The organism is Amycolatopsis dongchuanensis, assembly GCF_039542405.1.
Taxonomy (GTDB): domain Bacteria; phylum Actinomycetota; class Actinomycetes; order Mycobacteriales; family Pseudonocardiaceae; genus Amycolatopsis_E; species Amycolatopsis_E sacchari.
Genome location: NZ_BAABIB010000075.1, coordinates 452165 through 508120 on the forward strand (window position 1 = coordinate 452165; position 55956 = coordinate 508120).

60 protein-coding genes and 1 pseudogene (2 of these 61 only partly in view) are annotated in these 55956 nt (G+C 72.1%); 9 read left to right on the forward strand and 52 right to left on the reverse strand.

Translation table 11 applies throughout. The features are described 5' to 3' along the window. The 4 genes in view from whiA to uvrC are tightly spaced (at most 2 nt apart) and all read right to left on the reverse strand, a layout consistent with a single transcriptional unit that may run on beyond the window. Positions 1-596, reverse strand: the 5' portion of a protein-coding gene (gene whiA, locus ABFX51_RS19705) for a DNA-binding protein WhiA (protein WP_091507537.1). Its footprint begins 391 nt before the window's first position; 596 of the gene's 987 nt are visible here — the first part of the coding sequence; it begins with the start codon at positions 594-596; its stop codon lies beyond the left edge, outside the window. Continuing rightward, positions 587-1582, reverse strand: a complete 996-nt coding sequence (locus tag ABFX51_RS19710; RefSeq protein WP_346054551.1) for a gluconeogenesis factor YvcK family protein — start codon at positions 1580-1582, stop codon at positions 587-589. The genes whiA and ABFX51_RS19710 overlap by 10 nt, the downstream gene beginning before the upstream one ends. 2 nt (positions 1583-1584) lie before the next feature. Next, a complete protein-coding gene (rapZ, locus tag ABFX51_RS19715; protein WP_346054488.1) occupies positions 1585-2475 on the reverse strand; it encodes an RNase adapter RapZ in 891 nt (296 codons plus the stop codon). Next, the gene (gene uvrC, locus ABFX51_RS19720) at positions 2472-4421 is read right to left on the reverse strand and encodes an excinuclease ABC subunit UvrC (protein ID WP_346054489.1); all 1950 of its coding nucleotides are present in this window, start codon (positions 4419-4421) and stop codon (positions 2472-2474) included. Before uvrC ends, rapZ begins: the two co-directional genes overlap by 4 nt. A gap of 140 nt (positions 4422-4561) precedes the next feature. Between uvrC and ABFX51_RS19725 the strand changes: the two genes are divergently transcribed. Then, positions 4562-5338: an exodeoxyribonuclease III gene (locus ABFX51_RS19725; RefSeq protein WP_346054490.1), complete on the forward strand. Its 777-nt coding sequence runs from the start codon at positions 4562-4564 to the stop codon at positions 5336-5338. Positions 5339-5345: 7 nt separating this feature from the next. Here ABFX51_RS19725 and ABFX51_RS19730 read toward each other — a convergent pair whose 3' ends face one another. Next, positions 5346-5960, reverse strand: a complete 615-nt coding sequence (locus ABFX51_RS19730) for a TetR family transcriptional regulator (RefSeq protein ID WP_346054491.1) — start codon at positions 5958-5960, stop codon at positions 5346-5348. Positions 5961-6039: 79 nt separating this feature from the next. Here ABFX51_RS19730 and ABFX51_RS19735 point away from each other — a divergent pair, with 79 nt between their 5' ends. Continuing rightward, positions 6040-6492 (forward strand): nitroreductase family deazaflavin-dependent oxidoreductase, encoded by a 453-nt coding sequence (locus ABFX51_RS19735; RefSeq protein WP_091507548.1) that lies wholly within the window; start codon positions 6040-6042, stop codon positions 6490-6492. 4 nt (positions 6493-6496) lie between these two features. On the opposite strand, the gene ABFX51_RS19740 is transcribed toward ABFX51_RS19735, so the two are convergent. The 22 genes and pseudogenes from ABFX51_RS19740 to pyrR form a co-directional block, all read right to left on the reverse strand. Beyond that, positions 6497-7264: an SDR family NAD(P)-dependent oxidoreductase gene (locus ABFX51_RS19740; protein WP_091507551.1), complete on the reverse strand. Its 768-nt coding sequence runs from the start codon at positions 7262-7264 to the stop codon at positions 6497-6499. Next, on the reverse strand, positions 7261-7713 hold the full coding sequence (locus ABFX51_RS19745) for a PH domain-containing protein (protein ID WP_428832482.1): 453 nt from the start codon (positions 7711-7713) through the stop codon (positions 7261-7263). Before ABFX51_RS19745 ends, ABFX51_RS19740 begins: the two co-directional genes overlap by 4 nt. Before the next feature lie 5 nt (positions 7714-7718). Further along, positions 7719-8225, reverse strand: a complete 507-nt coding sequence (gene ribH, locus ABFX51_RS19750) for a 6,7-dimethyl-8-ribityllumazine synthase (protein WP_091507556.1) — start codon at positions 8223-8225, stop codon at positions 7719-7721. After that, positions 8222-9520 (reverse strand): bifunctional 3,4-dihydroxy-2-butanone-4-phosphate synthase/GTP cyclohydrolase II, encoded by a 1299-nt coding sequence (locus ABFX51_RS19755; RefSeq protein ID WP_091507558.1) that lies wholly within the window; start codon positions 9518-9520, stop codon positions 8222-8224. Before ABFX51_RS19755 ends, ribH begins: the two co-directional genes overlap by 4 nt. Then, complete coding sequence (locus ABFX51_RS19760) at positions 9517-10146, reverse strand: riboflavin synthase (protein WP_346054493.1); 630 nt, start codon at positions 10144-10146, stop codon at positions 9517-9519. The genes ABFX51_RS19755 and ABFX51_RS19760 overlap by 4 nt, the downstream gene beginning before the upstream one ends. 19 nt (positions 10147-10165) lie before the next feature. Further along, positions 10166-10849 (reverse strand): ribulose-phosphate 3-epimerase, encoded by a 684-nt coding sequence (gene rpe / locus ABFX51_RS19765; RefSeq protein ID WP_346054494.1) that lies wholly within the window; start codon positions 10847-10849, stop codon positions 10166-10168. A gap of 19 nt (positions 10850-10868) precedes the next feature. Then, positions 10869-11363, reverse strand: a complete 495-nt coding sequence (locus ABFX51_RS19770; RefSeq protein WP_346054495.1) for a flavoprotein — start codon at positions 11361-11363, stop codon at positions 10869-10871. Then, the gene (locus ABFX51_RS19775; protein ID WP_346054496.1) at positions 11360-12787 is read right to left on the reverse strand and encodes an RsmB/NOP family class I SAM-dependent RNA methyltransferase; all 1428 of its coding nucleotides are present in this window, start codon (positions 12785-12787) and stop codon (positions 11360-11362) included. Before ABFX51_RS19775 ends, ABFX51_RS19770 begins: the two co-directional genes overlap by 4 nt. After that, positions 12784-13710: a methionyl-tRNA formyltransferase gene (gene fmt, locus ABFX51_RS19780; RefSeq protein WP_346054498.1), complete on the reverse strand. Its 927-nt coding sequence runs from the start codon at positions 13708-13710 to the stop codon at positions 12784-12786. The genes ABFX51_RS19775 and fmt overlap by 4 nt, the downstream gene beginning before the upstream one ends. 190 nt (positions 13711-13900) lie before the next feature. Then, complete coding sequence (locus ABFX51_RS19785) at positions 13901-15958, reverse strand: primosomal protein N' (RefSeq protein ID WP_428832483.1); 2058 nt, start codon at positions 15956-15958, stop codon at positions 13901-13903. Continuing rightward, complete coding sequence (metK, locus tag ABFX51_RS19790) at positions 15951-17153, reverse strand: methionine adenosyltransferase (protein WP_346054499.1); 1203 nt, start codon at positions 17151-17153, stop codon at positions 15951-15953. Before metK ends, ABFX51_RS19785 begins: the two co-directional genes overlap by 8 nt. Positions 17154-17197: 44 nt before the next feature. Next, on the reverse strand, positions 17198-18436 hold the full coding sequence (gene coaBC / locus ABFX51_RS19795) for a bifunctional phosphopantothenoylcysteine decarboxylase/phosphopantothenate--cysteine ligase CoaBC (RefSeq protein WP_346054500.1): 1239 nt from the start codon (positions 18434-18436) through the stop codon (positions 17198-17200). Further along, positions 18429-18701: a DNA-directed RNA polymerase subunit omega gene (rpoZ, locus tag ABFX51_RS19800; protein WP_091507578.1), complete on the reverse strand. Its 273-nt coding sequence runs from the start codon at positions 18699-18701 to the stop codon at positions 18429-18431. Before rpoZ ends, coaBC begins: the two co-directional genes overlap by 8 nt. A gap of 16 nt (positions 18702-18717) precedes the next feature. Next, positions 18718-19362 (reverse strand): guanylate kinase, encoded by a 645-nt coding sequence (gene gmk / locus ABFX51_RS19805; RefSeq protein ID WP_346054501.1) that lies wholly within the window; start codon positions 19360-19362, stop codon positions 18718-18720. Next, complete coding sequence (gene mihF, locus ABFX51_RS19810) at positions 19359-19676, reverse strand: integration host factor, actinobacterial type (RefSeq protein ID WP_091507579.1); 318 nt, start codon at positions 19674-19676, stop codon at positions 19359-19361. Before mihF ends, gmk begins: the two co-directional genes overlap by 4 nt. A gap of 198 nt (positions 19677-19874) precedes the next feature. Then, the gene (pyrF, locus tag ABFX51_RS19815; protein WP_245783066.1) at positions 19875-20720 is read right to left on the reverse strand and encodes an orotidine-5'-phosphate decarboxylase; all 846 of its coding nucleotides are present in this window, start codon (positions 20718-20720) and stop codon (positions 19875-19877) included. Between the two features lie 50 nt (positions 20721-20770). Continuing rightward, the gene (gene carB / locus ABFX51_RS19820) at positions 20771-24100 is read right to left on the reverse strand and encodes a carbamoyl-phosphate synthase large subunit (protein WP_091507582.1); all 3330 of its coding nucleotides are present in this window, start codon (positions 24098-24100) and stop codon (positions 20771-20773) included. An 80-nt stretch (positions 24101-24180) separates the two neighbouring features. Continuing rightward, positions 24181-25299, reverse strand: a pseudogene (gene carA / locus ABFX51_RS19825) (glutamine-hydrolyzing carbamoyl-phosphate synthase small subunit); the annotation flags it as partial. Continuing rightward, positions 25296-25796, reverse strand: coding sequence for a PH-like domain-containing protein (locus ABFX51_RS19830; protein WP_346054502.1), 501 nt, complete (start codon positions 25794-25796; stop codon positions 25296-25298). The pseudogene carA and the gene ABFX51_RS19830, both read right to left, overlap by 4 nt. Then, on the reverse strand, positions 25796-27088 hold the full coding sequence (locus tag ABFX51_RS19835) for a dihydroorotase (RefSeq protein WP_346054503.1): 1293 nt from the start codon (positions 27086-27088) through the stop codon (positions 25796-25798). Before ABFX51_RS19835 ends, ABFX51_RS19830 begins: the two co-directional genes overlap by 1 nt. Beyond that, positions 27085-28014: an aspartate carbamoyltransferase catalytic subunit gene (locus tag ABFX51_RS19840; protein WP_346054504.1), complete on the reverse strand. Its 930-nt coding sequence runs from the start codon at positions 28012-28014 to the stop codon at positions 27085-27087. Before ABFX51_RS19840 ends, ABFX51_RS19835 begins: the two co-directional genes overlap by 4 nt. Next, positions 28011-28601 (reverse strand): bifunctional pyr operon transcriptional regulator/uracil phosphoribosyltransferase PyrR, encoded by a 591-nt coding sequence (pyrR, locus tag ABFX51_RS19845; protein ID WP_091507591.1) that lies wholly within the window; start codon positions 28599-28601, stop codon positions 28011-28013. The genes ABFX51_RS19840 and pyrR overlap by 4 nt, the downstream gene beginning before the upstream one ends. 244 nt (positions 28602-28845) lie before the next feature. Between pyrR and bldD the strand changes: the two genes are divergently transcribed. Further along, positions 28846-29334, forward strand: a complete 489-nt coding sequence (bldD, locus tag ABFX51_RS19850; RefSeq protein ID WP_091507593.1) for a transcriptional regulator BldD — start codon at positions 28846-28848, stop codon at positions 29332-29334. Between the two features lie 36 nt (positions 29335-29370). On the opposite strand, the gene nusB is transcribed toward bldD, so the two are convergent. From nusB to ABFX51_RS19865, 3 genes are read right to left on the reverse strand one after another with little or no spacing between them, the layout of a single operon-like run. Next, on the reverse strand, positions 29371-29820 hold the full coding sequence (nusB, locus tag ABFX51_RS19855) for a transcription antitermination factor NusB (protein ID WP_091507595.1): 450 nt from the start codon (positions 29818-29820) through the stop codon (positions 29371-29373). Beyond that, on the reverse strand, positions 29817-30380 hold the full coding sequence (efp, locus tag ABFX51_RS19860; protein WP_091507597.1) for an elongation factor P: 564 nt from the start codon (positions 30378-30380) through the stop codon (positions 29817-29819). Before efp ends, nusB begins: the two co-directional genes overlap by 4 nt. A gap of 42 nt (positions 30381-30422) precedes the next feature. Next, positions 30423-31502, reverse strand: a complete 1080-nt coding sequence (locus ABFX51_RS19865) for a M24 family metallopeptidase (protein ID WP_346054505.1) — start codon at positions 31500-31502, stop codon at positions 30423-30425. A gap of 38 nt (positions 31503-31540) precedes the next feature. Here ABFX51_RS19865 and ABFX51_RS19870 point away from each other — a divergent pair, with 38 nt between their 5' ends. Then, positions 31541-32077 carry a B-4DMT family transporter gene (locus tag ABFX51_RS19870; RefSeq protein ID WP_346054506.1) on the forward strand — a complete coding sequence of 179 codons (537 nt, stop codon included), beginning with the start codon at positions 31541-31543 and terminating at the stop codon, positions 32075-32077. Here the strand turns inward: ABFX51_RS19870 and ABFX51_RS19875 are convergent. The 10 genes from ABFX51_RS19875 to ABFX51_RS19920 all read right to left on the reverse strand — a co-directional run bounded on the left by ABFX51_RS19875 (position 32025) and on the right by ABFX51_RS19920 (position 41660). Further along, the gene (locus ABFX51_RS19875) at positions 32025-33527 is read right to left on the reverse strand and encodes a glycoside hydrolase family protein (protein ID WP_346054507.1); all 1503 of its coding nucleotides are present in this window, start codon (positions 33525-33527) and stop codon (positions 32025-32027) included. The genes ABFX51_RS19870 and ABFX51_RS19875 overlap by 53 nt on opposite strands. A gap of 47 nt (positions 33528-33574) precedes the next feature. Continuing rightward, entirely contained in the window at positions 33575-34492 is a 918-nt protein-coding gene (locus ABFX51_RS19880; protein WP_346054508.1) for a GNAT family N-acetyltransferase, read from the reverse strand. Positions 34493-35002: 510 nt separating this feature from the next. Next, positions 35003-35434 carry a type II 3-dehydroquinate dehydratase gene (gene aroQ, locus ABFX51_RS19885; RefSeq protein WP_346054509.1) on the reverse strand — a complete coding sequence of 144 codons (432 nt, stop codon included), beginning with the start codon at positions 35432-35434 and terminating at the stop codon, positions 35003-35005. Between the two features lie 46 nt (positions 35435-35480). Further along, positions 35481-36590 carry a 3-dehydroquinate synthase gene (gene aroB / locus ABFX51_RS19890; protein ID WP_346054510.1) on the reverse strand — a complete coding sequence of 370 codons (1110 nt, stop codon included), beginning with the start codon at positions 36588-36590 and terminating at the stop codon, positions 35481-35483. Continuing rightward, positions 36587-37111: a shikimate kinase gene (locus tag ABFX51_RS19895; protein WP_346054553.1), complete on the reverse strand. Its 525-nt coding sequence runs from the start codon at positions 37109-37111 to the stop codon at positions 36587-36589. Before ABFX51_RS19895 ends, aroB begins: the two co-directional genes overlap by 4 nt. Beyond that, a complete protein-coding gene (gene aroC, locus ABFX51_RS19900) occupies positions 37108-38295 on the reverse strand; it encodes a chorismate synthase (protein WP_091507610.1) in 1188 nt (395 codons plus the stop codon). Before aroC ends, ABFX51_RS19895 begins: the two co-directional genes overlap by 4 nt. A 33-nt stretch (positions 38296-38328) precedes the next feature. After that, positions 38329-38985: a prepilin peptidase gene (locus ABFX51_RS19905; RefSeq protein ID WP_346054511.1), complete on the reverse strand. Its 657-nt coding sequence runs from the start codon at positions 38983-38985 to the stop codon at positions 38329-38331. Between the two features lie 1150 nt (positions 38986-40135). Next, positions 40136-40768 (reverse strand): anti-sigma factor family protein, encoded by a 633-nt coding sequence (locus tag ABFX51_RS19910; protein WP_091507612.1) that lies wholly within the window; start codon positions 40766-40768, stop codon positions 40136-40138. Continuing rightward, positions 40765-41277 carry a sigma-70 family RNA polymerase sigma factor gene (locus ABFX51_RS19915; protein ID WP_091507614.1) on the reverse strand — a complete coding sequence of 171 codons (513 nt, stop codon included), beginning with the start codon at positions 41275-41277 and terminating at the stop codon, positions 40765-40767. Before ABFX51_RS19915 ends, ABFX51_RS19910 begins: the two co-directional genes overlap by 4 nt. Then, on the reverse strand, positions 41274-41660 hold the full coding sequence (locus ABFX51_RS19920; RefSeq protein ID WP_346054512.1) for a hypothetical protein: 387 nt from the start codon (positions 41658-41660) through the stop codon (positions 41274-41276). The genes ABFX51_RS19915 and ABFX51_RS19920 overlap by 4 nt, the downstream gene beginning before the upstream one ends. Positions 41661-41775: 115 nt before the next feature. Between ABFX51_RS19920 and ABFX51_RS19925 the strand changes: the two genes are divergently transcribed. Next, a complete protein-coding gene (locus ABFX51_RS19925) occupies positions 41776-42219 on the forward strand; it encodes a QcrA and Rieske domain-containing protein (protein WP_346054513.1) in 444 nt (147 codons plus the stop codon). Here the strand turns inward: ABFX51_RS19925 and ABFX51_RS19930 are convergent. Both ABFX51_RS19930 and ABFX51_RS19935 read right to left on the reverse strand, forming a co-directional pair. Then, the gene (locus tag ABFX51_RS19930; protein WP_346054514.1) at positions 42216-42668 is read right to left on the reverse strand and encodes a PTS sugar transporter subunit IIA; all 453 of its coding nucleotides are present in this window, start codon (positions 42666-42668) and stop codon (positions 42216-42218) included. The two genes, ABFX51_RS19925 and ABFX51_RS19930, sit on opposite strands and share 4 nt — an antisense overlap. Next, the gene (locus ABFX51_RS19935; protein WP_091507623.1) at positions 42665-42901 is read right to left on the reverse strand and encodes a PTS sugar transporter subunit IIB; all 237 of its coding nucleotides are present in this window, start codon (positions 42899-42901) and stop codon (positions 42665-42667) included. Before ABFX51_RS19935 ends, ABFX51_RS19930 begins: the two co-directional genes overlap by 4 nt. A 171-nt stretch (positions 42902-43072) precedes the next feature. Between ABFX51_RS19935 and ABFX51_RS19940 the strand changes: the two genes are divergently transcribed. From ABFX51_RS19940 to ABFX51_RS19955, 4 genes are all read left to right on the forward strand, one after another. After that, the gene (locus tag ABFX51_RS19940) at positions 43073-43840 is read left to right on the forward strand and encodes a GntR family transcriptional regulator (RefSeq protein ID WP_346054515.1); all 768 of its coding nucleotides are present in this window, start codon (positions 43073-43075) and stop codon (positions 43838-43840) included. Beyond that, on the forward strand, positions 43837-45063 hold the full coding sequence (locus ABFX51_RS19945; RefSeq protein WP_091507625.1) for a PTS transporter subunit EIIC: 1227 nt from the start codon (positions 43837-43839) through the stop codon (positions 45061-45063). The genes ABFX51_RS19940 and ABFX51_RS19945 overlap by 4 nt, the downstream gene beginning before the upstream one ends. 63 nt (positions 45064-45126) lie before the next feature. Beyond that, entirely contained in the window at positions 45127-45942 is an 816-nt protein-coding gene (locus ABFX51_RS19950) for a serine hydrolase domain-containing protein (RefSeq protein WP_346054516.1), read from the forward strand. A gap of 130 nt (positions 45943-46072) precedes the next feature. Further along, entirely contained in the window at positions 46073-46867 is a 795-nt protein-coding gene (locus tag ABFX51_RS19955) for a S1 family peptidase (protein WP_346054517.1), read from the forward strand. On the opposite strand, the gene ABFX51_RS19960 is transcribed toward ABFX51_RS19955, so the two are convergent. From ABFX51_RS19960 to ABFX51_RS20005, 10 genes are all read right to left on the reverse strand, one after another. Beyond that, complete coding sequence (locus ABFX51_RS19960; protein WP_346054518.1) at positions 46860-47807, reverse strand: D-2-hydroxyacid dehydrogenase family protein; 948 nt, start codon at positions 47805-47807, stop codon at positions 46860-46862. The two genes, ABFX51_RS19955 and ABFX51_RS19960, sit on opposite strands and share 8 nt — an antisense overlap. Next, complete coding sequence (locus ABFX51_RS19965) at positions 47804-48514, reverse strand: class I SAM-dependent methyltransferase (RefSeq protein WP_346054519.1); 711 nt, start codon at positions 48512-48514, stop codon at positions 47804-47806. The genes ABFX51_RS19960 and ABFX51_RS19965 overlap by 4 nt, the downstream gene beginning before the upstream one ends. Beyond that, a complete protein-coding gene (locus ABFX51_RS19970; RefSeq protein WP_091507633.1) occupies positions 48514-48975 on the reverse strand; it encodes a GrpB family protein in 462 nt (153 codons plus the stop codon). The genes ABFX51_RS19965 and ABFX51_RS19970 overlap by 1 nt, the downstream gene beginning before the upstream one ends. Before the next feature lie 36 nt (positions 48976-49011). Continuing rightward, complete coding sequence (locus tag ABFX51_RS19975) at positions 49012-49860, reverse strand: shikimate dehydrogenase (protein ID WP_091507635.1); 849 nt, start codon at positions 49858-49860, stop codon at positions 49012-49014. Then, complete coding sequence (gene mltG, locus ABFX51_RS19980; RefSeq protein WP_346054520.1) at positions 49850-51394, reverse strand: endolytic transglycosylase MltG; 1545 nt, start codon at positions 51392-51394, stop codon at positions 49850-49852. Before mltG ends, ABFX51_RS19975 begins: the two co-directional genes overlap by 11 nt. Further along, entirely contained in the window at positions 51391-51882 is a 492-nt protein-coding gene (gene ruvX, locus ABFX51_RS19985; protein WP_091507637.1) for a Holliday junction resolvase RuvX, read from the reverse strand. The genes mltG and ruvX overlap by 4 nt, the downstream gene beginning before the upstream one ends. Further along, positions 51879-54539 (reverse strand): alanine--tRNA ligase, encoded by a 2661-nt coding sequence (alaS, locus tag ABFX51_RS19990; protein WP_091507639.1) that lies wholly within the window; start codon positions 54537-54539, stop codon positions 51879-51881. Before alaS ends, ruvX begins: the two co-directional genes overlap by 4 nt. Positions 54540-54632: 93 nt before the next feature. Then, entirely contained in the window at positions 54633-54929 is a 297-nt protein-coding gene (locus ABFX51_RS19995) for a hypothetical protein (RefSeq protein ID WP_091507641.1), read from the reverse strand. Then, positions 54926-55336 carry a DUF948 domain-containing protein gene (locus ABFX51_RS20000; RefSeq protein WP_091507643.1) on the reverse strand — a complete coding sequence of 137 codons (411 nt, stop codon included), beginning with the start codon at positions 55334-55336 and terminating at the stop codon, positions 54926-54928. Before ABFX51_RS20000 ends, ABFX51_RS19995 begins: the two co-directional genes overlap by 4 nt. Before the next feature lie 70 nt (positions 55337-55406). Continuing rightward, a protein-coding gene (locus ABFX51_RS20005) for an NAD(P)-dependent oxidoreductase (RefSeq protein ID WP_346054521.1) crosses the window boundary here: on the reverse strand, positions 55407-55956 show its 3' portion. Its footprint extends 299 nt past the window's final position; only the last 550 of its 849 coding nucleotides appear in the window; the start codon falls outside the window, past its right edge; the stop codon is at positions 55407-55409.

The window sequence follows — 55956 nt, forward strand, 5'->3', positions numbered from 1 at the left end:
AGCCGGGTCAGCAGCGCGCCGATCGCGTCACCGTCCCGCACGACCACGCGGTCCGCGCCGCGGACCTCCCGCGACTTGGCCTGGATGCCCAGCCGCCGGGCGGCGCCCACGAGCGCGAGCGCGGCCTCCGGGCCGGGGCACGTGACCTCCAGCGAGGACGACCGGCCGGGCTCGGTGAGCGAACCGTGCGCCAGGAACGCGCCCCGCCACGCGGCTTCGGCGTCGGCGATGCCGCCCGAGACGACGGCGGCGGGCAGCCCGCGCACCGGGCGCCCCCGGTTGTCGATCAGCCCCGTCTGGCGCGCCAGCCCCTCGCCGTCCTTGACGACGCGCACCAGGTACCGCGTGGTCTTGCGCAGCCCGCCCGCGGACAGCACGTGCACGTCCGAGTGGTGCCCGTACAGCTCGTGGATCTCGCGGCGCAGCCGCCGCGCCACCGAGCCGGTGTCCAGCTCGGCCTCCACCACGACCTTGCCCCCCACGATGTGCAGCCCGCCCGCGAACCGCAGCATCGACGCGACCTCCGCGCGGCGCGGCCCGATCTTCGTGATCTGCAGCCGGCTCAGCTCGTCCTTCACCGCGGCGGTCATCGCCATGGCCCCTCCCTGCTTTCTCTGCCGTCCCGGTCCTCCGCGCCCGCGTGGCGACCGAGAGCTTCCCGCACGCACGCCGCCAGCGCATCCGGATCGTGCAAACCCTGCTCGTTCGGGTCAGCCACGTCCGCGAGCAGCGCCCGCGCCCCCAGCTGTCCCGCCGCGTCCCGCAGCCGGGCCGGTGCCGGCACCGAGCCGCGGTCGGCGATCACCACGTCCACCCTCAGTTCGGGCGCGTGCTGGAAGAGTACGTGCAGGTGCCGTTCCGGCGAGAAGCCCGCCGTCTCCCCCGGCTGCGGGATCAGGTTGAGGATCACCACCTTCCGGGCCCGCGTGCGCAGCAGCGCGTCGTGCAGCCCGGGCACCAGCAGGTGCGGCAGCACGCTGGTGAACCACGACCCCGGCCCCAGGAACACCGCGTCCGCGCCCAGCACGGCGTCCACGGCCTCCGGGCACGCGGCGGGCTCACCCCCCGGCCGCCCCAGCGTCCGCAGTTCGATCCGGCGCACCTGACCGGGGGTGCTGGCGACGGCGACCTGTCCCCTGATCGTGGTGGGCTCGTCGTCGTTGCTCAGCCCCGTCACCTCGGCCTCGATGTCGAGCGGCTCGCACGACATGGGCAGCACCCGCCCGGACACGCCCAGCAGCCGCCGCGCCTCGTCCAGCGCCGCGACGGGATCGCCCAGCACCTCGAACAACCCCGCCAGCACGAGGTTGCCCACCGCGTGCCCGGTCAGCGCGCCGTTGCCGCCGAAGCGGTGCTGGAACACCTCCGCCCACAGGCTTTCGCCGTGCTCGGCGTCCGCGAGCGTCGCGAGCGCCTGGCGCAGATCTCCCGGCGGCAGCAGGCCGAGCTCACGGCGCAGGCGGCCGGACGAGCCGCCGTCGTCGGCGACGGTGACGACGGCGGTGACGTCCGTGGTGACGCGCCGCAGCGCGGTCAGCGTCGCCTGCAGCCCGTGGCCGCCCCCCAGTGCAACCGCTTTCAGGCTCACTCGCGTCCCAGGTCCCGGTGGATCACCTTCACCGCCATTCCGTCCTCATTGGACAACAGGCGCGCCAGCTCCTCCGAGATGGCCACGCTCCGGTGCTTGCCGCCCGTGCAGCCCACGGCGAGCGTGAGGTACCGCTTGCCCTCGCGCTTGTACCCGGCGCCGATCAGCCGCAGGAGCTGGTGGTAGCGGTCGAGGAACTCCTCCGCGCCCTCCTGCGAGAGCACGTAGTTGCGGACCTCGGTGTCCAGCCCGGTGTGGTCGCGCAGCTCCGGGATCCAGAACGGGTTCGGCAGGAACCGCACGTCCATCACCAGGTCCGCGTCCATCGGCAGGCCGTACTTGTAGCCGAAGGACAGCACGGTGACCCGCGTCTGCGTCGCCGACTCGGAACCGAACGCGTCCTCGATCTTGGCCCGCAGGTCGTGGACCGACAGGGCGGAGGTCTCCAGCACCAGGTCGGCCGCCTCGCGCAGCGGCGCCAGCAGCTTGCGCTCGGCGCTGATGCCGTCGACGAGCCTGCCCTCGCCCTGCAGGGGGTGGCTGCGCCGCACCTGCTCGAACCGGCGCACCAGCACCGCGTCCGTGGCTTCCAGGAACAGCACGCGCGGCTTGTAGCCCCGTGCGTCGAGGTCCTTGATCACCGAAGCGAGGTCGTCGGTGAACGCGCGCGAGCGCACGTCCATCACCACCGCGACCCGCGTCACCGCTCCCCTGGCCTGCACCCCCAGCTCGACCATGGTGGCGATCAGCTCGGGCGGCAGGTTGTCCACCACGAACCAGCCCAGGTCCTCCAGGCACTTCGCGGCGGTGCTGCGCCCCGCCCCCGACAACCCGGTGACGACCGCGACCTCGATCCCGGGTTTATGGCCGTCTTCGTTTCCCGTCATGACTCCCTCTCCCCTGCTTGCGCTGCCTGCAGTGCCGCGACCACGGCCTCGGCCGTGCGCCTGCCCACCCCCGGCACCTGCGCGATCTCGTCGACGCCCGCCTGCCGGAGCTTCTTCACCGACCCGAAGTGCTTGATGAGCGCGGCACGCCGAGTCTGCCCCAGCCCGGGCACACCGTCCAAAGCGGACACCTGCAGGCGCTTGGAGCGCTTCTCGCGGTGGTAGCGGATCGCGAACCGGTGCGCCTCGTCGCGCACCCGCTGCAGCAGGTACAGCGCCTCGGAGGTGCGCGGCAGGATCACCGGGTCCGGGTCGGCGGGCAGCCACACCTCCTCCAGCCGCTTCGCCAGCCCGATCACGGCGACGTCGGTGATGCCGAGCTCGGCCAGCACGTCCGCGGCGGCCGTCGCCTGCGGGCCCGCGCCGTCCACGACGAGGAGGTTGGGCGGGTACGCGAACTTGCGCGGGCGCCCGGTCTCCGGGTCGATGCCCGGCTTCGCCTCCTCGGCGGCGGCTTCCTCGTTCTCCTTCAGGTAGCGGTGGAACCGCCGCCGCACGACCTCCGCGATCGAGGCGACGTCGCCCTCGGTCGCCGCCTCCCGCAACGCGAACCGCCGGTACTCCGACTTGCGTGGCACGCCGTCCTCGAACACGACGAGCGACGCGACGACGTCACTGCCCTGGATGTGGCTGATGTCCACGCACTCGATGCGCAGCGGCGCGCTGTCCAGCCCGAGCTGCTCCTGCAGTTCGGCGAGCGCGGCGGACCGCGCCGTGAGGTCACCGGCGCGGCGCAGCTTGTGCTGCTGGAACGCCTCTTCCGCGTTGCGCTGCACGGTTTCCGCGAGCGCGCGCTTGTCCCCGCGCTGCGGCACCCGCAGCTGCACGCGCGAGCCCCGCAGCCCGGACAGCCACTCGGCGACCGCGTCGGCGTCGGTCGGCAGCTCCGGCACCAGCACCTCGCGCGGCACCGGCGACCCGGTGTCGGCCGTCTGTTCGGCCAGCTCGACCTGCTCGCCGTAGAACTGGGTGAGGAACTGGTCGACGAGGTCGCGCACGTCCATCTCGTCGACCTTGTCGATCACCCAGCCGCGCTGGCCGCGCACCCGGCCGCCGCGGACGTGGAAGACCTGCACCGCGGCCTCCAGCTCGTCGTGCGCGAACGCGACCACGTCGGCGTCCGTGCCGTCGCCGAGCACCACGGCCTGCTTCTCCATCGCGCGCCGCAGCGCGCCGAGGTCGTCACGCAGCCGGGCCGCGCGCTCGAACTCCAGCTGCTCCGACGCCTCCGCCATCTCCTTCTCCAGGCGGCGCATCATCAGATCCGTGCGCCCGGCGAGGAAGTCGCAGAAATCCTCGACGATCGACCGGTGCTGCTCCTCGGTCACGCGGCCGACGCACGGCGCCGAGCACTTGTCGATGTAGCCGAGCAGGCAGGGCCTGCCGATCTGCGTGTGCCGCCGGAACACGCCGTTGGAGCACGTGCGGGCGGGGAACACCCGCAGCAGCAGGTCGAGCGTCTCGCGGATCGCCCACGCGTGCGCGTACGGGCCGAAGTACCGCACGCCCCGCTTGCGCGGGCCGCGGTAGACGTGCAGGCGCGGGAACTCCTCGTTCATCGTCACCGCCAGCACCGGGTACGACTTGTCGTCCCGGTAGCGGACGTTGAACCGCGGGTCGAACTCCTTGATCCAGTTGTACTCGAGCTGGAGCGCCTCGACCTCGGTGGTGACGACCGTCCACTCCACGCTCGCCGCCGTGGTCACCATCTGGCGCGTGCGCGGGTGCAGGCCCGAGAGGTCGGCGAAGTAGGAGTTCAGCCTGCTGCGGAGGCTCTTGGCCTTCCCGACGTAGATGACCCGCTTCGTCGCGTCGCGGAACTTGTACACCCCGGGCTGGTCGGGGATGCTCCCCGGAGCGGGTCGGTAGGTCGAAGGGTCAGCCACATCCCCAGCCTATGGCTCCCCTCCGACACTTCCACGCACCCCCGGCACTCACGCGGGCGGACCGGCTGTGCGGCGCACCGGCGGGGCGCCCGCGGAACACACCCCGATCCCCCGTCCGGCCGGTGTGCCATTCTCGGGCCATGCGCATCGCCACCTGGAACGTCAACTCGATCGCGGCGCGGCTGCCGCGGCTGCTCGCCTGGCTGGAGTCCGCGAAGCCGGACGTGGTGTGCCTGCAGGAGCTGAAGTGCGCGACGGACGCCTTCCCGCCGGAGGTGCGCGAGCTGGGCTTCGAGGTCGCCGCCTACGGGCTCGGGCGGTGGAACGGCGTGGCGATCCTGTCCCGCGTGGGGCTGGAGGACGTGCGGCGCGGCCTCGTGGACGAGCCGACGTTCGACGACGCCGCCGAGCCCCGCGCCGTCGGCGCGACGTGTGGCGGCGTCCGGCTGTGGTCGGTGTACGTGCCCAACGGCCGCGAGCCGGGGCACCCGCACTACGCGTACAAGCTGCGGTGGCTGGAGGCGTTGCGGGGCACGGCGGTCGCGGAATCGGCGGCGGACCGGCCGTTCGCGGTGCTCGGTGACTTCAACATCGCCCCCACCGACGAGGACGTGTGGGACATCAGCCTGTTCACCGAGTCCACCCACGTGACCGAGCCGGAGCGGGCCGCGCTGGCGGCCCTGCGCGAGGCGGGCCTGACCGACGTCGTGCCGCGTGCGCTGAAGTACGACAAGCCCTACACGTACTGGGACTACCGGCAGCTGGCGTTCCCGAAGAACAACGGGATGCGCATCGATCTGGTGTACGCCAACGCTTCCTTCGCCGGCGCGGTGTCCGACGCCTACGTGGACCGCGAGGAGCGCAAGGGCAAGGGCGCCTCCGACCACGCGCCCGTCGTGGTGGATCTGACGCTGTAGGCGCGGATCACGCGGCGGAGTAGTCGAGACCGGCGGACAACAGGTCGAAGGCCTGCCCGATCAGCTCGGAGTCCGGGGCGTCGCGGCCGGCGGCGCGCCACGCCGTGATCGTCGTCTGCACCGCGCACAGCGCGACCGACGCCACCAGGTGCGGCCGCGGGTCCACGGCGGGGTCGACGCCCATCCTCGCCCCCACCAGCCGCGCGACCTCGTCCAGCCTGGCGACGCCCCGCTCGGTCCGGGCGGCCGCCAGCGCCGGGCTGGCCGAGACCAGCTGCCGCATCCGCTGGTGCCGCGCCCGAGCGGAGCCTGCCGCCGCTTCGGAGGCCCGCACCAGTTCGACCGCGGCCTGCCGCAGCCCGGTCAGCACCGGCGTGTCGGCAGGCTGCGCGGCGAACCTGTCCAGCATCGCGGTGATCTGCTCGTCCGCGAACGCGAGCGCCACGTCCTCCTTCGAGGTGAAGTACCGGAAGAAGGTGCGGGGCGAGACGTCGGCCGCCGCCGCGATCTCGTCCACCGTCGTGGCCTCGAAACCGTTGGCGCAGAACAACTCCTGCGCCGCGTCGATCAGCATCTCGCGGGTGCGGTGCTTCTTCCGCTCACGCAGGCCGGGTTCGGGCATGCCCGCAGTCTAGGCCCGTCTGGCATCACGTGAAATTTGTCAGTTGATGACAGTTGTCAGCCTGTGCCAGAATCGCGGTATGCCGAAAGCTCCCGCGCCGACGTCCCCGTACTGGAAGCTCCAGCGCCAGATGACGCGCTTCAACACCTGGCTGTTCCGCACGACCGGCGGCAAGGCCGGCAGCACGTTCCGCAAGGCGCCCGTGTTGCTGCTCAACCACGTCGGCCGCAAGTCCGGCCAGGCCCGCACCAGCCCGCTGATCTACCTCGACGACGCACCCAGGCTGGTCATCGTCGCTTCGAAGGGCGGTACGGACGCGCACCCGGCGTGGTTCCACAACCTGATGGCGATGGAGTCCGCGGAGGTCGAACTCCCGGGCGGGGAACGCCGCCGGGTCCGTCCGCGTGTCGCGGAGGGGGACGAACGGGCGGCGCTGTGGGAAAGGCTGGTCGCGATCTACCGGCCGTACGCGGCCTACGCCACCTACACCCAGCGTCAGATCCCGGTGGTCGTGCTCGAACCCGCCGGCTGAAGCGTCAGTGCATGTGCAGGCCGCCGTCGACGTTGTACGTCGCGCCGGTGATGAAACCCGCGTCCTCGCTCAGCAGGAACGCGATGGCGGCCGCCACGTCCTCCGGGGTGCCGACCCGGCCGGCGGGCAGGTCACGCACGAGCTCCCGCTTGCGTTCCTCGCTCAGCGTGCCGCCCATGATGTCGGTGTCGATCGGGCCCGGCGAGACGGCGTTGACCGTCACCCCGTGCTCGCCGATCTCCCGCGCCAGCGCCCTCGTGAAGCCCAGGACCGCCGCCTTCGCCGCCGAGTACGACACCCTGCTGTAGGTGCCGCCCCCGCGTTGCGCCGACACCGAAGACACGCTCACGATGCGGCCGATCCCGTGGGCCACCATCGTGCGGGCGACCCGCTGCGTCAGCACGAACACCCCGCGGATGTCGATCGCGAACACGCGGTCCCACTCCGCCAGGTCCAGCTCGAAGAACGGGACCGGCGACGCGACTCCCGCGATGTTCGCCAGCCCCACGACCTGCGGCAGCTCCGCTTCGACGCGGTCGACGGCCGCGAAGACCTCCTCCGGCTCCGCCACGTCCACGCCGACACCGATCGCCCGCACCCCGTGCCGCCGCACCAGCTCGGCCGCGACCTCCTCGGCGCCCTCGGCGTCGACGTCCAGCACGGCCACGTGCCAGCCCTGCGCGGCGAGCCGGTCCGCGGTGACCCGGCCGATCCCCCGCCGGGACGCACCACCGGTGACGATGGCGGTCCGCTCGGCGGGGAACGCGGTCACGGCTGTCCGGCCCAGGCCTGCTTGTGCAGCCGCCGCAGCGCCCGCACGGCTTCGACGGCGTGCTCGCGGTCCACCGCCTGGATGGCGAGCACCCCCAGGTACTCGTCCTCCGGCAGCTCCAGCCGCGCGAACGACGCGCCGTCGGGGAAGCTGACGGCGAGGACGTCCAGCCAGTCGAAGCGCCGCTTCAGCAGGATGACGTTGCGCACCTCGATCCCGCGGGCGTCGGCGCGCACGCGCGGCGTCGCGAACAGCAGCGCCCCTCCGGCCAGCACGATGCCGACGCCGACCATCGCGATCTGGTCGGAGACCTCGAAGATCACGCCGGTGTTCGACGAGCGCAGCAGCAGCGCGACCACGACGAACGCGACGAGCAGGCACGCCGCCAGCACCACCGAAACCCACGTGGCCCGCCTCGGGCGGATGACGACGGCGCTGTCCTCGGTCACGACGCTCACTGGAACTTCCGATCGGTCCACGGCTGCCGCAGCGAGCGCAGCTGGTACGCCGCGTCCAGCGCGGCCTGCGTCGCCTCGCGGCCCTTGTCCTCCTTCGACCCCGGCAGCCCGGCGCGGTCCAGCGCCTGTTCCTCGGTGTCGCACGTGAGCACACCGTTGCCCACCGGGGTGCCCTCGTCGAGCGCCACCCGCGTCAGGCCCGCCGTCACGGCGTCGCACACGTACTCGAAGTGCGGGGTGCCGCCCCGGATCACGACGCCGAGCGCGACCACCGCGTCGTGCTGGCGGGCCAGCGCCTGCGCCACGACCGGCAGCTCGACGGCCCCCGCCACGCGCACGACCGTCGGCTCCTCCTTGAGGTGCGCCTCGCGCGCCGCGGCGACCGCCCGCTCCAGCAGGCTGTCGGTGATCTTCGCGTGCCAGCGCGTCGCGACGATCGCCAGGCGCAGGTTCTCGCACTCGCTCAGGTCGAGTTCGACGTCCGGGCGTCCCTCACCGCTCATGAACCGTTCCCGTTCTTCGCCACGTCGGCACCCACCTGGTCGAACTGCTCGAGGTTCGCCAGGTCGTGCCCCATCCGGTCACGCTTGGTGCGCAGGTACCGCAGGTTCTCCGGGTTCGGCGAGATCGGCAGCGGCACGCGGCCGGTCACCTTCAGCCCGTAGCCCTCCAGGCCCACCCGCTTCGCCGGGTTGTTCGTCAGCAGCCGCATCGAGCGCACGCCCAGGTCGCACAGGATCTGCGCCCCGGTGCCGTAGTCACGGGCGTCGGCGGGCACGCCGAGCGCCAGGTTCGCGTCCACCGTGTCGGCGCCCAGGTCCTGCAGCTGGTAGGCCTGCAGCTTGTGCAGCAGGCCGATGCCCCGGCCCTCGTGCCCTCGGATGTACAGCACCACACCACGGCCCTCGTCGGCGACGGCCTGCAGCGCCGCCTCCAGCTGCGGGCCGCAGTCGCAGCGCAGCGAGCCGAACACGTCGCCGGTCAGGCACTCGGAGTGCACGCGGACCAGGATGTCCTCGCCGTCGCCGATCTCGCCGTAGACGAACGCGACGTGCTCGATGCCGTCCAGCAGGCTGTCGTACCCGACCGCGCGGAACGTGCCGGCGGCCAGCGGGATGCGCGCCTCCGCGACCCGCTCGACCTGCTTCTCGTGGCGCCGCCGGTAGGCGATGAGGTCGGCGATCGTGATGACCTGGAGGTCGTGGTCGGAGGCGAACACCTGCAGCTCGTCGCGCCGCGCCATGTCCCCCTCGTCCTTCTGGGAGACGATCTCGCACAGCACGCCCGCCGGGTGCAGCCCCGCCATCCTGGCGAGGTCCACCGCCGCCTCGGTGTGCCCCGGCCGGCGCAGCACGCCGCCCTCCTTCGCGCGCAGCGGCACGACGTGGCCGGGACGGCGGAAGTCGGCGGGCTTGGAGTCGGGGTCGGCGAGCAGGCGCACCGTGTGCGCCCGGTCGGCGGCCGAGATCCCCGTCGAGATGCCCGACGCGGCGTCCACCGTGACGGCGTACGCGGTGCCGCGGGCGTCCTGGTTCGTGTGGTACATCGGCGGCAGGTCGAGCCGGTCGCAGTCCGCCTCGGTGAGGGCGGCGCACACGTAACCAGACGTGTAGCGCACCATGAAGGCCATCAGCTCCGGCGTCGCCTTCTCGGCGGCGAAGATCAGGTCGCCCTCGTTCTCCCGGTCCTCGTCGTCGACGACGACCACCGGGCGCCCGGCCGCGATGTCCGCGATCGCCCGCTCGATCCCGGCGGCGTCCACCGGCACCCCGGCGCCACACGGCGTTCCTGCTGTCACGCGTCCTCCTCGGCCCTGACTCCATTGTGCGCCGCGGGACCGGACAGGTGCGGCATGGCCAGCTTCTCGACGTACTTCGCGACTACGTCGACCTCGAGGTTGACCAGGTCGCCCGGTTCGGCGTGCCCGAGCGTCGTCAACTCCAGTGTGGTGGGGATCAGCGCCACCGTGAACTCGTCGTTCGTCACACCCGCCACCGTGAGCGAGATGCCGTCGACCGCGATCGAGCCCTTCTCCACCACGTAACGCGCCAGGTGCGAGGGCAGCGAAAAGCGGGTCAGGCCGTTGGCGTCACGGGACAGGAACACGCCGGTGCCGTCCACGTGGCCCTGCATGATGTGGCCGCCCAGCCGGTCGCCGACCGCCGTGGCGCGCTCCAGGTTGACCCGGTCGCCGGGGGCGATCTTCGCCAGGCGCGAACGCTCCAGCGTCTCCTGCACGACGTCGACGGTGAACTCCTGGGCGGCCACCTCGACGACGGTCAGGCACACCCCGCTGACGGCGATCGAGTCGCCGTGCTTGGCGTCGGAGGTGACCACCGGCCCGCGCACGGTGAGCCGGGCGGCGTTGGGCAGCTGCTCCACCGCCGTGATCTCGCCGAGCTCCTCGACGATGCCGGTGAACACTGGGGTGCCTCCAAGGTCTCTAGTTCTGGGCGTGGGCGGCGAGGTCGCGCAGTGCGGCGACGGCCTTGCCCGGGTCTTCGGCGCCGTAGACGGCGGAGCCCGCGACGAAGCAGTCCACCCCGGCCTCGGCGGCCTGCTCGATGGTGTCGGCGTTGATCCCGCCGTCGATCTCGACCAGCACCTTCAGGTGCCCGGTGTCGACCAGCCGCCGCGCGGTGCGGACCTTGTCCAGCACCTCGGGGATGAACGACTGGCCGCCGAAGCCCGGCTCCACCGACATCACCAGCAGCGTGTCGTAGTGCTTGAGCGTGTCGAGGTGGTCCTCCAGCGGCGTGCCCGGCTTGACCGACAGCCCGGCCTTCGCCCCGGCGGCCCGCAGGTCCTTCGCGATCTTCACCGGGTCCTTCGCGGCCTCGACGTGCACGGTGACGTTGTACGCCCCGGCCTCGGCGTACCCGATCGCCCAGCGGTCCGGGTCCTCGATCATGAGGTGGCAGTCCAGCGGCAGGTCGGTGGCCTTGCGCAGGGACTGCACGACCGGCAGGCCCAGCGTCAGGTTCGGCACGAAGTGCGCGTCCATCACGTCGACGTGCACCCAGTCGGCCCGCGTCTCCCCCGGGCCCGCCACGGCACGGATCTCCTCGCCCAGCCGGGCGAAGTCGGCGGACAGGATGCTCGGTGCGATGAGAGGTCGGGCGGTCATGATTACGCAGTGTAGAAGGTCAATCGGGTAGCGCGGTCAGTGCCGTCGACCACGGTTCCGACAGATGGGAAAGCTGTACCCCGGCGGAGGTCAGGGCCTCGGTGTGGGCCCGCCAGGCCGGGTGCCGCAGCCGCGCGGGGCTCACCCGGTGAGCCACCGCGACCGTCACCCGCGGGTCGCCCAGCACGTCGCCGAGCACGGTGAGCGCCTGGTTGTCCGCGATGCCCAGCGCCAGCTTGGCGACCGAGTTCGCGCTCGCGGGCGCGAACAGGAACACCTCGGGGTCGGGGTGCGGGCGCGGCTGCCCCGGCAGCCGGGACTCGCTGCGCACCTCCAGGTCCGTCAGCTCCTGCAGCCGCGCCAGCTCGCCGGTGTGCGTGAGCCAGCGCGCGGCGGTCGGCGTCAGGGTGATCGCCAGCCGCCAGCCGCGCGCCGCCGCCGGTTCCGCCAGCTCCGTGCGGAACCGCGTGTCCAGTCCGCCGCACGAGCTGGCGACGAGCCCGAGGACCCTCACGGGCGCCGCAGGACCGCGCAGAACATGGCGTCGGTGCCGTGCCGATGCGGCCACAGCTGCACGTACGGCCCGTCGCCGAGCTGCGGGACACCGGGGAAGAACTCGCGCGCGTCGAGCACCTCGGCCTTGGTGCGGCGCGCCGCGTCACCGACGACGCCCTCGGTTTCGGCCAGGTGCGGCGAGCACACGACGTACGCCACAACGCCGCCGGGCCGGACGAGTTCCAGTGCGGAGGCGAGCAGCTGGCCCTGCAGCTTCGTCAGGTCCGCCACGTCCGACGGCTTGCGGCGCCAGCGCGCCTCCGGGCGGCGGCGCAGCGAGCCCAGCCCGCTGCACGGGGCGTCGACGAGCACGCGGTCGAAGCCCGGTTCCAGCCCGGACTCCCGGCCGTCGGCGACGTGCACGGTGACCGGCAGCCCCTCGGTGGCCTTCTCGACGAGGCGTGCGCGGTGCGGCGCCTGCTCGACCGCGTCCACGCGGGCGCCGGACAGCTCGGCGAGCGCGCCGAGCAGCGCGGCCTTGCCGCCGGGACCGGCACACAGGTCGAGCCAGCGCTCGTCGCTGCCCGCCAGCGGCACCTTCGTGAGCGCGACCGCGCACAGCTGGCTGCCCTCGTCCTGCACGGCGGCGAGCCGCTCGCGGACGGGTTCGGCGTCGCCCGGGTCGCCCGCGCCGGGCGGCAGGTGCACGCCGTAGGGCGAGTACGGCGCGACGTCGCCACCGGTGATGGCGGCCAGCTCGTCGGCGCTGATCTCCCCGGGCCGCGCGACGAGGTGCACGGCGGGCCTGGCGTCGTCGGCTTCGAGGGCGGCCTTCAGCTCGGGGCCCTTGTCCCCCAGCGCTTCGGCGAACGCGCGGGCGACCCAGCGCGGGTGCGCGGTGCGCAGCGCCAGGTTGCCGATCGCGTCGGTCTCGGGGTCGGGCGCCAGCTCGTCGAGCCACGCCGCTTCGTCCTTTTCGGACACCTTGCGCAGCACGGCGTTGACGAACCCGGCGACGTGCGAACCGCCTTCCAGCCGGGCCATGTTCACCATCGAGTCCACCGCGGCGTGCTCGGGCACGCGGGTGCGCAGCAGCTGGTAGGCGCCCAGCCGCAGGCAGTCCAGCACCACACCGTCTACTTTGGACAGCGGCCGGTCGAGGTTCGCGGCGATGATCTCGTCGAGCAGGCCCACCGCGCGGCTGGTGCCGTAGGCGAGTTCCGTGGCCAGCGCGGCGTCACGCCCGTCGAGGCGGCGCTCACGCAGCAGCTCGGGCAGCACGAGGTTGGCGTAGGCGTCGCGCTCGCGGACGGCGCGCAGCACCTCGAACGCGACCCGGCGGGCGGGGTCCTCGTAGGGCGGCGGGCGGCGGGGGCCCTGTTTGCGGGGCGCCGGGCGCCCCCGTGACGGCCGCGACGGCCTGCGCTCACGATCCGGGCTCATGACAGGCGCTCTCCTTGCTCGATCCTCGTTCCGCGCGCCCAGTCGGTGGCCGCCATCCGTTTCTTGCCCTGCGCCTGCACCTCGCCGAGGCGGACCGCCTGGGTGGCCGTGCCCGCGAGGACGCGCTTGCGCTCCACCCGCAGTTCGCCGGGCGCCAGCCCGGTTTCGCCGGTGAGCTCCACCGGGCCGAGCTTGAACCGTTCGCCGCGGAACAGCGTCCAGGCGCCGGGGTCCGGCGTGACCGCGCGGATGAGCCGGTCGACGGCGACGGCGGGGTCGGCGAACGACACGCGTGCGTCGTCCACGGTGACCTTCGGTGCGTACGTCACGCCGTCCTCGGGCTGCGGGACCGCGCGGAGGCTGCCGCCCTCGATACCGTCCATAGTGGACAGCAGAAGCCGCGCGCCGGAGTCGGCCAGCCTGCCCAGCAGCGCACCGGCGGTGTCGGTGGGGGCGATCGGCTCGGTGACCACGCCGTAGACGGGCCCGGCGTCGAGCTCCTTCACGATGCGGAACGTCGAGGCGCCGGTGATCTCGTCGCCCGCGCGGATCGCCGCCTGGACGGGAGCCGCGCCACGCCACGCGGGCAGCAGGGAGAAGTGCAGGTTCACCCAGCCGTGCGGCGGGATGTCCAGGGTGCGCTGCGGCAGGAGCGCCCCGTAGGCGACGACGGGGCAGGCGTCGGGCGCGAGCTCACGCAGGCGGTCGAGGAACTCGGGGGCCCCGGCCTTCTCGGGCGTGAGCACCTCGATGCCGTGCTCGTCGGCGAGCGCGCCAACGGGCGAACGCAGGAGCTTGCGCCCCCGGCCGGCGGGCGCGTCGGGCCGCGTCACGACGGCGACGACCTCGTGGCGCGGGGAGTCGATGAGGGCACGCAGGGAGGGCACCGCGGCCTCCGGCGTGCCGGCGAACACCAGGCGCATCAACAGGCCCGGCGGGAATGCAGGTGGATGAACATCGGGGACCAGTCTATGGGGCGGCCCGGGCACGACGGTCAGCGGCGGCGACGGTCGCCGACGGCGGCGCCCCTAGCAGGAACGCAGGCTCCGTCCGCGGCGACGGTGGCCACAGCCGCAGGTCGCTCGGCCCGGCCGTCCGCCCACGGCGGCGCCCCTAGATCAGCTCCAGCGGGTCCAGTTGTACGCGGACCGGTGACGGTTCCTTCCGCGCCACCCGCCGCGCCTGCGCCGCCGCCAGTGCGGACGCCAGGGTGCGGCCGTCCGAGCGCGGGACGCGGACCAGTGCCCGCTCGCGCTCCGTGCGGCCTTCCTCGTCCGGTTCGCCCAGGGGCACCGGGCCCAGCACCTCCCCCGACTCCGGCAGCGCCAGCTCCTCCAGCAGCGCCGCCACCGCCTCCGGCGTCCCCTCCAGGCTCGCCATGCGCACGGCCGGCGGGAAGCCCAGTTCACGCCGCTCGGCCAGTTCGCGCTCCGCGTGCCACGCCGGGTCCCAGCGCATCAGCGCCTGCACCGGCGTCAACGACGCCTCGGCGCCGACCACGATCCGGCCGCCCTCCGACGACGGGCGCACCAGCGCCCCCGCCGCCATCCACCGCCGCAGCGTCTCCTCCGCAGCCCGCAGGTCCTGGCGCCCCAGCAGCGCCCAGCCATCCAGCAGCAGCGCCGCCCCGTACCTGCCCTCGGCGACCGGCTCCGCGCCCGGCGTGCACACCACCAGCGCGGGCCGCCCCGGCACCGTCGCGAGCACCTCCTGCGCCCCCGACGTCCGGACCGGCACCCCGGGGAACGCCCGCCCCAACTCCTCCGCCGTCCGCTTCGAGCCGACGACCATCGCCCGCAACCGCGGCGAACCGCAGGCCACACACCGGAAGTTGCCCTCCGGCGCCCCGCACCACCGGCAGCTCGGCGGATGCCCCGGCCCGCCGCTCAGCGCCAGCGGCCCCGCGCAGTGGCGGCAGTGCGCCGGCGTCCGGCACTGCGCACAGGCCAGCGCGGGCACGTACCCGCGGCGCGGCACCTGCACCAGCACGGGCGCCCCGGCGGCCAGCGCCTGACGGGCCGCCTCGAACGCCACAGCGGGCAACCGGGCCGCGCGCGCCGCTTCGTCCCGCGCCACGTCGAAGTCCTCGCCCACCGGGGTCACCCGCGGCGCCGCCTTGCGCAGCTCCTCCCGCGACGCGACCACCGGGTGCGCCCAGCCGGTCTCCACCAGCAGCTGCGCCTCCGCCGTGCGCGCGAACCCCGCGACCACGAGCGACGCCCCGTCCGCGTGCGCGCGCAGCGTCAGCACGTCACGGACCTGCGGGTACGGCATGTGCGGGTCCACGTGCAGGTCGTCGCCGTCGTCCCACACCACGTACAGGGCCGGGTCCGCGACGGGCGCGAACATCGTCGCCCGCGTGCCGACCACGATCGGGACAGTGCCGCGTGACACCGCGAGCCACCGCCGGTACCGCTCGGCGGGCCCCAGTTCCGCCGACAGCGCCACGACCGCGTCTTCCCCGGCCAGCGCCGCGCAGGCGGCGTGCACCCGCGTCAGGTCACGCTGGTCCGGCACGACGAGCACGGCACCACGGCCGTTCGCCGCCACGACCGCCGCCGCTTCGGCGAGCCGGGCGGGCCAGTCCTCCCCCGGCAGTGCCTGCCACACTGCGTGCGCCTGCCGGTTGCTCCGCAGCGCGTCGAGGAACGCCTCACCTCGCTGGTAACGCGCCCAGCCCGTGCTGCCGGCGGGAGCGGCCACCGCCGCGCGGGCGCGGGGCGGCTCGCCCTCGGCCTTGGCGTGCCGGGGCGGGATGGCCAGGCGCAGCACGTCGATCATCGTGCCGCCGTAGCGTTGCGCCACCGTCCTGGCCAGTGCCGCCAGGCGCGGGCTCAGCACGGGCTCGCTCGACGTGACGCGTTCGAGGAACGCCAGCCGACCGGTGTGCTCGGTGGTGGCGGCGCGCTCGATCAGGAAACCGTCGACCAGCTGCCCGGCGAAGCGGACCCGCACCCGGCAGCCGGGCACGGCGTCCGCATCGAGCTTGTCGGGCACCTGGTAGTCGAACGTGCGGTCCAGGTGCGCGAGCGGCACGTCGACGACGATCCGCGCGATGGGGTCGTGCGCGGCGGGCTGCTGCTGCCCCTTGCGCGCGGCCTTCGGCCGCCCCGCGGGACGTTTCGGCTTGGGCAGGTCCCAGAGGGGGGTGGTTTCGGTCCCCTCAGGCACCGGCGGCGCTGCGAAGTGCTTCGGCCCGGTCGGTGTTCTCCCACGGCAAGGTCAGCTCCGGACGCCCGAAGTGCCCGTAGGACGCGGTCTGCGCGTAGATCGGGCGCAGCAGGTCCAGGTCCCGGATGATCGCCGCCGGGCGCAGGTCGAACACCTGCGTGATCGCCGCCTGGATCTTCGACGGATCCACCGTCTCGGTCCCGAACGTCTCCACGAAAAGACCCACCGGCGCAGCCTTCCCGATCGCGTACGCGACCTGCACCTCGACGCGCGTGGCCAGCCCCGCCGCGACGACGTTCTTCGCCACCCAGCGCATCGCGTAGGCGGCGGAGCGGTCCACCTTCGACGGGTCCTTCCCCGAGAACGCCCCACCACCGTGGCGGGCCATACCACCGTAGGTGTCCACGATGATCTTCCGGCCCGTCAACCCGGCATCCCCCATCGGGCCACCGATCACGAACCGGCCCGTCGGGTTCACCAGCAGGCGCACATCACTGGTGTCCAGCTCCAGCCCGGCCAGCTCCGGCGCCACCACCTGCTCACGAATGTCCACACCGAGCATCGACTCCAGATCGATGCCCTCCGCGTGCTGGGTGGACAACACCACCGTGTCCAGGCGCACCGGCTGATCCCCGGCGTACTCGATCGTCACCTGCGTCTTGCCGTCCGGCCGCAGGTACGGCAGCACCCCGTCCTTGCGCACCCGCGTCAGCCGCTGCGAAAGCCGGTGCGCCAGCGCGATGGGAAGCGGCATCAACTCCGGGGTGTCCGAGCAGGCGTAACCGAACATCAAACCCTGGTCACCGGCACCCTGGCGGTCCAGGTCGTCCATGGCCTGTTCCAACCGCGCTTCATACGCCGCATTGACACCCTGCGCGATGTCCGGCGACTGCGAGCCGATCGCCACGTTCACGCCGCAGGAGTTGCCGTCGAACCCCTTCGCCGACGAGTCGTAGCCGATCTCGAGGATCTTCTCCCGCACGATCGTCGGGATGTCCGCATACGCCTCGGTCGTGACCTCACCCGCGACGTGCACCTGACCCGTCGTGATCAGGGTCTCCACCGCCACCCGCGACCGCGGGTCCTTCTCCAGCAGCGCGTCCAGCACCGAATCACTGATCGCGTCGCAGATCTTGTCCGGATGCCCCTCCGTCACGGACTCCGACGTGAACAACCTGCGGGTCGAATCGGTCACGGTGCTCGCCACTTCCCATCTCCGGTCGGACAACGGGGTCCAGCCTACTGAGGGGACCCGCTTCGCTGGATGAAGTGTGCCACCGCGTCCCACACTGTGGCGGCCAGCTGCGATTTCGATCCCAGCGGAATCGGACTTTCCGCACCATCCGCCGCCAGCAGCCAGCCCGCGTTGTCCTCGACCTCGAACGCGCGGCCGTCGCCGACGGCGTTCACGACCAGCAGGTCGCAGCCCTTGCGCTTGAGCTTCGCGCGGGCGTGGTCGAGCACCGAGCCGTGCTGGTCGCCGGTCTCGGCGGCGAACCCGACGACCGTCTGGCCAGGCCGGCGGTTCGCCACGAGCTCGGCGAGGATGTCGGCGTTGCGCTCCAGCACGATCGTCGGATCGGGCTGGTCATCGGACTTCTTGATCTTGTAGTCGGCGCGGTTCGCCGGCCGGAAATCGGCCACCGCGGCAGCCATGACCACTACGTCGGCGTTTTCGGCACTTTCGTGCACCGCGCCACGCAGTTCCTCCGCCGTCGAGACGCGGCGCAGCGTCACGCCGGGCGGATCGGGCAGTGCGACGGTGTGCGCGGCGACCAGGGTGACCTCGGCCCCACGCTGGGCGGCGACGCGCGCGAGCGCGTAGCCCTGCTTGCCCGAGGACCGGTTGCCCAGGTACCGCACCGGGTCGAGCGGCTCCCGCGTGCCGCCCGCCGACACGACGACCCGCAGGCCTGCCAGGTCGCGGGGCAGCGCGTCTGCGCGGGCCAGCAGCAGCTTCGCCAGGTCGACGATGTCGGCGGGGTCGGGCAGCCTGCCCTTGCCGCTGTCGGCGCCGGTCAGCCGCCCCGAGGACGGCTCCGCCACGAACGTGCCGCGCGAACGCAGCAGCGCGACGTTGTCGCGGGTGGCGGGGTGCTCCCACATCTCGGTGTGCATGGCCGGGAAGAACGCGACCGGGCACCGGGCGGTGAGCAGGGTGCTGGTGAGCAGGTCGTGCGCCATCCCGTGCGCGGCACGGGCCAGCAGGTCGGCGGTGGCCGGGACGACCAGCACGAGGTCGGCCTCCTTGCCGACCCGGACGTGCTGCACCTGCGGCACCTCGGTGAACACACCCGTGTGCACCGGGTGCCCGGACAGCGCTTCGAGAGTGGCCGCGCCGACGAAGTTCAGCGCGGCCTCGGTGGGCACCACGCGGACGTCGTGACCGGACTCGGTCAGCCCGCGCAGCACCTCACAGGCCTTGTAGGCGGCGATCCCGCCACCCACGCCCAGGACCACGCGGGGCTTGTCACTCACCTTCGGTGTGCTCGAGCAGGCCACCGTGGATCTCGCGCAGGGCGATCGACAGCGGCTTCTCGCGCGGGCCCGGCTCGACGAGCGGGCCGACGTACTCCAGCAGGCCTTCGCCGAGCTGGGCGTAGTAGTCGTTGATCTGGCGGGCGCGCTTGGCGGCGTAGATCACCAGCGCGTACTTGGAGCTGACCTTCGCCAGCAGGTCGTCGATCGGCGGGTTGGTGATGCCCTCGAGCTCTTCACCATGGATACCCAGCGCTGCGGTCACTCGTGTCGCTCCCGAATCATTCGAAGTCCGTGTTCATCAAGTCTAACAACTCCCGGGCGGCTTCCCTGACGTCGGCGTTGACGACGCGGGCGTCGAACTCCCCCGCGGCCGCCAGTTCGCGCTCCGCCTCGGCCAGCCGGGCCTCGACCGCGGCCTTCTCCTCGGTGCCGCGCCCGGTCAGCCTGCCCACCAGCTCCTCCCAGGAGGGTGGCATCAGCATGACCAGGCGCGCGTCCGGCATGGCCCTGCGGACCTGCCGGGCGCCCTGCAGCTCGATCTCCAGCACCGCCGGGCGGCCCTCGGCGAGCGCCCGCTCGACGGGTTCGCGCGGGGTGCCGTAGCAGTTGCCGGTGAACTCGGCGTGCTCCAGCAGCTCGCCGGCCCGGACCATCTTGTCGAACACGGCCCGGTCGATGAAGTGGTAGTGCTCGCCGTCGACCTCGCCCGGCCTGGGGGGCCGGGTCGTGACCGAGACGCTGAAGTAGATGTCCGGGTCCAGCCGCCGCAGCTCACCGACCACGCTGGACTTGCCGACCCCGGACGGACCCGAGACGACGGTGAGCCGGCGCCGGGGACGAGGCCCCTGCTCCGGCTCACCGTGCGTCGTCCGGCCGGTCGGGAGACCGGCCGCTACCACGTGGTCGTCGCCTGTCTTGCTCACTCGCCGCTGAACTCGGCCAGCAGCGCCTTGCGCTGCCGGTCACCAAGGCCGCGAAGCCGCCGGCTCGGGGCGATCTCCAGGCGCTCCATGGTCTGCTGGGCGCGCACCTTGCCGACGCCGGGGAGCGACTCGAGCAGGGAGGAGACCTTCATCTTCCCGAGGACCTCGTCCTCGTCGGCCTGCTTGAGCACCTCGGTCAGGGTGGTACCGCCCCGCTTGAGGCGTTCCTTGAGCTCGGCACGGGCACGACGAGCGGCAGCGGCCTTCTCCAGCGCCGCCTTGCGCTGTTCCTCGGTCAGCTGGGGAAGTGCCACGTTTTCCTCCGTAGTACTCAAAAATTCCGGGTGGGTGACGCGACGGTACCCACCCCCGGGCACCCGCCACAATGCGGGGGTGGCCGCTGCGTACGCGGTCAGGGGCCTGATATTAACCCTCCCGTCGCCCGCCCCCACCCGCACAAGGAAACGCTTCGCGCTGCTGTGTCACACCGAACGTCGCCCACCCCCACCCGCTCAAGGAAACGCTTCGCGCTGCTGTGTCACACCTGGTTCATCCAACGATTGCCCGATCAATGCCCGAACTTCCCGGACCCCGGCCCGCAGCGCCGCGGGGTCCGGTCCGCGCCTCAGGAGGTCCCTCGACGATGCCGGGAGCACGCCCCGCAGGTCTGCCCCGAACAGCGCCCGAAGATCGCTCACAGTGGCGCCCTGGGCCCCGAAACCGGGTGCCAGGACGGGCCCGTTGAGCGCGCTCAGGTCCAGCTCGCCGGGGGCCACGGTGGCGCCGACGACCACGCCGACGTCCCCGAGCGGCTCGGCACCGGCGTTGAGCGCGGCCACCTCGTCCACAATGGACTGGGCGACCGTCTTCCCGTTGGGCAGCAAGGCGTTCTGCAGCCCGGCAGCCTCCGGATTGGACGTTCGGGCCAGCACGAACACCCCCCGGCCCTGCTCGCGCGCCGCCGTGACGGCGGGCGCGAGCGAGCCGAACCCGAGGTACGGCGACACGGTCACGGCGTCCGCCGCGAGCGCGCTGTGACCGTCCAGGTACGCAGCGGTGTAGGCGCCCATCGTGGAGCCGATGTCACCCCGCTTGACGTCCAGCAGGACGAGCGCGCCCGCGAGCCTGGCCTCGGTCACCACGCGCTCCAGCACGGCGATCCCCGCGGCCCCGTGGGCCTCGAAGAACGCCGACTGCGGCTTGACCACGGCCACCTCCGCGGCCAGCACCTCGACCGCGGAAAGGGCGAACTTCTCCAGGCCGGCGGGGGTGCGCTCCAGGCCCCAGGCGTCCAGGAGGCCCGGATGCGGGTCGATCCCGGCGCACAGCGGGCCGCGCTCGCGGATTTTCTCCGCCAACCTTCGCCCGAACGGAGCAGCGGGAACTGCCCGTCCGGGCACCGGCGCGGTCACGAGCGGGCCCGCAACGCCGCCTGCAGGTCCTGCAGCGAGCGCACCCCGATGTCGCCGCGGATGAGCGCCTCGATGCCGTGCACCGCGGCCGCGGCGCCCTGCACCGTGGTGATGCACGGGATGTCGCGCGACACCGCGGCGGTGCGGATCTCGTAGCCGTCGATCCGCGGGCCGCTGTTGCCGTAGGGCGTGTTGATGACCATGTCCACGCCACCGTCGAGGATCACGTCCACGATGTTGGGCTGCTCGGGCGTGGAACCCTCGGAATGCTTGCGCACCTCCGTGCAGGTCACGCCGTTCCGCCGCAGCACCTCGGCGGTGCCGGAGGTGGCCAGGATCTCGAACCCGAGGTCGGCCAGCCGCTTGACCGGGAACACCATCGCCCGCTTGTCGCGGTTGGCGACCGACACGAACACCTTGCCCGACGTCGGCAGCGAGCCGTAGGCCCCGGCCTGGGACTTGGCGAACGCCTCTCCGAACGAGGTGTCCACCCCCATGACCTCGCCCGTGGACTTCATCTCCGGCCCGAGCAGGGAGTCCACGCCCTTGCCCTCCGGCGTGCGGAAGCGGTGGAAGGGCAGCACGGCCTCCTTGACCGCCACCGGCGCGTCGGCGGGCAGGTGGCCCCCGTCGCCCTCGGCGGGCAGGATGCCGCGCGTCCGCAGCTCCTTGATGCTCGTGCCGGTCATGATCAGCGACGCGGCCTTGGCGAGCTGCACGCCCGTCGCCTTGGACACGAACGGCACGGTGCGGGAGGCACGCGGGTTGGCCTCCAGCACGTACAGCACGTCGTCCTTGAGCGCGTACTGGACGTTGAGCAGGCCCCGCACCCCGACACCGCGCGCGATGGCCTCGGTGGAGGCGCGCACGGTCTCGACGTCGTGGCGGCCGAGCGTGATGGGCGGCAGGGCGCACGAGGAGTCACCGGAGTGGATGCCGGCCTCCTCGATGTGCTCCATGACCCCGCCCAGGTACAGCTCCTCGCCGTCGAACAGGGCGTCCACGTCGATCTCGATCGCGTCGTCGAGGAAGCGGTCCACGAGCACCGGGTGCTCGGGGGTGACCTCCGTGGCGCGGCGGATGTAGTTCGCCAGCGACGACTCGTCGTAGACGATCTCCATGCCGCGCCCGCCCAGCACGTACGAGGGGCGGACCAGCACGGGGTAGCCGATCTCGTCGGCGACCCGCTTGGCGCCCTCGAACGACGTCGCCGTGCCGTAGCGCGGCGCGGGCAGCCCGGCGTCGCCGAGCACCTCGCCGAACGCGCCCCGGTCCTCGGCCAGGTGGATCGCCTCCGGCGGCGTGCCTACGATCGGCACCCCCGCGTCGCCCAGCCGCTTGGCCAGCCCCAGCGGGGTCTGCCCGCCCAGCTGCACGATCACCCCGGCGACCGTGCCCGACTCGCGCTCGGCGTTGACGACCTCCAGCACGTCCTCGAACGTCAGCGGCTCGAAGTACAGGCGGTCGGAGGTGTCGTAGTCCGTCGAGACGGTCTCCGGGTTGCAGTTGACCATGACGGCCTCGAACCCGGCCTCGCGCAGCGCGACCGCGGCGTGCACGCACGAGTAGTCGAACTCGATGCCCTGGCCGATCCGGTTCGGGCCCGAGCCGAGGATCAGCACCTTCGGCTTGTCGCCCTGCGCCGTCACCTCGGACTCCGCCGCGGGGTCGGACTCGTAGGCCGAGTAGTGGTACGGCGTCTTCGCGGCGAACTCGGCCGCGCAGGTGTCCACGGTCTTGAACACCGGGCGCACGCCGAGGCGGTGCCGCAGCGCCCGCACGCCGTCCTCCCCCGCCAGCTCCGGCCGCAGCGCGGCGATCTGCTGGTCGGACAGCCCGGTGCGCTTGGCCTCGCGCAGCAGGTCCGCGTCGAGCACGGGCGCGTCCCGCACCTGGGCGCCGACCTCGCCGATGAGCGCGATCTGGTCGATGAACCACGGGTCGAGCCCGCTGGCCTCGTGCACCTGCTCGACGGTGGCGCCCAGCCGCAGCGCCCGCTCGACCGCGTAGAGCCGGCCGTCGTGCGGGGTGCGCAGCGCTTCGAGGGTGTTCTCCAGCGTCGCGCCCTCCGGGTCGGGGCGGGTCCAGAAGCCGGCGGCCTTGGTGTCGATCGACCGCATCGCCTTGCCCAGCGCCTCGGGGAAGCTGCGGCCGATCGCCATCGCCTCGCCGACGCTCTTCATCGTCGTCGTCAGCTCCGGGTCGGCGCCCGGGAACTTCTCGAACGCGAAGCGTGGCACCTTCACCACGACGTAGTCGAGCGTCGGCTCGAACGACGCCGGCGTCTCGCCCGTGATGTCGTTGCGGATCTCGTCCAGCGAGTAGCCGATGGCGAGCTTCGCGGCGATCTTGGCGATCGGGAAGCCGGTGGCCTTCGACGCCAGCGCCGAGGAGCGGGACACGCGCGGGTTCATCTCGATGACGACCATGCGGCCGTCGTCGGGGTTGATCGCGAACTGGATGTTGCAGCCGCCGGTGTCCACGCCGACCTCGCGCAGCACGGCGATGCCGACGTCCCGCATGCGCTGGTACTCGCGGTCGGTCAGCGTCATCGCGGGCGCGACCGTGATCGAGTCACCGGTGTGCACGCCCATCGCGTCGACGTTCTCGATCGAGCAGATCACCACGACGTTGTCGTGGCGGTCGCGCATCAGCTCGAGCTCGTACTCCTTCCAGCCGAGCACGCTCTCCTCGATGAGCACCTCGGTCACCGGCGACTCGGCCAGCCCGACCGACGCCAGCCGCTCCAGGTCCTCCGGCGTGTGCGCCATGCCCGAGCCAAGGCCGCCCATCGTGAACGACGGGCGGATGACGACCGGCAGGCCCAGCTCGGCGACGGTCTCGCGGACCTCGTCCATGGAGTGGCACACGCGGCTGCGCGGGACGTCGCCGCCGATCGCGCGCACGATGTCCTTGAACTTCTGCCGGTCCTCGCCACGCTGGATCGCGTCGATGTCGGCGCCGATCAGCTCCACACCGTACTTCTCCAGCACGCCGCGCTCGTGCAGCGCGACCGCGGTGTTGAGCGCCGTCTGCCCGCCGAGGGTGGCGAGCAGGCAGTCGATCGGCCGCCCCAGCGCCTGCTCGTGGGCGATGACCTTCTCCACGAAGTCCGGCGTCACCGGCTCGATGTAGGTGGCGTCGGCGAACTCCGGGTCGGTCATGATCGTCGCCGGGTTGGAGTTGACGAGGCTGACCCGCAGGCCCTCCTGCCGCAGCACGCGGCAGGCCTGCGTGCCCGAGTAGTCGAACTCGGCGGCCTGCCCGATCACGATCGGGCCGGACCCGATGACGAGCACGTGTTCGATGTCTGTGCGTTTCGGCATTGTTAGGACTTCTTCTCCTGTGTCATGCGGGACACCCGCACCCGGTCGGCCCCCGCGGGCTGGGCTGCGCGATTGTGCCTCGCGCGGGCCTCCATCAAGGTCACGAACTCGTCGAACAGCGGGTTGGCGTCGTGCGGGCCCGCCGCCGCCTCGGGGTGGTACTGCACCGAGAACGCGGGCACGTCCGAGCAGCGGACGCCCTCCACCGTGTCGTCGTTGGGGCAGTAGTGGCTGATCTTCGCGGTGCCGAACGGCGAGTCGAAGGTCTGGCCCGGCTCGCCCTCCAGCGCGAACCCGTGGTTCTGCGCGGTGATGGCGACCTTGCCGGTCTCCACGTCGATCACCGGGATGTTGATGCCGCGGTGGCCGTAGCGCATCTTGTACGTGCCCAGCCCCAGCGCGCGGCCGAGGATCTGGTTGCCGAAGCAGATGCCGAACAGCGGGATCTCCCGGCGCAGCGTCTCCTCGGTCAGCGCGATGGCGTGCGCCTGCGTCTCCGGGTCGCCGGGACCGTTGGACAGGAACACCCCGTCCGGCTCGACGGCCAGCAGGTCGTCGATCGTGCTCGCCGCGGGCAGCACGTGCACCTCGATGCCGCGGGCGCTCATCTGCCGCGGAGTGTTGGACTTGATGCCCAGGTCCAGCGCGGCGACGCGGAACCGCCGCTCGCCCTGCGCCTGCACCACGTACGGCTGCGGGGTGGTGACCTCGCCCGCGAGGTCCGCGCCCTTCATCGGCGGGCTCGCCAGCACCTGGTCGACCATCGCGGCCTCGTCGGTGAGCGCGTCACCGGAGAACACCCCGGCCCGCATGGCACCGTGCTCCCGCAGGTGGCGGGTCAGGGTGCGGGTGTCGACCCCGGCGATGCCCACCACGCCCTGCCGCGTCAGCTCCTCGTCGAGCGTGCGGCGCGAGCGCCAGTTCGACGGGGTGCGGGCGGGGTCGCGGACCACGTACCCGGAGACCCAGATGCGGGCCGACTCGTCGTCCTCGTCGTTCCAGCCGGTGTTGCCGATCTGCGGCGCGGTCTGCACCACGATCTGCCGGTGGTAGGAGGGGTCGGTCAGGGTCTCCTGGTAGCCGGTCATGCCGGTGCAGAACACCGCTTCGCCGAGCGTCCGTCCCTGCGCCCCGTACGCCGAGCCGCGGAACACCCGGCCGTCCTCCAGTACCAGCGCGGCCGGTGTCTTCCCCGTCACTGCGCCCCTCCTTCGATCTTGTTGCTCAAGCTGTCGATCCACTGGTCGTAGGTGCCGTGGTCGTCGCCGCGGAACCCGGTGTCCAGCTCCACCTCCCCCAGCCGCCAGGTGACGATCAGCAGGCTGTCGCTGCCCATCACCTTCCCGGCGATCGCGCTGCCGCGCCGCACACCGGTGACCGCCTCGTCCGGGATCCAGAAGCCGGGCGCGCCCGCCCGGTCCACCTCGATCCCGCCCGGGTAGCGGCGCAGCACCGCCCGGCCGCGCAGGCCCATGCCGCGCGTCACGATGCGGTCCTGCCAGTTGCCCGCCGTCGTCGTGCTGACGTAGAGGCCGGGTGCCTCCAGCAGCGGCTCCCCCGGGTCGGCAGGGACCTGCGGGAACGGCGGGACCAGAACGCTCTGCGAGCGGGCTCGTCGTCGCCAGCCCACCCGCATGCCCCACAGGGCGAGCGCGAAGACGGCCAGCAGGACGAGCACCAGGACGAAACGTTCCATCAGACAATTTTCCCTTCGCGCGCGGTGATCTGCCCGCGCAGCAGCGTGAGGGTCACCACGCCCGGCAGCCGCATGCCCTCGTAGGGGGTGTTCGCGGCGAGGCTCGCCAGCTCGGCGCCCCGCACCGTCCACTCCGCGTCGGGGTCGACGAGCGTCAGGTTCGCCGGTTCCCCGGCGACGATCGGGCGGCCCTGGTCGGCCAGCCCCGCGATCTCGGCGGGCCGCTCGCTCATCACGCGGGCGACACCGCGCCAGTCGAGCAGCCCGGTGCGGACCATCGTCTCGGTGACCACCGACAGCGCCGTCTGCAGGCCGAGCATCCCGGGCCGGGCGGCGGCCCACTCGCAGTCCTTGTCCTGCACGGCGTGCGGCGCGTGGTCGGTCGCGACGCAGTCGATGACCCCCTCGGCGAGCGCGGCCCGCAGGTGCGCGGCGTCGCTCGCGGTGCGCAGCGGCGGGTTGACCTTGTTCACCGGGTCGTAGGTGGCCAGCCGTTCGTCGGTGAGCAGCAGGTGGTGCGGCGTGACCTCGGCCGAGATGACCCCGGTGCTCTGCCGATTTTTTGCCCAGCGCAGCACGTCGGCCGTGCCCTTGGTCGAGACGTGGCAGACGTGCAGCCGCGCCCTGGCGTGCTCGGCGAGCAGGCAGTCGCGGGCGACGATCGACTCCTCGGCGGAGGCGGGCCAGCCCGCGTAGCCCAGCCGCGAGGCGGTCTCGCCCTCGTGCGCCTGCGCGCCGACGGTCAGCCTCGGCTCCTCGGCGTGCTGCGCGATCACCACGTCCAGCGCCGTCGAGTACTCCAGCGCGCGGCGCATCAGCAGCGGGTCGGCCACGCAGTGCCCGTCGTCGGAGAACATCCGCACCCCGGCCGCGGACTTGGCCATCGTGCCCAGCTCGGCGAGCTTCTCGCCCTTAAGCCCGACGGTCACCGCGCCCACCGGGTGCACGTCGACGAGCCCGGTCTCACGGCCGCGGCGCCACACGTGCTCGACGACGACGGCGTTGTCCGCGACCGGATCGGTGTTGGCCATGGCGAAGACGGCGGTGTAGCCGCCCAGCGCGGCGGCCGCGGAACCGGTCTCGATCGTCTCGGCGTCCTCGCGGCCCGGCTCCCGCAGGTGGGTGTGCAGGTCCACGAAACCCGGCAGCAGCACCTGGCCACGTGCCTCGACCACCTCGGCGTCTCCGGGTGCCTGGACAGAGCCGATCTCCGCGATGACGCCGTCGGCGACCAGGACGTCCACCGGCTCGCCCTCCCCGTAGAGCCGGGCGCCCCTGATCAGCAAGCTCACTTCTCTTCCTCCCCCGCCAGCAGGTGGTACAGCACGGCCATCCGCACGTGCACCCCGTTGCGGACCTGTTCGGTGATCGCGGACGAGGGCGCGTCGGCCACCGCCGACGCGATCTCCATGCCGCGCAGGATGGGCCCCGGGTGCAGCACGACGGCGTGCTCGGGCAGCAGCTTCAGCCGCTTCTCGCTGAGCCCGTAGGTGATCGAGTACTCCCGCGCCGACGGGAAGAAGCCCCCGTGCATGCGCTCGGCCTGCACGCGCAGCATCATCACCGCGTCCACGCCCGGCAGTTCGGCGTCGAGCTCGTGCGACACGGTGACCGGCAGGCTCTCCACCCCCGCCGGCAGCAGGGTCGGCGGCGCGACCAGCACGACCTCGGCGCCGAGCGCGGTGAGCAGGTGGATGTTGGAGCGGGCGACGCGGCTGTGCAGCACGTCCCCGACGATCGCGATCCGCCGGTCCCGCAGCGTGCCGAGACGTTCCCGCAGGGTCGCCGCGTCGAGCAGCGCCTGCGTCGGGTGCTCGTGCATCCCGTCGCCCGCGTTGACCACGGCCGTGCCCACCTCGGCGAGCCAGCCGGACAGCCGCTGCGCGGCGCCGGAAGCGGGGTGGCGGATGATCACGCAGTCGGCACCGGCGGCCGCCAGCGTCAGCGCGGTGTCGCGCAGGGACTCGCCCTTGCCCACCGAGGAGCCGCCCGACGAGACGTTGATCACGTCGGCGCTCATCCACTTCCCGGCGATCTCGAACGACACCCTGGTCCGGGTCGAGTTCTCGTAGAAGAGGGTGATGACGGTGCGGCCGCGCAGCGTGGGCAGCTTGCGCACCTCCCGGCCGAGCAGGGTCTTCTTCAGCTCGTCGGCCGTGTCGAGCACGGCGGTCGCCACGGCGGGGTCGAGTCCCTCGGTGGCCAGCAGGTGTTTCATTCGGTCTCCCCCTTGCCGCGCAGGACCACCGCGTCGCGCCCGTCCACCTCGGACAGCAGCACCAGCACCTCTTCCGCGCGCGACGTGGGCACGTTCTTGCCCACGTAGTCGGCGCGGATCGGGAACTCGCGGTGGCCGCGGTCCACGAGCACGGCGAGCTGCACCGCGCGCGGCCGGCCGTGGTCGCGCAGGGCGTCGAGCGCCGCGCGGACCGTGCGCCCGGAGAACAGCACGTCGTCGACCAGGATCACGACGCGGTCGTCGATCCCGGTGTCCGGCAGCTGCGTCGAGGCCAGCGGCCGCGTGGGGCGGCGGCGGAGGTCGTCGCGGTAGAGGGTGATGTCGAGCGCGCCGGTCGGCGGTTCCACACCGGCGAACTCGGCGATGCGGCCGGCCAGCCGGCCGGCCAGTGAGGTGCCCCGGGTGGGAATCCCGAGCAGCACCGGGAGCGGGCCCGGTCCGGCACCCAGCGCGGTCTTCTCGATGACCTGATGGGCCATTCGGGCGATGGTGCGCGCGACATCGCCGGAGGAGAGCAGTTCACGCTCGCCACCCGGCTCCGCCGCGCCACGAGGGCGTGACGCCACGGCTGACTCCTTCCCCGCCTCACGGGACGGGTCCTTAAAGGACGTCGATCTGCTGTTTGGCCAGGAGATCTCCGGCAACCATAACAAGTCGGCCCAGGCGGGCGCCCCGCAGGTATGCCCCCTCCAGGGACAGCAATTGCTTGACCTGGTGACGACAATGCGTAACCATTACTCTGAGTATTCAGCGCAGCAGTCCCACGGCGGTCCTCCCGACCGGCTGGGCGAGGAAACGGAGAACCACCAGATGGGCGATTACGCCAAGGCGCTTGGGGCCAAGCTCCGCGGGATCCGCCAGCAGCAGGGGTTGTCCCTGCACGGGGTGGAGCAGAAGTCCGGCGGCCGCTGGAAGGCGGTCGTGGTCGGGTCCTACGAGCGCGGGGACCGGGCGGTGACCGTCCAGAAGCTGGCCGAGCTGGCCGACTTCTACGGCGTACCCGTGGTCGAGCTGCTGCCCGAGGGCCGCGTCCCGTCGGGCGCCGAGCCGGCCACCAAGATCGTCATCAACCTGGAGCGCCTGCAGCAGCTGCCCGCCGAGAAGGTCGGCCCGCTCGCCCGCTACGCCGCGACGATCCAGAGCCAGCGCGGCGACTACAACGGCAAGGTGCTCTCGATCCGCACCGAGGACCTGCGGTCGCTGGCGATCATCTACGACATGACCCCCGGCGAGCTGACCGAGCAGCTCATCGAGTGGGGCGTGCTCCCGCCGGAGGCCCGGCCCGCCAAGGAGGACTGATCCTCCCCCGGCGCCCGCCGGACCCCCGCGGGCGCCTCAGAGCACCGCGCGAAGCCGGTCCGCGATGTTGCCGATGCGCCCCAGCACGCCGTTGACGAAGCGGGGCGAGTCGTCGGTCGACAGCTCCTTCGCCAGGCCGACGGCCTCGTCGATCGCGACCGGGTCCGGCACGTCCGCCGACCACAGCAGCTCGTAGACACCCACGCGCAGCACGGCGAGGTCGACCGGGGGCATGCGGTCGAGCGTCCAGCCCTGCGCGTGTTCCGCGAGCAGCTCGTCGATGCGCTCGCGGTGCTTCGTCACGCCCTCGACGAGGGAAATCGTGTAGTCCCCGACCGGATCCACCTCGGGCGAGCCGACCCGGTCCGCCAGCAGCGTCACCGGGTCGAGGGAACGCTGAGCGGCCTCGTAGAGCATTTCGACGGCACGCCTGCGCAAAGCGCGGCGGCTCGGAGAGCCGCCGCGCCGCGATACCGGGGAACTCAAGACGAGACCCTGCCCAGGTACCGGCCGTCGCGGGTGTCCACCTTGACCTTCTCGCCGGTGGTGACGAACAGCGGCACCTGGATCTCGGCGCCGGTCTCCAGCGTCGCCGGCTTGGTGCCACCGGTGGAGCGGTCCCCCTGCAGGCCGGGGTCGGTGTGCTGGATGACCAGCTCGACCGACGTGGGCAGCTCGACGTACAGCGGCGCGCCCTCGTGCACGGCGACCTGGACCTCGGTGTTCTCCAGCAGGTAGTTCGCCGCGTCGCCGACGACCTCGCGCGGGACCGTGATCTGGTCGTACGTCTCGCCGTCCATGAACACGAAGTCGGCGCCGTCGTTGTACAGGTACGTCATGTTCCGGCGGTCGACCGTCGCGGTCTCCACCTTGGTGCCGGCGTTGAACGTCTTGTCCACCACCTTGCCGGACAGCACGTGCTTGAGGGTGGTGCGCACGAACGCGCCGCCCTTGCCCGGCTTGACGTGCTGGAAGTTCACGACGGACCAGAGCTGGCCGTCGAGGTTGAGCACCAGGCCGTTCTTCAGGTCGTTGGTGGTGGCCACGGGTAGTCCAGTTCTCCTGTTGTGTTCTGTGGCGCGGCCGCGCTAGACGACCACGAGTTCCTTGCTGCTCAGGGTGAGGAGTTCGGGAGCCTCGTCCCGCACGACCAGCGTGTCCTCGATGCGGACGCCACCACGGCCGGCGAGGTAGACACCGGGCTCGACGGTGACCGTCATACCGACGGACAGTGTACCGTCGCCCTTCTTCGCCAGACTGGGTGCCTCGTGAATCTCCAGTCCCACCCCGTGCCCGAGGCCGTGGGAGAACTCCTCGCCGTGCCCGGCGCTCTCGATCACGGCACGGGCGGCGCGGTCGACGTCGACCGTGCGGGCACCCGGCAGGACCGCTTTCCGGCCCGCTTCCTGCGCCTGCCGCACCAGCTCGTACAGCTCGCGTTGCCAGTCCGCCGCCTTGCCGAGCACCAGCGTCCTGGTCATGTCGGAGTGGTAGCCGTCGACGGTCGCGCCGAAGTCGAGCTTGAGGAAGTCGCCCTGCCTCAGCACCGCGTCGGTCGGCCGGTGGTGCGGGATCGCGGAGTTGACTCCCGTGGCGACGATCGAGTCGAACGACGGCGCCGACGAACCGTGGTCCAGCATCAGGTTCTCGAGGTCCCGCGCGACCTCCCGTTCGGTGCGGCCGGGCCGGATCCCGCCGCGCTCCAGCAGCTCGGCGAGGGCGGCGTCGGCGGCGGCGCAGGCGCGGCGCACGGCTTCGATCTCGTGCTCGTCCTTGACCAGCCGCAGCCGCTCGACCAGACCCGGGGCGCGCACGAGGTCCACCTCCGCCGAGGCCGAGGCGAGGACCTCGTACTGCTCGACGCTCACGTGCTGGCTCTCGAAGCCCGTCCGCCCCGAGCCGCGTTTGACGAGCGCCGCGGCGCTGTCCCGGTCGATCACGTGCTCGAGGTCCGGCACCTCGGCGGCGGCCTGCGTGACGTAGCGGCCGTCGGTGCAGAACAGGGTCTTCGGCTCGCCGTCGGCGTGCAGCAGCAGCGCGGCGTTCGACCCGGTGAACCCGGTGAGGTAGCGGATGTTCAGCAGGTCGGTGACGAGCAGGGCGTCGGCCCCGGCCTGGCGGACCAGCGCACGCAGCGCGTCCCGGCGGGCGGCATGGAGATCGGGCACGCCCTCACCTTACTGACGGGTTGCCTTACAGTGACACGATGCGGCCCTGGTTGACGCGAGGACTCGGGATGGCGGTGCTGCACGGCATCGCGGACACGGCGCTGGCGAAGGCGGCGGTGTACCACCCCACGGGCCTGCTGACGGTCCGGATCGTCGTGATCGCGCTGCTCGTCGGCGCGGCGGCGCTGTGGGGCGCGCTCGACGCGTGGCTGCGGCGGGAGGACGCCGGGCGCACGTGGCTCCTCGCCTCGCTCGTCGCGGGCTGGGGCTCCGGCGTGCTGTACGTGATCGGCCGCGGGATCCTCGTCGACCAGGCGGGTACGGCCGAACTGCGGCCCGCGCTCACCGGCGGCGCGGCGTTCACCGCCTTGCTCGTGCTGATCCCCGCCGGGCTCGGTCTGCTCGTGGGCGCCCGGCTGAACAAGTCACAGCCTGAGGAAGCAGAGCCGGAGGAGGAACGCCCCTCCCCCACGCCGCGGCGGCGTCGCACGCCGTCTCCCACACCGCGCGGCGCGTCGTCGGTCAGCGGCCGAGCGGCCCGGCCTGCGGGTGGGCGCGCCACTCGGCGGCGCTGACCGTTTCGACCGGCGAGCCGTTGAGCTGCGCGACCGTGCCGGGCTGCACGGGCCACAGGTTGCCGTCGTCGAGCAGGAAACCCAGTCCCAGCCCGGCGGCCTGGATCGCGCGGGCGCCGGTCGCGAGGTGCGCGGCGGGCCGGACCTGGTCGAGCGCGGGCAGGCGCTCGTCGAGCACGTGCGTAGCCAGCTGGACGGCGACGGACCGCCGGTCGACGCGGACGAGCTTCCCGTCCGAGACGAGGTCCATGGTCCGCACCGGTGACGGCATCGCGAACCCGTCGAGCACGCCGAGGGCACGCTGCGGGGTCGCGCACGCGTTGACGCCGGTGACGTCGAGCCCGTAGTGCCGCAGGTCGGTGGGCGCGTTCGCCTCGCCGAGGCTGGTCGCGCGCACGACGTCGAACGGGATGCGGCCACACGGGTCCGAAGTGGACGCCGGCGCGTGCCCGTCGGGCCTGCGGACCAGGCCCGGCCCTTCGCGCCACGGCCCGGGAAGCAGCACGTCCCGGTACGGGTGGGCGGTGAAGTCGCGGTTCCAGAAGGTCACGCTCGTGCCGCCGTCGGTTTCGTGGGCGATGGCGAACGCGTCGAGGCCGTCGACCCATTCGAGGTCGGCGCTGAAGGCGTCGACCACGGAGGCGGTGCGAGGTGCGCCGGTTCCGGGCACCGCGGCGAAACCCTTGTCGGTCAAGGCTTCCACCCCGCTGCTGAAGGCGGGGTCCTTGGCGCGCAGCACGAACTGCCCGGCCCCGTTCCAGCCCGCGGCGCGGCCCGTGGTGTCGGTGAACATGAGGTAGAACCAGCCGTCGAGGTAGACGGCCGAGGGCTGCCCCGCGCCGTAGAGGTTGTCGCGGTGGACGTCGTGGGACGGGCCGACGACCGGGCCGGGCCGGCGGGTCCAGGTCAGGCCGTCGGTGCTGGTGGCGAGGCCGATGGCGTTGCCGAGCGCGTGATCGCCCGCCGCGCCCGTGTAGTAGAGGTAGTACGTCCCGTCGACGCGGATCACCGAGGGATCGCACGTGTGCGCTCCGTCGAACTGCCCGGGGTTGCCGGACAACACGGCGGGCGGAACGGCGCCACCCGGCCCGGTGAAGGGACCGTCGGGGGAGGGTGACTCCGCGTAGAGGATGTCGTCGCCCGGAGGCGGCGCGGTCGGATACTGGCTGCACCACCACATGCGGGTCGTGCCGCCGTCGAGCATGACGGTGGGGCCGTAGTTGTAGGGCGCGCCGGGGCCGCCCGCCGCGACGACACCGGCGCTTTCGCGATTGCCGGTGGTGGTGAGCGAGACCTGGGCGGGTTTGGCGTGGCCGTTCGCCGGGGAGCCGCCGAGGCCGCCGTCGCCCTCGGCCTGGGTCTGCGCGTTGCCGGGTGTGCAGGCGGCGGTCGCCGTGCCCAGCACGATCGCCAGGAGGGCAGCGGTGAGCCGCTGTCGGAACCCGCGCATGTTCGGTGGTGACCTTCCGTCGGTAGCTGCGTCAGTGTAGGAGGTCGTTAACCCTCCTGGGTGACGCCAGGCCGCTCTGCGACGAGTTCCACCTCGAAACCGTCCGCGTTTTCCAGATAGGCCGCATAGTGGTCCGGCCCGCCCGCGTGCGGGTACCGGTCGGGGAACAGCGGGCGCCAGCCGTGCCGCCCGGCCTCGCGGGCGAGTTCGTCCACGCGGTGTGGTGAGCCGGCGTGCAGGGCGAGGTGGTTCAGCCCGGGCCGGCAGCGGTCGTGCTCGGAAGCGGTGAGCGCGGGCGACACCTCGACGACGACGTACGTGGGGCCTTGTTTCCAGCTGATTCCGGCGGGCCAGCGCTGGAACTCGTGCCAGCCCAGTTCGGTGAGGAGCCACCCCAGGCTGGCTTCGGCGCGGGCGAGGTCGGGCACCCACAGCTCGACGTGGTGCAGGTGGCCGTGGTGGCCGGGAAGCGCGATGTAGACGCGGTGGGGGCCGCCGTAGTGTTCCTCGCCGCCGACGTCCTGGAGCCCGAGCCGCTCGACGAGCCTGCGGCTGGCGGTGTTGGCTTCGTGGACGAGCGCCCAGACGGCGCTGACGCCGATGGTGCGGAGCCCGTGGTCGAGCAACGCGGCGGCGGCCTCGGTAGCGAAGCCCTCTCCGCCGTGCGCGGGGTCGAGGAAGTAGCCGATCTCGGCCGTGCCCGGAGGCAGGTCGCTGGAGGGCCGCAGGTGCGCGAGCCCGATGACGTGGCCGTTGTGCTCGATCACCCAGTGCCCCAGCCCGTCCGGCCCGTCATACGCGAGCCGGCGCCCGACCATCTCGCGGCAGCGCTCAGGATCGCTGTAGTCGACGGCAAGGTAGCGGCTCTGCCCGGGATCGGCGAAGATCCGCAGGATCGCCTCGGTGTCGGTTGGCCGGAGGCCCCGCAGGGTGAGCCGAGGGGTCCGCAGCACGGGGACTTTCATGCTCACCTCGCTGCTCGGGTGGATGTGGGTTGTTCTTCTCGAGGGGGGTCGGTTGTCGTTCTCGGGCGGGTGTGGGTGGTTGCTCTCGGGCGGGGTTGTGGTGGGCGTGCCGGTCCCGCGCCGCCGGTTGGTCCTGTTGTCGCGTCGCAGGCTGTTCCCGCCTTTGCCGCGCTGCGGTGTCGGCCCTGTCGTCGCCGCGCCGCGGTGTCGGTCCTGTCGTCGCCGCACCGCCGGTTGGTCCTGTCGGGCCCGTGCCGCGGGCGGGTCCCGTGGCGCCGGTCCTGTCGTTCCGTGCCGGTGATTGGTCCCACCGTTGCCGCACCCGCGGGCTCATCTCGCCGCCGCGCCGTGCGATCGGCCCCATCGTCGCCGCACCAGGGCCGCAAAAGACCCCTCGCGCACCGCCGCATCGCGGGCCGGTTCCATCGTTGCCGCGCACGCGGCGCGGCCGGGTGCTCGCGCGATGCCTTCCGCGGCTCCAGTCGCCCCGCGACTTCCGGGCAGTGGTCGTCAGCGGGCGTTTTCGGCGAGCCAGCGCAGCGCCAGGGGGTAACCGGGCACGCCGAGACCGGCGATGACCGCCGTGGCGATGTCGGAAAGCACGCTGTGGTGCCGGAACTCCTCGCGCTTGTGCACGTTGGAGATGTGCAGCTCGATGAGCGGCGCGGTCAGCTGGGCGGCGGCGTCGCGGACGGCGATCGAGTAGTGCGTCCAGGCCCCGGCGTTGAGCACCACGGGGAAACCGCCGTCTGCCGCCTCGTGCAACCAGCCGACCATCTCACCCTCGTGGTCCGTCTGCCGCACTTCGACGTCCAGGCCGAGTTCTCCGCCGGTCTTCACGCAGAGTTCGGCCAGGTCCGCGTGCGTGGTCGAACCATAGACCGACGGTTCCCGCTTGCCGAGCCGCCCCAGGTTCGGTCCATTGAGGACGAAGACCTTCACCGCGTTGCGCTCCCCTCGTCACATCCCCCGGCTCCGGGCGCCGGGTTCACAGCAGCACGCTCCCGCCCTCAGCGGGCTTGTCCCTGGCGATCGCCGAGTACGCGGCGGCCAGCAAGGCGGGGTCCGGGCCTTCGAGGCGTCCGGGTTTGGCGAGCCCGTCGAGCACGACGAACCGCAGCACGCCGGACCGCGTCTTCTTGTCGCCACGCATGGTTTCCAGCAGTTGCGGTAGCGCGTCCGGGTCGTAGGTGGTGGGCAGGCCGAGCAGCTTCAGCACGGCGGCGTGCCGCTCGGCGGTGGCGTCATCGAGACGTCCGGCGAGCCGAGCCAGCTCGGCCGCGAAGACGAGGCCGACGCTGACAGCGGCGCCGTGCCGCCAGCGGTACCGTTCGCGACGCTCGATGGCGTGGCCGAGGGTGTGGCCGTAGTTGAGGATCTCGCGCAGGTCGGACTCACGCAGGTCGGCGGCGACGACGTCGGCCTTGACCTGGATCGAGCGGCGGACCAGTTCGCCGAGCACCTCGCCCTGCGGGTCCACGGCCGCGGCCGGATCGGCCTCGATCAGGTCGAGGATCACCGGGTCGGCGATGAACCCGGCCTTCACGACCTCCGCCATGCCGGCGACGAGTTCGTTGGGCGGCAGGCTTTCCAGGGTCGCCAGGTCGGCGAGCACCGCGGCCGGCTCGTGGAACACGCCGACGAGGTTCTTGCCGGCCTCGGTGTTGATGCCGGTCTTGCCGCCGACCGCGGCGTCCACCATGCCGAGCAGCGTGGTCGGCACGTTGACGAGCCGCACGCCCCTCATCCACGTCCCCGCCACGAACCCGGCGAGGTCGGTGACGGCGCCGCCACCGAGGCCCACGACCACGCCACGCCGGTCGAGCCCGATCCGCCCGAGCACCTCCCAGCAGAAGCTCGCGACGCTCAGCGCCTTGCCGTCCTCCGCGTCGGGGATTTCGACGCGGTGCGCGTCCAGGCCCGCCTCCACGAGTTCCTCGCGGATGGCCTCGGCCGTGGCGGTCAGCGTGGGCGGGTGGACCAGCGCGACCTTCGACGCGTCGCGCAGGACGTCGGTCAGTTCGCCCAGCAGCCCCTTGCCGATCACGACGTCGTAGGGGTGGCTGGTCTCGACCCGGATGCGCACCGGCTCGGTCACTGCGTCTTCTCCAGTTCGTCGGTCAGCCGTGTCGCGATGGCGGACACGATCTCCTCGGGCGTGCGGTCGTCGGTGTCGACCTCGATCGTGGCGACCGCGCGGTACACCGGCAGCCTCGCTTCGAGGAGGCTGCGGTATGTCGCGCGCGGGTTCACCCCGGCGAGGAGCGGCCGGGCCGTCGACAGCCCGACGCGCTGCACGCCGGTGGCGAAGCCGACCTTCAGGAACACCACGGGATGGCCTTTCAGCCGCTCCTGCGTGGCGGCGGCCAGGACGGCCCCGCCGCCGACGGACAGCACGCCGTCGTGCTCGGCGAGCGCCTCGGCGACCACCGCCTCCTCCAGTTCGCGGAACGCCGGCTCGCCGTCGGTCGCGAAGATGTCCGCGATCGAACGCCCCGTGCGGGCGACGATGTCGTCGTCGGTGTCGCGGAACGGAACACCGAGTTCCGCGGCCAGCAACGGGCCGACCGTGCTCTTACCGGATCCGGGCGGCCCGACGACCACGACGCACGGCTTCACCACCGTTCCTCCAGCGCCTTGAGGTAGCCCTCGGCGTTGCGCTTGGTTTCGGCGAGCGAGTCACCACCGAACTTCTCCAACGCCGCGTCGGCCAGGACGAGCGCAGCCACCGACTCCAGCACGACCCCGGCCCGCGGCACCGCACAGACATCGGACCGCTGGTGGATGGCCACCGCGGGCTCACCGGTCGTGACGTCCACAGTGGACAGCGCCTTCGGCACGGTCGAAATCGGCTTCATCGCGACGCGCACCCGCAGCGGTTCCCCGTTGGTGATGCCGCCTTCCAGTCCACCCGCACGGTTCGACCGGCGCGTGACGCCGACCGGCCCGGAGCCCGGGTCGATCTCGTCGTGCGCCTGGCTGCCCCAGCGGCGAGCCGTGGTGAAGCCGTCGCCGACCTCGACGCCCTTCATCGCCTGCACGCCCATCAGCGCACCCGCGAGCCGCGCGTCCAGCCGGCGGTCCCAGTGCACGTGGGAACCGAGCCCCGGCGGCAGCCCGTAGGCGATCACCTCGATCACGCCGCCGACGGTGTCCCCCGCCTTCCGCACGGCGTCGACTTCGGCGACCATCCGGTCCGTGGCCTCCTGACCGAAGGCACGCACCGGGCTCTCGTCGATGGCGGCGAGGTCTCCCGGACCGGGCAGCGGACCTTCCGGCGCCTCGGCACCGCCGATCGAGATCACGTGGCTGATGATCTCCACACCGAGCAGCTGACGCAGGAACGCGCGCGCCACCGTGCCGAGTGCTGTGCGGGACGCGGTTTCCCGCGCGCTGGCCCGCTCGAGCACGGGCCGGGCCTCGTCGAAGCCGTACTTCTGCATGCCAGGCAGGTCCGCGTGCCCGGGCCGGGGCCGCGTCAGCGGCTCGTTGCGGGCGAGACCGGCGAGCTCGGCCGGATCGACCGGGTCGGCGGCCATGACCTTTTCCCATTTGGGCCATTCCGCGTTTTCGATGTGCACCGCGATGGGGCCGCCCTGGGTCACGCCATGCCGGACACCGCCGAGGAACTCGATGTGGTCGGTTTCGAAGCCCATGCGCGGGCTGCGGCCGAACCCGAGCCGCCGGCGGGCGAGCTGCTCGCTCACTTCGGCGGTGGTGACCTCGACTCCGGCCACCATCCCTTCCAGCACGGCGGCCAGCGCGGGCCCGTGCGATTCACCTGCGGTTATCCAGCGCAACACCTCACGATCCTGTCACGTCCCACCCTGCGGGACTCAAGTGCCCATACCTGTTCCCGGGAACACCGCGACCAGCCAGGTCGCGGCGAGCATGCCGGGCCCGTGCGGTACTCCGCGCCTCCAATGTCGGACCAGCGCGAGCACCACCGTGACCACCGACGCGAGTGCGGCCGCCAGGACGAGCGCCATCCAGTGCACGGCGCCCGCCACCGCGCCGAGGACACCTGCGAGCTTCACGTCGCCCGCGCCCAATGAGCGCTGGGACAACGCGTGCACCAGCATGTGTGCGCCGCCGAAGAGGACAGCGGCAGTGGCCGCTCGAATCGCCAGCGGCGGGCCGGGACCGGCTGCCGCCGCTGTCACGAGCGCGGTCGCGAGGGCTGGGTACGCGGGCAACGTGAGCGCGTCAGGCAGGCGGCGGTGCCGCAGATCGGCGGCCGCCAGCGGGACCGCGAAGGTCGCAAGAGCGAGCGGCACCGGCAGCCACCAGCCGGGCCAGGCGCCCGAAAGCCACCGCCAGCCCGCGAACGACCACAGGACGGCCGTGCCAATGGCGACGGGAAGCGTCGGAACCGGGGCGGGTGCCCGGGCCCGGGCGAGGACGACTGACGCGAGCATCGCGAGCGTGGCGCCCGCTCCGGCGAACGCGGCGGTGAGGAGGATGGCGAGAACGGGGTGGAGTGCGTTGGTCATGCCTCTACTTTTCCCGGGGCGGGCGGTATTCGGCAAGGAAGAGTTTTTACGAATGGACCACTCGTGCGGAAATTCGGAGGAATTCCTTCGGTCGGGTGAATTGGGGTCGAGTTGCGGTGCGAATTGTGGTGCCGGTGGGCGGTTTGCGGTTGGGGGCGGAGGTAGAGCGGATGGGGCAGCGGGTTTGGGGCGGAGCGGGTGGAGGCGAGGGGTGGAGTGGGTGGAGGCGAGGGGTGGAGTGGGTGGAGGCGAGGGGTGGGGCGGGTGGAAGCGCGGGTGGGGGTCAGGTAGGGCGATGGGGTGCACGACCGGTGGTGTGATCAGGACGGGGTGGGCGGTTGAGCGAACGGCCACCGTGAGCGCGGATCGAACGAGACGGGTGTGCAGGGGGATTGGGCGGCCAGGGTTGGCGGGAGGACTGGGCGGCCGGGGGGTCGGGGGTCGCGCAAGCCGGAAAGCGGGGCTATCAAACGGTAGGGGTGGGCGTGGCGATCGAACGGCCAAGGTGACTGGGGAGCCGAGTCCAAGCAATGGCGATGGGTCAGAAGGAAGCCGCGTGCGGGAAGGATTCCGCCGAAGTGTCCGAGACCCGGTTTGGTTTCGGCGGAAGAAGGGGCGGCGTGGTCGGTGGTAGCTCGCTCGGTGACCAAGTGAGCCGGAATGAGGCGGTCACATGCGATTGGTGGCATGGCCGGGGTAGTGGTTCGCGCGATGATCGGAGTCGGACTGGGCGGTGCCTGCGCCGGATGGGGAAAGTAGGCACGTCGACGTGGTCCCACAGCGGTAACGGGCGGAAAATAGTGTCACCGCGAACTGGCGCGCGGAATTCATCTCATGAACGGCCGGGCCGGGTAGATAAAATGAATAGCGAGACTCAGGGAAAACTGAAATATGGAGCGGGATATCGGTACGGACAGCCGACATCGCCCCGAGCAGGAAATGGAGCAGGGACCGTAGGGGGACCACGGCACCGACTGCCTCAGACCTGAGTCCGAGCGGAACGGCAATGATGCCCCGTGAAGCCACCCACCGAAGACACACGCGGGAGAAGCACGCCGCCCAGCGAAGCCGTCCCAGCAAAGCCGCCGCTCAGCAAAGCCGACGACCCACCGAAACCGTCCCCCAGGCAAAAGCCGCCGGGGGCGCAGCCTCAGGGCTGCCAGCGCAGCACCGGCGTCCCCGATGCTGTGCGGATCTCCAGGGCCTGGATGTCGTCCGGGGACATCGCCGTGTCCAGGGTGATCTTCGCCGTGTGGTCCGGGTCCGCCCACCAGCTGGCCAGATCCGTCTCGGTCCCGTCCGCCCTGAGGGCGACCAGGCGGTAGTCCGCCCCGTACTCCGCCCCCTTGTACTGGCACGACATGTCCACCCGCGAACCGCCCGACACGGCGGCCACCGCGGCCGTCGCCTGAACGGGGGCCGACACCAGTGGAGTCATGGCGGTCCCGGCAGGCCCGGCGGCCTGCGGGACGAACACCGCCGCCACCACCGCGGCAGCCGCGGCCACCCCGACCACCGTGGTCGTCAGCGTGCGCCGCCTCCGGGCCTTGCGCACGGCGCCCAGCATCGACGGCAACACACCGGGCGGCGGCTCGGGCGGCTCCACCATCTCCGGGCCGACCTGGGCCAACAGCCCCGGCAACCCCGCCAGTTCCTGCACCGACCGCGCGCACTCCGCGCAGTCCTTCAGGTGCGCCTCGAAGGCAGCCCGGTCCTCGGGGGACAGCGCGCCGAGGACGTACGCCGCGTCATAGGTCTCGAACTCGTCCGCAGGCCGGCTCACCGGGTCACCCCCCTCTCCTCCAACGCGAGCCTCAACGCCCGCAACGCGTAGTGCGTCCGCGACTTCACCGTCCCGGGCGCGACCCCCAGCCGCTCCGCCGCCTCAGCCACCGAAAACCCCTGGAAGTAGCACAATCCCAGCACCTCGCGGTGCGCGTCGGACAGCTCGCGCACCGCCTCCGCCACCAGCCAGCCCTGCAGCGCGCGCTCGGTCCCGTCCGGCAGCGCCAGCTCCGGCGGCGCGTCCGTGCTCACCTCGGACCGCGACGCCGCCGAACGCCACCCGTCGATCGCGATCCGGCGGGCCACCGTGAACAGCCACGCCCGCGCCGAGCCCTGCGTCTGGTCCAGCACCTTCGGGTGCTTCCACGCCCGCAGCAGCGTCTCCTGCACCACGTCCTCGGCGAGGGCGCGGTCACCGTTCGTCAGCCTGAGCGCGTAGGACCACAGCGCCGCCGCGTGCTCGTCGTGCAGCGCGCGCATCAACTGGTCTTCCGCACCCTCCTTCATACGCGGACGGCCTGCCGCGTCCGCGTCTGCGCGAACAGCAGCGCAGCCCCGAACACCACGCAGCCCGCCTCGGTCACCACACCCCAGATCTCCGACTGCATCACGAACTGCTCGTGCACCCCGAACAACCCGCCCGGCGTCAGCGACACCAGGTACGCGGCCAGCGTGACCGCGCCGAAGCCGACGGCCGCCAGCACCGGCAGCCAGTGGTGCCACAGCAGCACCGCGAGCGCGATCGCCACCCCCGCGATCACGTTCACCAGGAACAACGGGCCGATCGTGTCGATGTCGGCGAACCCCTCGTTCGCGTACAGGTCGTAGTGCACCCAGGCCGAGCCGAGCAGCCCCAGCACCACCAGGACCCGCAGCACCCACGCCACCATGGCCGCACCCCTTCCCTCGACGGCAAACCTACAACCGTTCCACGAGACGACCCCCGATCCGGTTCAATGTGCAACAACTTTGAACCGGATCGGCGGCCATCCCGTGAAAAAGGGCATGACTGCTGACACACCCACCCGTCGTACCGTCCTGACCACCGGAGTCGCCGTGGCCGGCGCTGCGGCCGGTGCGGTCGCGCTCACGGCCTGCGGCACCGACTCCGGCTCGTCCGGCTCATCCGGGGGCGCCGCACCCGCGCCCGCGCCGTCGGGCACGACCGTCGCGGCGCTCGCCGACATCCCGGTCGGGCAGTGCAAATCCGTGCAGGTCAACGGCCAGCAGGCCATCGTCGCCCGGCCGACCGAGACGACCGCGGCGTGCTTCAGCGCCATCTGCACGCACCAGGGCTGCACCGTCAACCCCGACGGCGGCAAGCTCAGCTGCCCCTGCCACGGCTCGGTGTTCAACGCGCTGACCGGCGCCGTCGAAAAGGGCCCGGCCTCGACGCCGCTGCCGTCCATCCCCGTGAAGGTCGACGGCAGCAACGTCGTGACCGCCTAGCCCCAGACGAACAGCTGCTCACCGGCGGCCACGGGGCCGTCGGTGAGCAGCTCCGAAAGCCGGTCCGCCGGCGCGTCGAGCGCGACCACCGGCACCACCGGCGAGTAGCCGGCGGCCCGCACCGCGTCCGGGTTCCACCGGATCAGCGGCTGCCCCGCCCGCACGGACTCGCCCTTCACCACGTGCAGGGTGAAGCCCTCGCCCTTCTGCTTGACCGTGTCGATGCCCAGGTGCACCAGCACGCCCTTGCCGTCCTCCCCCGCGACGACGAACGCGTGCGGGTGCAGGGTGACCACGGTGCCGTCGATCGGCGCCACCGCCTCCTGCTCCCCGCCCCCGGGCTCCACGGCCACCCCCGGCCCGACCATCGCCTGCGCGAACACCGGGTCGGGCACCTCGCTCATCGGCACCGCACGGCCCGGCACCGGGCTCGCGACGACCGTGCTCACAGCAGGTCCTGGATGTCCTCGGCGATCGTGTCGGCCTCCGGCCCCACCACGACCTGCACGACCGATCCCATCTTCATGACCCCGTGGGCACCGGCCTGCTTGAGCGCCGCCTCGTCCACCACGGAACCGTCCTGCAGTTCGCAGCGCAGCCGCGTGATGCACCCTTCGATGTCGATGACGTTCCCGGCGCCTCCGAGCGCCGCGAGAATCTTTTCCGGCCTGTCGTCGGCCACGGCGGCCTCCCTCTCCTAGTCGGCTGAACACGTTCCCGTAACGGTGGTTGACACCCCAACGGTAGGCGGAGCATTCTGCCCCATCAAGAAATGGTCTAGACCGGAACGTACCAATCTTCGGCGCCGGGAGCGAGCCCGGCAACGAAGCCGAAACAAAGGAAGGTGGCGACCTTGGCTGCATCCGAAGTCGCCGCCGGCCGGGTGGTGGACGGCCCCACGCCGAAACACGCCCAGCTGCGGGAAATCCTGCGGCGCACGATCGAACGGGAGCTCCCGCCCGGCTCCCCCATCCCGTCGGAACGGGAGCTGGCGCAGCGCTACGGCGTCTCACGGCTGACCGTCCGGTCGGCGATCGGGAAGCTGGTCGAGGAGGGCCTGCTGACCAGGGCGAGGGGCAAGGGCACCTTCACCGCGACCCGCCGGATGGACCTGCAGCTGTACCTTTCGTCGTTCACCAACGACATGCGGCGGCGCGGGCTCGTGCCCACCACGAAGGTGCTCGGCCTGGCGGCCGAGGTCCCGCCGGCGCCCACCGCGAACGCACTGGGTCTCGCCCCGGGCAGCAGCGCCTACCGGCTGACCCGGCTGCGGTGCGCCGACGGGGTACCGCTCGCGCTCGAGCGGGGCTGGTACCACCCCGGGCCGCTGCCCGGACTGCTCGACCAGGACCTCACGCAGTCCCTGTACGAGCTCCTCGCCCGGCACTACGACCTCCGCTTCGACCACGGCAGGCAGATCGTCTGGGCCGAGGCGGCGGACCGGGAAACCGCGCGGCTGCTGGGCATCCGCGCCGGCGACCCGCTTCTGGTCTTCCGCCGGATCTCCACCACCGCCGGAGATCCGGTCGAGGACATCACCTCCTGGTACCGGGGCGACCGGTACCAGGTGACCATGGATCTGGACCCGACACTCCCCGCCGAACACGGAGGTATGCCGTGAGTACCACCACCGCCGAAGGAACGAACAGAGGGAAGGGCAGGGGGGTCGCGGGGCTGCAGCGCTTCGGCCGCAGCCTCATGCTGCCCATCGCCACGCTGCCCGCCGCGGGTCTGCTCAGCCGGCTGGGCCAGGACGACCTGCTCGGCCGCTGGGACGCGACGAAGAAGGTCGCGGCCGTGCTCGCCGCGGCCGGCGGTGGGCTGTTCGACTGGCTCCCGCTGCTGTTCGCGGTGGGCATCGCCGTCGGCTTCGCCCGGCGCGGCGACGGTTCGACCGGCGTCGCCGCCGTCGTGGGCTTCGTCGTGTTCAACAAGGTCGTGCAGGTCTTCGCGCCGATCAGCGACCTGGAAGGGTTCAAGGAGGGCTGGTACCTCCAGCCGATCAAGTGGCCCTACAGCGTGCTGGGCGGTGTGATCGTCGGTCTCGTGACGGCGGTGCTGTGGCAGCGGTTCCACCGCATCAAGCTGCCCCCGTACCTGGCCTTCTTCGGCGGCCGCCGGTTCGTGCCGATCATCAACTCGCTCGCCCTGCTGGTCCTCGGCGTCATCTTCGGCCTGATCTTCCCCGCCGTGGACAACGTCATCCAGCACCTGGGCAACGCGGTCACCGGGGACGCGGTCATCGGTGGCGGGATCTACGGTCTGGTCAACCGGCTGCTCCTGCCGATCGGCCTGCACCAGCTGATCAACGTGCCGGTGTGGTTCATCTTCAAGGGCGGCGACATCAACAACTTCTTCGCCGGGGACCCGCACGCGGGCGCGTTCACGACCGGGTTCTTCCCGATCTTCATGTTCGCGCTGCCCGCCGCCGCGCTGGCCATCTGGCACACCGCCCGGCCGGAGCAGCGGAAGGTGGCGGGCGGCATCATGATCTCCGCCGCGCTGACCTCGTTCCTCACCGGCGTCACCGAGCCGATCGAGTTCGCGTTCATGTTCGTGGCGTGGCCGCTGTACCTCATCCACGCGGTGCTCACCGGCGTCTCGCTCGCGATCTGCAACGCGCTGGACATCCACCTCGGGTTCTCGTTCTCGGCGGGCGCGATCGACTACCTGCTGAACTTCAGCGCCCCGGCCGCGAACCGGGCGTGGCTGCTGATCCCGATCGGCCTGGTGTACGCGGTGATCTACTACTTCGTGTTCCGCTGGGTCATCACGAAGTGGAACCTGCGGACCCCGGGCCGCGAGGAGGAGGGCGCCGAGCTCAACGACACCACCAAGGTCTGACGACCGCACGACGAGGGCCCGGTGCGACGCGGTCGCGCCGGGCCCTCGTCGTAGGGTGGCGGGGTGGACAGCCTGCGTGCGATCGACGAGTGGCCGGTGGACAACGCGTCGGTGGCGGTGGTCGCCGCCGACGGGACCGTGCTCGGGCAGCACGGTGACCCGGAACGCACGTACCGCCTCGCGTCGGTGACGAAGCTGCTGACGGCCTACACGGCGCACATCGCGATCGAAGAGGGCGTCGTCGAGCTCGACACACCCGCGGGCCCGGAGGGTTCGACGGTGCGGCACCTGCTCGCCCACACGTCCGGCCTCGCCTTCAACGAACACCGGGCGATGGCCGCGCCCGGGACGCGGCGGCTGTACTCCAACGCCGGGTTCGAGGTCCTCGCCGACACGCTCGCGGAACACTCGGGCATCCCGTTCGCCGAGTACCAGTCGGAGGCGCTGTTCGTGCCGCTGGGCATGGCTGCCACGAAACTGGACGGCTCCCCCGCCTCCGGCGCCGTCTCGTGCGTCCGCGACCTGCTCGCGTTCGCGGCCGAGCTGCAACGGCCCACCCTCCTGGACCCGGCGACGCTGAGCGCGGCGACGCAGGTCGCGTTCCCCGGGCTGACCGGCGTGCTGCCGGGGTTCGGGCACCAGAAACCGAACGACTGGGGCCTGGGGTTCGAGATCCGCGACTCGAAGAGTCCACATTGGACAGGGGCGGCGTCGTCACCCCGGACGTTCGGGCATTTCGGGCAGTCCGGCACCTTCCTCTGGGTGGACCCCGGCGCGGGGGCCGCGTGCGTCGCGCTCACCGACCGCGCGTTCGGCCCCTGGGCGGCCGAGGTGTGGCCCGCTTTCACCGATCGGGTACTGGCAGAACTCACGGCGTGACCCGATCGGGGTGTCTTTCCGCGAACTAGACTTTAGTCGGATTCGCACCCCCCTCCGCGGCGGTTAGTTTTTGTTTCGCTGCGCGGAATCCTCGCGCACGGTCCCCTCATCCTGCGGAGGTTTGTTCGTCATGCGCTTTTCCCGTCTCCGCCGCGGCCTCGTCGGCCTCGGCGTGCTCGCCACCGCCGTGGTCACGCTCGCCACCGGCACCGCACAGGCCGCCACACCGTTCGTCGTCGGCGGCCAGACCGCCGCACAGGGCCAGTTCCCGTGGATGGTGCGGCTGTCGATGGGCTGCGGCGGCGCGCTCGTCGCGTCGAAGGTGGTGCTCACCGCGGCGCACTGCGTCACGCGCACCGGCAGCAACTCGAGCATCACCGCCACGATCGGCAAGGTCGACCTGCAGGCTGGCGGCGGGCAGTCGATCCGCTCCACGTACGTCTACCGCAGCCCGCAGTACGCCAGCACGGGCGCGCAGGACTGGGCGCTGATCGAGCTGGCGTCGGCGCCGTCGGCCCCGCTGCTGCCGATCGCCGCACAGGGCCAGACTTCGCTCAACAGCGGCGATTTCACGATCATGGGCTGGGGTGCCACCACCGAGGGCGGCGGCCAGTCCCGGTACCTGAGATACGCGACGGTCCCGTTCGTCTCCGACGCGTCGTGCCAGCAGTCCTACGGCAGTGAACTGCAGCCGGCGTACGAGCTGTGCGCCGGTTACCCGCAGGGTGGCGTCGACACGTGCCAGGGTGACTCGGGCGGTCCGATGGTGAAGCGGGATTCCGCGGGCGACTGGGTCGAGGTCGGCATCGTCAGCTGGGGCGAGGGCTGTGCCGAACCGGGCTACCCCGGGGTGTACGGGGAGGCGCAGTCCTTCTCGGACAACATCAAGGCCCGGATCAGCTCCAGCGGGACGGTCGTCAGGTAAGGCTCATCACCCGCACCGGGCTGCCCGCCCGCCAGGCGGCGATGTCCTCGACCGCGTCGCGGAAGAAGACGTCGTAGACGTCACGGGTCACGTAGCCGAGGTGCGGGGTGAGCACCGCGTTGTCCAGCGTCCGCAGGGGGTGGTCGGCGGGCAGCGGCTCGACGTCGAACACGTCGAGCGCGGCGCCGCCGATCGCCCGGCGGCGCAGGGCGTCGACGAGGGCGGCCTCGTCGACGATGGGTCCACGGGAGGTGTTGACCAGCAGCGAATCGGGTTTCATGAGCGCCAGCTCCGCCGCGCCCACCAGGCCGCGCGTGCGCTTGCTGAGCACCAGGTGCACCGACAGCACGTCGGAGCGGCGGAACAGCTCCTCCTTCGCCACCGCGGTGACACCGTGCTCGGCGGCGCGTTCGGGGGTGAGGTTCTGGCTCCAGGCGATCGTCTCCATGCCGAACGCCTGCCCCACCTTCGCCACGCGCGAGCCGAGCCTGCCCAGGCCCAGCAGGCCCAGGGTCCGGCCGTGCAGGGGGACGCCGACGGTGGTCTGCCAGCGGCCCTGGCGCATCGCGGGCAGCTCGACGTCGAGGTGCCGCTGGGCGGCCAGGATGAGCGCCCACGTGTGCTCGGCGGTGGGGTGCGGGAGGTAGCCCGTGCCACACACGAGGATGCCGTGTTCCTCGGCGGCCTTCAGGTCGATCGCGGCGTTGCGGTGGCCGGTGCTGACCAGGAGCTTCAGGTCGGTCAGCCGGGCCAGCAGCTCGGCGGGGAACCGGGTGCGCTCGCGCATCGCGACGACGACCTCGGCGCCGGCGAGGCGGGCGACCAGTTCGTCGGGGTCGTCGATGTGGGAGGTGAACACCTCGAGCTCGGCGTCGAGGGACTTCCAGTCGGCGAAGTCCTGTGCCACGTTCTGGTAGTCGTCGAGGATGGCGATCTTCACGTGCCCGACGGTACCTCCTCGCTGATCGCGCGGAAGTACAGGAAGCGCGGTGCCGTGGTCAGCACCGGGTAGAAATCCGGATCGGCCTGCTTCGCCTCGGGCAGCGGCATCGGCTCGACCAGCTGGTCGACGGCGAACCCGGCCTGCCGCAGCGCGCGGAAGCTCGCGCTGAGCGGGCGCCGGTAGAACCGCACCGGCATGGGTCGCCCGGCGACGGTGAACACGTCGTGCACCGGCTCGGTGCGGAAGTAGTCCGGACGGTCGAACCAGTGCCAGTCCTCCGGGTGGTGCACCGACAGCACGAGTACGCCACCGGGTTCGAGCACCCGCCGCAGCTCGGCGAGCGGCGGACCCCAGTCCTCGAGGTAGTGCAGCACCAGTGACGCGGTGACGAGGTCGAACGCGTCCGACGGCAGGAAGTCCAGCGGCCGCGCGAGGTCGGCCTGGTGGAACTCGGCCTCGGGGCAGCGTCTCCGCGCGAGCCCGATCATGGTGGCGCTGAGGTCGATCCCGGTGACCTTCGCACCCCGTTCGACCAACTGCCGGGCGAGGTGGCCGCCCGCGCAGCCGACGTCGAGCACCCGCTTGCCCGCGACCTCCCCGGCGAGTTCCAGGATGGCGGGGCGGTCGTAGTAGGCGTTGGTGGCGTTCGTGGCGGAATGCTCGTCGTAGAGGTGACCGAGCTCGTCGTACTGCGTCTCGGCCATCAGGCGCACCCCAGGATCTCGTCGATGACGTCGTTCTTCGCGTCGGCGTAGTTCTGGCTGTACTTCCAGGTGCGCGAATAGACGTGCAGGTTGACGTCGGTGTCCGGCCCCTTGAAGGCGCGGTGCTCGTCGTGGCCCGGTTCGCGGATGACCAAGCGGTAGCCCGCGGCTTCAAGCGCGGGCACGTAGGCGGGTTCGTCGGCAGAGTTGGGGACGACGAGGAGCACGTCGATGATCTGCTTGGCGCACAGGCCCGGCACCGACGTCGAACCGACGTGGTCCAGCGGCACGACCCGCTTCCCCAGGGCCGAGCGGATGCGGCTAGCCTTACGTTCGTAGAGTTGCGCCCAGCGGGGATCGTAGTCGGCGAGGGTGACGGTCGAGTTCAGGACCGGTGCCCCGGCGACCCAGATTTCCTGGATCTCACCCTCGGCATAGCTGACGCGTCCGGCGTTCGGCATGACTGTCCCTTCTGGAAGGCAGTCGGCCAACGTAGCTCAGGCGATCGGCAGCGGCAACACGTTTTCCGTCGCCGCGCGGAGGGCGTTCCGCATCGCCTCGCGGGGGGCCGGGCGGCCCGTGAAGTGCTCCACCTGGCCGAAAGCCTGGTGCAGCAACATGTCCAGCCCCGTCGCGATCCGGCCGCCGCGGGCCGCGACCGCCTCCGCCAGCGGGGTGGGCCACGGGTGGTAGACCACGTCGAGCACACACGGCGCCGCCGCCAGCGTGGCCGCGCTGCCCGCGACCGCCGCGGGCGGCACGGTGCTCACGAGCACCGACACGTCCGACACGACCTTCGCGAAGTCCACTTCGGACCACGCGAGCACCTCCGGCTCGACCCCGGCACGCTCCGCCGCCGCCACGGCTTCCGCCGCCCGTGCGGGATCCCGCACCACCAGCCGCACCCGGGCCACGCCCAGTTCGGCGAACGCCACCACCGTCGCCGCCGCCGTGCCGCCCGCGCCGAGGACCAGCCCCGTCGACCCGGGCTCCGCCGCGAACCCGCCCGCCACGCGCACCGCGCCTACGACGCCGTCGACGTCCGTGCTGTCCGCGAACCACCCGGAATCCCGGCGCACCAGCGTGTTCGCGGCACCCGCCGCGACCGCACGCGGGCTCGCCTCCGCCGCGAACTCCAGCGCGGCACGCTTGCCCGGCATCGTCACCGACAGGCCGGCCCACTCGGGCCCCAGTCCCGACACGAAACCGGGCAGCGCCTCGGCGTCCACCTCGATGCGCTCGTAGCTCCAGCCGGTCAGCCCGAGCGCCCGGTACGCGGCTTCGTGCAGCACCGGGGACAGCGAATGCGCGATCGGCTTGCCCAGTACGGCCGCCCTAGTACGCACCGCGCTGCCTCGCCAGGTCCTTGTTCCGGTTGTGCTCCGGCAGCGTCGCCGCGAAGCACGACAACCCGTTCTTCTCGCACTTGACGAAGAAGAACCAGTCGCCCTCCGTCGGGCGCAGCGCCGCCTGGATGGCATCCGCGCTCGGCGAACCGATCGGGGTGGGAGGCAGCCCGTTCGTCGTGTAGGTGTTGTAGGCCCCGGGCCGCTGGCGATCCGCGTCCGTAGTGGTCACGACCGGCTTGTCGAGCAGGTAGTTCACCGTCGAGTCCAGCTGCAGCCGCTGGTTCTGCCCGAGCCGGTTGTAGATGACGCGGGAGATCTTGCCGAAGTCCGCGCTCACGCCCTCCCGTTCGACCAGCGAGGCGATCGTCAGCACCTGGTACGGGTTCTCCCCCTGCACCGAGGTCGACGCCGCCAGGCCCGCCGCCTGGACCTTGGTCGCCGAGCTCTTCAGCACGAACCCGAGCAGCTCCTGCGCGCTCCAGCCGGGCTTGACGTCGTACACACCCGGCGCCACGAGACCTTCGATCCGGCGCGGATCGGTGCTCTTGCCCGCGACGCTCGCGGCCCAGTCCGGCACGCCCATCGCCGCGAGGTCGGCCGACGCCGCCGTCTTACGCAGGTCGTCGGTGGACACGCACGTGCTCTTCCCGTTGAGGTCCGCGCACGAAGCCTTCGACAGCAGGCTGAACACGCCCGGGGTCACAGTGCCGTCGGGCTGCGTGATGTCGTCGAGCTGGGTGCCGGCGCGGACCTGCAGCACACCCACGCGTGCGTTCGCCGACGTCAGCTTCGCGACGGCCGCCGCACCGGACATCTTCGTCTTCATCACGTAGTAGCCCGGCTGGAGGCTCAGCACCTTCGTGTTGTCCTCGCTGGCCTTCACGAACGCCTTCGCGCTCGCCACCACGCCCGCGTTCGTCAGCTCGGCGCCGATCGCGTTCGTCGAGTCGCCCTGGCCGATCTCGATCACGACGTCGCCTTCGCCGCTGCCGTCGTAGTCGGCGTAGCCGAAGACCTTGTCGATGCCGTACCAGGCGCCCGCGCCGATCAACGCGATCACGGCCAGCGCGGCGACCCACCGGAACATCCGGCGGCCCCGGCCGGCCCGCTTCGGCCGCTCGTCCTCGTCGTCGGGCGGCTCGATGTACTCCGGCTCGGCCCGCTCGTCCTCCGGGTAGTCGTCGGCGTAGTCGCCGTCGTAGTCGTCCTCGGCGTACTCCTCGGCTTCCTCGCCGTCGTAGTCGTCCTCGTAGTACTCGTAGTCCTGGACGGGGATGACGTCGGTCGGCGTGTCGTCCGGCGGGATCTGCCGCGGGCGCGGCCGCCGCGGGGGCACCGGGCGGTCGTCGAACAGGTCCAGCCCGTGGTCGGCCTGCGGAGGACGGCGCACCGGCGGCCGGCGCACGGGCGGCGGCTCCTGCGGCTCCGGCCGGGCGTGCCGCGGCGGCAGGTTGCGGGGCAGGGGCGGAGGCGGCGGCCCCGGGCGGCGCCGGCGCCCGCCGGGCGGCAACGGCGGAAGCTCGGAGCTCACGATCGGCCCTCCCGCGCCAGGTGTGCGGCCCGGCCGTCGAGCCAGCCCTGCAGGATCTCCACCGCGGCGGCCTGGTCGACCACCGCACGCTGCTTGCGTCCCTTGACGCCTCGCTGCGACAGCATGCGGGCCGCGCTGACCGTGGTCAAGCGCTCGTCGGCCAACCGTACCGGGACCGGGGCGATCCGCCCGGCGAGCTTTCCGGCGTAGGCAACGGCGATCTCGGCGGCCTGGCCGTGCCGGTCCGCGAGCGTCCTCGGCAGGCCCACGATCACCTCCACCACCTCGTGCTCGGAGACGAGGCCGGCCAGCTGGTCGAGGTCACTGTCACTGTGCGCATCACGCGACAGGGTAACGAGGGGGGACGCGAGCACCGGGGCGGGATCGCTCAGCGCGACCCCGACCCGGACGGACCCGACATCCACGGCGAGACGGCGGCCGGCCCCGGGATCGGACTCCCCGGGCCGGTCGGCGGTGCGGGCGGTCACCCCGCGGCGACCGCGGCCCGCAGCGCGGTGATGGCCTGCTCGATGCCGGCGGGGTTGCTGCCGCCACCCTGCGCCATGTCCGGCTTGCCGCCGCCGCGCCCGCCGATCTCGGGCGCGAACGAGGGCACGAGCTTGCCCGCCGCGAAGCCCTTGTCCCTGGCCTCGGCCGTGGTGGCCACGACGAAGCTCAGCTTGTCGCCCTGCGGCGCGAACAACGCCACGATCCCGGGCCGCGAACCGAGCCGCGTGCGCACCTCACCGGCGAGTGAGCGCAGCGCGCCCGCGTCGACGTCCCCGTCGAGCTTCTCCGCCACCAGCAGCACGCCGTTCACGTCCTGCGCCTTGTCCGCGAGCGCACCGGCCGAGCCGAGCACCTGCTGGGTGCGCAGCTGCTGGATCTCCTTCTCCGCGTTGCGCAGGCGCGTCAGCACGTCCTCGATGCGCGAGGGCAGCTGGTCGCTGGGCACCTTGAAGGTGCTCGCGAGCTGCGACACCAGCAGCTGCTCCTTGCGCACGTGGCGCAGCGCGTCGTTGCCCACCAGCGCCTCGACGCGGTGCACGCCGGAACCGATGGACGAGTCGCCGACGAGCTTGACCAGGCCCAGCTCACCGATGCGGCCCACGTGGGTGCCACCGCACAGCTCGCGCGAGTAGTCACCCATGTCGACCACGCGCACGTCGTTGCCGTACTTCTCGCCGAACAGCGCGACCGCGCCCAGCTCGAGCGCCTTGTCCTTGGTCGTGATGTAGCTCTGCACCTCGACGTCGCTCTGGAGGTAGTCGTTGACCTCCTCCTCGACCTCGGTGAGCACGTCGGCCGACACCGGGCCCGGCGTGGTGAAGTCGAACCGCATGCGGCCGGGCGAGTTCAGCGAACCCGCCTGCGCCGCGCGCTTGCCGTAGGCGCCGCGGACCGCGGCGTGCACCAGGTGCGTCGCCGAGTGCGAGCGCGCGATCGAGCCGCGGCGGGCGGCGTCGACCGAACCGGTCACCTCGGTGTCGAGGCCGATCTCGCCCTCGGTCACCTCGACCCGGTGCACCCACAGGCCCGGCACGATCTTCTGCACGTCGAGGACCTTCGCCTCGCCGCCGTCGCCGACCAGCACACCGGTGTCCGCGACCTGGCCACCGCTCTCGGCGTAGAACGGGGTCCGGTCGAGCACCAGCTCGGCCTTGTCCCCGGCCCGCACGCTGCGCACGCCCTGGCCGTCCTTGAGCAGGCCGATGACCTTCGCCGACGCCTGCAGGTCGGTGTAGCCGAGGAAGTCGGTCTCGCCGTGCCGCTCCAGCAGCTCCCGGTACACCGACAGGTCGCCGTGGCCCTTCTTGCGGGCCGCGGCGTCGGCCTTGGCGCGCTGCCGCTGCTCCTCCATCAGGGTGCGGAAGCCCGCCTCGTCGACCTCCAGGCCCTGCTCGGACGCCATTTCGAGGGTCAGGTCGATCGGGAAGCCGTAGGTGTCGTGCAGCTGGAAGGCGCGGTCGCCCGCCAGGACGTTGCCGCCGGCCTTCTTCGTCTCCTCCGCCGCGAGGTCGAAGATGCGCACCCCGCTGGTCAGCGTGGCGAGGAAGGCCTCCTCCTCCACGCGCATGACCTCGCTGATGCGGTCGAAGTCGCGGGCGATCTCCGGGTACGACGGCGCCATCGCGTCGCGCACCACGGCGGCGAACTCGGGCAGCACCGGCTCGTGCACGCCCAGCAGGCGCACCGAGCGCACGATGCGGCGCAGCAGGCGGCGCAGCACGTACCCGCGCGCCTCGTTGCCGGGGGTCACGCCGTCACCGATCAGCATCACGCCGGAGCGGGCGTGGTCGGCGATGACGCGGAAGCGCACGTCGTCGGCGTGGTCCGTGCCGTAGCGACGGCCGGAGAACTCCTCGGCCTTCGCGATCACCGGGCGCACCAGGTCGGTCTCGTAGACGTTCTCCACGCCCTGCAGCAGGTACGCCACGCGCTCGACACCCATGCCGGTGTCGATGTTCTTCTTCGGCAGGGAACCGAGGACGGGGCCGCCCTTCTTCGGGCTCACGTCCCCGCGGACGTCCTGCATGAAGACGAGGTTCCAGATCTCCAGGTAGCGGTCCTCGTCCATGGCGGGACCACCGTCGCGGCCGTGCTCCGGGCCGCGGTCGTAGTAGATCTCCGAGCACGGGCCGCCGGGGCCGGGCACGCCCATGTCCCAGTAGTTGTCGTCCGCGCCGCGCAGCTGGATGCGGGACTCGGGGATGTCGGTGGCCTTGCGCCACAACGCGGTCGTCTCCGCGTCGTGCTCGTAGACGGTCGCCCAGATCCGGCTGGGGTCCAGCCCGAGGCCGCCGTCGGCCTGCGACTTCGTGATGAAGTCCCAGGCGAAGGAGATGGCGCCCTCCTTGAAGTAGTCCCCGAAGGAGAAGTTGCCCGCCATCTGGAAGAACGTGTTGTGCCGCGTGGTCTTGCCGACCTCGTCGATGTCGCCGGTGCGCACGCACTTCTGGATGCTCGTCGCGCGCGGGTACGGCGGCGGGGCCTCACCGAGGAAGTACGGCTTGAACTGCACCATGCCGGCGTTGACGAACAGCAGCGTGGGGTCGTCGAGGATGAGCGACGCGCTGGGCACCCTGGTGTGCCCGTTGCGCTCGAAGTGCTCGAGGAACCGCTTGTTGATCTCGTGTGTTTCCACTGTCTTTCCTACGAAGGCTGGGGCGGCGGGGCGGGACCCCGCCGGAGTTTCCGGGACGCGGCGACGGCGGAGAGCGGAAGTGCGGGAAAGCGCTCAGCCCTCCGCCCGGCGCGCTCGCGCCGGGCGCGCGGCGTGCCGGCCCGCCGCCGGCCGCGGGGCGGGCACACCCGACCGCTGCTCCACCATGTCCCGCAGCTCCTGTTCCCGTTCGCTCATCCCGGCGCGGATGTCGGCGCCGAACGAACCGATGGCGCCCGCCAGCTCCTGCACCGCGTCACCGAGGTTGGCGGCCAGCCCGGCGGGCGTGGCCTGGCGGGCCGTGCGGCCCGCCTTGCGGGTGACCGCGACACCCGCCGCGACACCCACTCCCAGCCAGAATAGCCGCTTCATGACCTGCCGCTCCCCCGGTTGCGGCGGCGCGAGTGCTTGCCGTCCACCTCGCCCTTGGCCTTGCGGCGGGCGCGGATGGCCTTGCTGACGCCGTAGGACAGCGCGGCGGTCTTCACCAGCGGGCCGCCGAGGGTCGCGGTGAACACCGACGACAGCGCCGAGACGTTGCCGCTGACCGCCTGCGCGTTCGCGGTGATCCCGTCCACGCGCTCCAGCTGCGTGTTCACGTGGGTGATGGTCTCGTTGGCCCCGACGAGGATCGGGTCCGAGTTCTCGTGCGCCTTGCGGATCGCGATGGTCGCCTCGTCCAGGGTGCGGCCGAGCTTGAGCAACGGGATCGCCAGCAGCAGCACCAACAGCACGAATGCACCAGCGGCGATCAGCGCGGCGATCTGCCCTGCCGACACAGGACCTCCTTCAAGGGGCGACGGCGTGAATGCCGGTCAGGCTACCGTGCTGCCGCGCTTCCGGCCCGGGCTACCCCTGGCGTGTCCCGTAGTAGAGGGTGGCCATGTCCTCGTCCGCGTGCCCGGCGTCCACCGCGGCCTCCAGGTGCGCCAGCGCCGCGCGCACGCTGCCGAGGTCGACCCCCTCGCCCGCGGCGTCGAGGACCAGCCGCGCGTCCTTCGCGGCGTGCCGGGCGGCGAACGACAGCGGGTACTTCCCCGAGATCATCGCGCCGCCCTTGGCGTGGGCGTACGGGGAGTCGAGCGCGCCGCCGGAAATGGCGTCCAGGAACAGCTTCGGGTCCACGCCCAACTCACCGGCCAGTGCCACGCTCTCCGCGGTCGCATTGGTCAGGGCGAGCACCCACGCGTTGGCGACGAGCTTGAGCCTGCTGCCCGCGCCCGCCGGGCCGAGCCACACGGTGCGGGAGCCGATGGCGTCGAAGACGGGCGCGCAACGCTCGCGCAGCTCCTCCGGACCTGAGGCGAGCACGACGAGCTTGCCCTGCTCGGCGGGCTGTTTCGTGCCGAGCACGGGCGCGTCGACGAAGGCGACCCCGGCCTTGTCGGCGAGCGCGGCG

Bases quoted from the DNA above. Each gene is read 5' to 3' on its own strand.
- ABFX51_RS19880 (WP_346054508.1), bottom strand. From the start codon at position 34,492: ATGAAAGTCCCCGTGCTGCGGACCCCTCGGCTCACCCTGCGGGGCCTC.
- ABFX51_RS19725 (WP_346054490.1), top strand. From the start codon at position 4,562: ATGCGCATCGCCACCTGGAACGTCAACTCGATCGCGGCGCGGCTGCCG.
- ABFX51_RS19925 (WP_346054513.1), top strand. From the start codon at position 41,776: ATGACTGCTGACACACCCACCCGTCGTACCGTCCTGACCACCGGAGTC.
- bldD (WP_091507593.1), top strand. From the start codon at position 28,846: ATGGGCGATTACGCCAAGGCGCTTGGGGCCAAGCTCCGCGGGATCCGC.
- ABFX51_RS19995 (WP_091507641.1), bottom strand. From the start codon at position 54,929: ATGAAGCGGCTATTCTGGCTGGGAGTGGGTGTCGCGGCGGGTGTCGCG.
- ABFX51_RS19830 (WP_346054502.1), bottom strand. From the start codon at position 25,796: ATGGAACGTTTCGTCCTGGTGCTCGTCCTGCTGGCCGTCTTCGCGCTC.
- ABFX51_RS19840 (WP_346054504.1), bottom strand. From the start codon at position 28,014: ATGAAACACCTGCTGGCCACCGAGGGACTCGACCCCGCCGTGGCGACC.
- ribH (WP_091507556.1), bottom strand. From the start codon at position 8,225: ATGAGCGGTGAGGGACGCCCGGACGTCGAACTCGACCTGAGCGAGTGC.
- ABFX51_RS19920 (WP_346054512.1), bottom strand. From the start codon at position 41,660: ATGGTGGCGTGGGTGCTGCGGGTCCTGGTGGTGCTGGGGCTGCTCGGC.
- ABFX51_RS19730 (WP_346054491.1), bottom strand. From the start codon at position 5,960: ATGCCCGAACCCGGCCTGCGTGAGCGGAAGAAGCACCGCACCCGCGAG.
- ABFX51_RS19965 (WP_346054519.1), bottom strand. From the start codon at position 48,514: ATGGCCGAGACGCAGTACGACGAGCTCGGTCACCTCTACGACGAGCAT.
- rpe (WP_346054494.1), bottom strand. From the start codon at position 10,849: ATGACCGCCCGACCTCTCATCGCACCGAGCATCCTGTCCGCCGACTTC.
- ABFX51_RS19955 (WP_346054517.1), top strand. From the start codon at position 46,073: ATGCGCTTTTCCCGTCTCCGCCGCGGCCTCGTCGGCCTCGGCGTGCTC.
- fmt (WP_346054498.1), bottom strand. From the start codon at position 13,710: ATGCGCCTGGTGTTCGCCGGCACGCCGGAGGCCGCGGTGCCCTCCCTG.
- ABFX51_RS19870 (WP_346054506.1), top strand. From the start codon at position 31,541: ATGCGGCCCTGGTTGACGCGAGGACTCGGGATGGCGGTGCTGCACGGC.
- ABFX51_RS19735 (WP_091507548.1), top strand. From the start codon at position 6,040: ATGCCGAAAGCTCCCGCGCCGACGTCCCCGTACTGGAAGCTCCAGCGC.
- ABFX51_RS19775 (WP_346054496.1), bottom strand. From the start codon at position 12,787: ATGAGCCCGGATCGTGAGCGCAGGCCGTCGCGGCCGTCACGGGGGCGC.
- carB (WP_091507582.1), bottom strand. From the start codon at position 24,100: ATGCCGAAACGCACAGACATCGAACACGTGCTCGTCATCGGGTCCGGC.
- rapZ (WP_346054488.1), bottom strand. From the start codon at position 2,475: ATGACGGGAAACGAAGACGGCCATAAACCCGGGATCGAGGTCGCGGTC.
- ABFX51_RS19875 (WP_346054507.1), bottom strand. From the start codon at position 33,527: ATGCGCGGGTTCCGACAGCGGCTCACCGCTGCCCTCCTGGCGATCGTG.
- ABFX51_RS19970 (WP_091507633.1), bottom strand. From the start codon at position 48,975: ATGCCGAACGCCGGACGCGTCAGCTATGCCGAGGGTGAGATCCAGGAA.
- ABFX51_RS19905 (WP_346054511.1), bottom strand. From the start codon at position 38,985: ATGACCAACGCACTCCACCCCGTTCTCGCCATCCTCCTCACCGCCGCG.
- ABFX51_RS19915 (WP_091507614.1), bottom strand. From the start codon at position 41,277: ATGAAGGAGGGTGCGGAAGACCAGTTGATGCGCGCGCTGCACGACGAG.